Source organism: Enterobacter cloacae complex sp. 394I7 (genome assembly GCF_057320345.1).
This window is the reverse complement of the sequence record NZ_JBXWCR010000002.1, coordinates 454,550-499,936: the sequence shown is the minus strand read 5'-3', so window position 1 is coordinate 499,936 and position 45,387 is coordinate 454,550. Positions and strand designations below refer to the sequence as shown.

At 52.8% G+C, this 45,387-nt stretch carries 39 protein-coding genes and 1 pseudogene (1 of these 40 running past the window's edge); 17 read left to right on the top strand and 23 right to left on the bottom strand.

What is annotated here, in order from left to right:
* The 4 genes and pseudogenes from AC2FAP_RS13460 to AC2FAP_RS13445 all read left to right on the top strand — a co-directional run.
* Positions 1 to 386 (top strand): annotated as a pseudogene (locus AC2FAP_RS13460) (relaxase/mobilization nuclease domain-containing protein); the annotation flags it as partial.
* A gap of 224 nt (positions 387 to 610) precedes the next feature.
* Positions 611 to 883 carry a hypothetical protein gene (locus tag AC2FAP_RS13455; protein WP_071840992.1) on the top strand — a complete coding sequence of 91 codons (273 nt, stop codon included), beginning with the start codon at positions 611 to 613 and terminating at the stop codon, positions 881 to 883.
* 41 nt (positions 884 to 924) lie between these two features.
* Positions 925 to 1,311, top strand: a complete 387-nt coding sequence (locus tag AC2FAP_RS13450) for a hypothetical protein (protein WP_063158976.1) — start codon at positions 925 to 927, stop codon at positions 1,309 to 1,311.
* An 18-nt stretch (positions 1,312 to 1,329) separates the two neighbouring features.
* Positions 1,330 to 1,644 carry a hypothetical protein gene (locus tag AC2FAP_RS13445; protein ID WP_008322889.1) on the top strand — a complete coding sequence of 105 codons (315 nt, stop codon included), beginning with the start codon at positions 1,330 to 1,332 and terminating at the stop codon, positions 1,642 to 1,644.
* A gap of 53 nt (positions 1,645 to 1,697) precedes the next feature.
* Here the strand turns inward: AC2FAP_RS13445 and AC2FAP_RS13440 are convergent, their stop codons facing one another.
* The 8 genes from AC2FAP_RS13440 to AC2FAP_RS13405 all read right to left on the bottom strand — a co-directional run bounded on the left by AC2FAP_RS13440 (position 1,698) and on the right by AC2FAP_RS13405 (position 8,939).
* Entirely contained in the window at positions 1,698 to 2,123 is a 426-nt protein-coding gene (locus tag AC2FAP_RS13440; RefSeq protein ID WP_000360018.1) for a hypothetical protein, read from the bottom strand.
* A gap of 96 nt (positions 2,124 to 2,219) precedes the next feature.
* The gene (locus AC2FAP_RS13435; protein ID WP_485452952.1) at positions 2,220 to 2,606 is read right to left on the bottom strand and encodes a hypothetical protein; all 387 of its coding nucleotides are present in this window, start codon (positions 2,604 to 2,606) and stop codon (positions 2,220 to 2,222) included.
* A gap of 14 nt (positions 2,607 to 2,620) precedes the next feature.
* On the bottom strand, positions 2,621 to 4,495 hold the full coding sequence (locus tag AC2FAP_RS13430) for a DNA-binding protein (RefSeq protein WP_001059592.1): 1,875 nt from the start codon (positions 4,493 to 4,495) through the stop codon (positions 2,621 to 2,623).
* A complete protein-coding gene (locus AC2FAP_RS13425) occupies positions 4,492 to 5,796 on the bottom strand; it encodes a tyrosine-type recombinase/integrase (RefSeq protein WP_485452951.1) in 1,305 nt (434 codons plus the stop codon). The genes AC2FAP_RS13430 and AC2FAP_RS13425 overlap by 4 nt, the downstream gene beginning before the upstream one ends.
* Positions 5,789 to 6,991 carry a tyrosine-type recombinase/integrase gene (locus AC2FAP_RS13420; RefSeq protein WP_008322898.1) on the bottom strand — a complete coding sequence of 401 codons (1,203 nt, stop codon included), beginning with the start codon at positions 6,989 to 6,991 and terminating at the stop codon, positions 5,789 to 5,791. Before AC2FAP_RS13420 ends, AC2FAP_RS13425 begins: the two co-directional genes overlap by 8 nt.
* Positions 6,992 to 7,286: 295 nt before the next feature.
* On the bottom strand, positions 7,287 to 7,586 hold the full coding sequence (locus tag AC2FAP_RS13415) for a hypothetical protein (protein ID WP_001019190.1): 300 nt from the start codon (positions 7,584 to 7,586) through the stop codon (positions 7,287 to 7,289).
* Between the two features lie 20 nt (positions 7,587 to 7,606).
* Positions 7,607 to 7,813 carry a helix-turn-helix transcriptional regulator gene (locus AC2FAP_RS13410; protein ID WP_000795663.1) on the bottom strand — a complete coding sequence of 69 codons (207 nt, stop codon included), beginning with the start codon at positions 7,811 to 7,813 and terminating at the stop codon, positions 7,607 to 7,609.
* Between the two features lie 280 nt (positions 7,814 to 8,093).
* Positions 8,094 to 8,939 (bottom strand): DUF6387 family protein, encoded by an 846-nt coding sequence (locus AC2FAP_RS13405; RefSeq protein WP_001067212.1) that lies wholly within the window; start codon positions 8,937 to 8,939, stop codon positions 8,094 to 8,096.
* 644 nt (positions 8,940 to 9,583) lie between these two features.
* On the opposite strand from AC2FAP_RS13405, the gene AC2FAP_RS13400 reads away from it, so the two are divergent.
* The 5 genes from AC2FAP_RS13400 (at position 9,584) to AC2FAP_RS13380 (ending at position 12,375) form a co-directional block, all read left to right on the top strand.
* On the top strand, positions 9,584 to 9,751 hold the full coding sequence (locus tag AC2FAP_RS13400; protein ID WP_416436038.1) for a hypothetical protein: 168 nt from the start codon (positions 9,584 to 9,586) through the stop codon (positions 9,749 to 9,751).
* Between the two features lie 548 nt (positions 9,752 to 10,299).
* Positions 10,300 to 10,740 (top strand): carboxypeptidase-like regulatory domain-containing protein, encoded by a 441-nt coding sequence (locus AC2FAP_RS13395; protein WP_449541529.1) that lies wholly within the window; start codon positions 10,300 to 10,302, stop codon positions 10,738 to 10,740.
* A gap of 220 nt (positions 10,741 to 10,960) precedes the next feature.
* Complete coding sequence (locus AC2FAP_RS13390; RefSeq protein WP_014171277.1) at positions 10,961 to 11,317, top strand: hypothetical protein; 357 nt, start codon at positions 10,961 to 10,963, stop codon at positions 11,315 to 11,317.
* A gap of 87 nt (positions 11,318 to 11,404) precedes the next feature.
* Complete coding sequence (locus AC2FAP_RS13385; RefSeq protein WP_032680443.1) at positions 11,405 to 11,749, top strand: cupin domain-containing protein; 345 nt, start codon at positions 11,405 to 11,407, stop codon at positions 11,747 to 11,749.
* A gap of 68 nt (positions 11,750 to 11,817) precedes the next feature.
* Entirely contained in the window at positions 11,818 to 12,375 is a 558-nt protein-coding gene (locus AC2FAP_RS13380) for a YceI family protein (RefSeq protein ID WP_014171279.1), read from the top strand.
* On the opposite strand, the gene AC2FAP_RS13375 is transcribed toward AC2FAP_RS13380, so the two are convergent.
* The 3 genes from AC2FAP_RS13375 to AC2FAP_RS13365 are packed head-to-tail and all read right to left on the bottom strand — an operon-like array spanning position 12,367 to position 14,217.
* Entirely contained in the window at positions 12,367 to 13,155 is a 789-nt protein-coding gene (locus AC2FAP_RS13375; protein ID WP_014171280.1) for an anti-sigma factor family protein, read from the bottom strand. The genes AC2FAP_RS13380 and AC2FAP_RS13375 overlap by 9 nt on opposite strands.
* Positions 13,152 to 13,682: a sigma-70 family RNA polymerase sigma factor gene (locus AC2FAP_RS13370; protein ID WP_080346980.1), complete on the bottom strand. Its 531-nt coding sequence runs from the start codon at positions 13,680 to 13,682 to the stop codon at positions 13,152 to 13,154. Before AC2FAP_RS13370 ends, AC2FAP_RS13375 begins: the two co-directional genes overlap by 4 nt.
* Positions 13,683 to 13,689: 7 nt before the next feature.
* Entirely contained in the window at positions 13,690 to 14,217 is a 528-nt protein-coding gene (locus tag AC2FAP_RS13365) for a tetratricopeptide repeat protein (RefSeq protein WP_032678808.1), read from the bottom strand.
* Between the two features lie 767 nt (positions 14,218 to 14,984).
* On the opposite strand from AC2FAP_RS13365, the gene AC2FAP_RS13360 reads away from it, so the two are divergent.
* From AC2FAP_RS13360 to nudI, 5 genes are all read left to right on the top strand, one after another.
* Positions 14,985 to 26,159: a BapA/Bap/LapF family large adhesin gene (locus AC2FAP_RS13360; RefSeq protein WP_449541528.1), complete on the top strand. Its 11,175-nt coding sequence runs from the start codon at positions 14,985 to 14,987 to the stop codon at positions 26,157 to 26,159.
* Between the two features lie 79 nt (positions 26,160 to 26,238).
* Positions 26,239 to 27,642 carry a TolC family outer membrane protein gene (locus AC2FAP_RS13355; protein ID WP_449541527.1) on the top strand — a complete coding sequence of 468 codons (1,404 nt, stop codon included), beginning with the start codon at positions 26,239 to 26,241 and terminating at the stop codon, positions 27,640 to 27,642.
* Positions 27,639 to 29,837, top strand: coding sequence for a type I secretion system permease/ATPase (locus tag AC2FAP_RS13350; RefSeq protein WP_068794939.1), 2,199 nt, complete (start codon positions 27,639 to 27,641; stop codon positions 29,835 to 29,837). Before AC2FAP_RS13355 ends, AC2FAP_RS13350 begins: the two co-directional genes overlap by 4 nt.
* Before the next feature lie 10 nt (positions 29,838 to 29,847).
* Positions 29,848 to 31,017 (top strand): beta-barrel domain-containing protein, encoded by a 1,170-nt coding sequence (locus tag AC2FAP_RS13345; protein WP_086462978.1) that lies wholly within the window; start codon positions 29,848 to 29,850, stop codon positions 31,015 to 31,017.
* Positions 31,018 to 31,188: 171 nt separating this feature from the next.
* Positions 31,189 to 31,614 (top strand): nucleoside triphosphatase NudI, encoded by a 426-nt coding sequence (gene nudI / locus AC2FAP_RS13340; RefSeq protein ID WP_032680438.1) that lies wholly within the window; start codon positions 31,189 to 31,191, stop codon positions 31,612 to 31,614.
* Here nudI and AC2FAP_RS13335 read toward each other — a convergent pair.
* Positions 31,586 to 32,344 (bottom strand): AraC family transcriptional regulator, encoded by a 759-nt coding sequence (locus AC2FAP_RS13335; RefSeq protein WP_485452950.1) that lies wholly within the window; start codon positions 32,342 to 32,344, stop codon positions 31,586 to 31,588. The genes nudI and AC2FAP_RS13335 overlap by 29 nt on opposite strands.
* A 69-nt stretch (positions 32,345 to 32,413) precedes the next feature.
* On the opposite strand from AC2FAP_RS13335, the gene AC2FAP_RS13330 reads away from it, so the two are divergent.
* The gene (locus tag AC2FAP_RS13330; RefSeq protein ID WP_185791273.1) at positions 32,414 to 32,833 is read left to right on the top strand and encodes a nuclear transport factor 2 family protein; all 420 of its coding nucleotides are present in this window, start codon (positions 32,414 to 32,416) and stop codon (positions 32,831 to 32,833) included.
* A 2-nt stretch (positions 32,834 to 32,835) separates the two neighbouring features.
* On the opposite strand, the gene AC2FAP_RS13325 is transcribed toward AC2FAP_RS13330, so the two are convergent.
* The 3 genes from AC2FAP_RS13325 to AC2FAP_RS13315 form a co-directional block, all read right to left on the bottom strand.
* Positions 32,836 to 33,354: a DUF6622 family protein gene (locus AC2FAP_RS13325; RefSeq protein ID WP_449541525.1), complete on the bottom strand. Its 519-nt coding sequence runs from the start codon at positions 33,352 to 33,354 to the stop codon at positions 32,836 to 32,838.
* 85 nt (positions 33,355 to 33,439) lie between these two features.
* Positions 33,440 to 34,621 carry an aminotransferase-like domain-containing protein gene (locus AC2FAP_RS13320; RefSeq protein WP_449541524.1) on the bottom strand — a complete coding sequence of 394 codons (1,182 nt, stop codon included), beginning with the start codon at positions 34,619 to 34,621 and terminating at the stop codon, positions 33,440 to 33,442.
* 65 nt (positions 34,622 to 34,686) lie between these two features.
* Positions 34,687 to 35,595 carry a LysR family transcriptional regulator gene (locus tag AC2FAP_RS13315; RefSeq protein WP_149376081.1) on the bottom strand — a complete coding sequence of 303 codons (909 nt, stop codon included), beginning with the start codon at positions 35,593 to 35,595 and terminating at the stop codon, positions 34,687 to 34,689.
* 97 nt (positions 35,596 to 35,692) lie between these two features.
* Between AC2FAP_RS13315 and AC2FAP_RS13310 the strand changes: the two genes are divergently transcribed.
* Positions 35,693 to 36,295 carry a short chain dehydrogenase gene (locus AC2FAP_RS13310; RefSeq protein ID WP_449541523.1) on the top strand — a complete coding sequence of 201 codons (603 nt, stop codon included), beginning with the start codon at positions 35,693 to 35,695 and terminating at the stop codon, positions 36,293 to 36,295.
* Here the strand turns inward: AC2FAP_RS13310 and AC2FAP_RS13305 are convergent.
* The 5 genes from AC2FAP_RS13305 to AC2FAP_RS13285 all read right to left on the bottom strand — a co-directional run bounded on the left by AC2FAP_RS13305 (position 36,289) and on the right by AC2FAP_RS13285 (position 41,070).
* Positions 36,289 to 37,023 carry a class I SAM-dependent methyltransferase gene (locus AC2FAP_RS13305; protein WP_449541522.1) on the bottom strand — a complete coding sequence of 245 codons (735 nt, stop codon included), beginning with the start codon at positions 37,021 to 37,023 and terminating at the stop codon, positions 36,289 to 36,291. The genes AC2FAP_RS13310 and AC2FAP_RS13305 overlap by 7 nt on opposite strands.
* Positions 37,024 to 37,096: 73 nt before the next feature.
* On the bottom strand, positions 37,097 to 38,095 hold the full coding sequence (locus AC2FAP_RS13300) for a transketolase family protein (RefSeq protein WP_426494284.1): 999 nt from the start codon (positions 38,093 to 38,095) through the stop codon (positions 37,097 to 37,099).
* On the bottom strand, positions 38,095 to 38,940 hold the full coding sequence (locus AC2FAP_RS13295; protein WP_047742226.1) for a transketolase: 846 nt from the start codon (positions 38,938 to 38,940) through the stop codon (positions 38,095 to 38,097). Before AC2FAP_RS13295 ends, AC2FAP_RS13300 begins: the two co-directional genes overlap by 1 nt.
* Positions 38,941 to 38,952: 12 nt before the next feature.
* Positions 38,953 to 39,702 (bottom strand): SDR family NAD(P)-dependent oxidoreductase, encoded by a 750-nt coding sequence (locus tag AC2FAP_RS13290; RefSeq protein WP_073396522.1) that lies wholly within the window; start codon positions 39,700 to 39,702, stop codon positions 38,953 to 38,955.
* A gap of 36 nt (positions 39,703 to 39,738) precedes the next feature.
* A complete protein-coding gene (locus AC2FAP_RS13285; protein WP_032678819.1) occupies positions 39,739 to 41,070 on the bottom strand; it encodes an MFS transporter in 1,332 nt (443 codons plus the stop codon).
* Positions 41,071 to 41,351: 281 nt separating this feature from the next.
* Between AC2FAP_RS13285 and AC2FAP_RS13280 the strand changes: the two genes are divergently transcribed.
* On the top strand, positions 41,352 to 42,272 hold the full coding sequence (locus AC2FAP_RS13280) for a LysR substrate-binding domain-containing protein (protein WP_020883878.1): 921 nt from the start codon (positions 41,352 to 41,354) through the stop codon (positions 42,270 to 42,272).
* Between the two features lie 18 nt (positions 42,273 to 42,290).
* Here AC2FAP_RS13280 and AC2FAP_RS13275 read toward each other — a convergent pair whose 3' ends face one another.
* The 3 genes in view from AC2FAP_RS13275 to AC2FAP_RS13265 are tightly spaced (at most 44 nt apart) and all read right to left on the bottom strand, a layout consistent with a single transcriptional unit that may run on beyond the window.
* The gene (locus AC2FAP_RS13275) at positions 42,291 to 43,670 is read right to left on the bottom strand and encodes an amidohydrolase family protein (protein WP_449541521.1); all 1,380 of its coding nucleotides are present in this window, start codon (positions 43,668 to 43,670) and stop codon (positions 42,291 to 42,293) included.
* A 16-nt stretch (positions 43,671 to 43,686) separates the two neighbouring features.
* Complete coding sequence (locus AC2FAP_RS13270; RefSeq protein WP_149376079.1) at positions 43,687 to 44,637, bottom strand: carbamate kinase family protein; 951 nt, start codon at positions 44,635 to 44,637, stop codon at positions 43,687 to 43,689.
* 44 nt (positions 44,638 to 44,681) lie between these two features.
* Positions 44,682 to 45,387, bottom strand: partial view of a xanthine permease gene (locus AC2FAP_RS13265; RefSeq protein ID WP_138014110.1) — the 3' portion only. 839 nt of this gene lie beyond the right edge of the window; only the last 706 of its 1,545 coding nucleotides appear in the window; its start codon lies beyond the right edge, outside the window — the gene reads right to left on this strand; it ends in the stop codon at positions 44,682 to 44,684.

Below are 45,387 nucleotides of genomic sequence, written 5' to 3'. Positions count from 1 at the left end.
CTCCTGCTCCTGCTCCTGCTCCTGCTCCTGCTCCTGCTCCTGCTCCTGCTCCTGCTCCTGCTCCTGCTCCTGCTCCTGCTCCTGCTCCTGCTCCTGCAACAGTTTTGAAAACCGCTGAGAGAAAGGAAAGTATCGGTAAAAAAATTGCAGAACTCGAACTACGACTCAAAGAAGACAGAAGAAACGAAATCGTAGAAAAGATTCTTCAAAAAAACTCAGTACAACAGCAAAAACATCTCAGGCTTATCGGCTGGATTCCATTTCTCAGAAGGCTCGCAGAGCTTCTCAGAAGCTATGGGAAGTCCATTCTTCACAAAACCCACACACACTTCTCAAAAATTCATGTAATCCAACCTTTAAACAAGGCGAGAAAAATTCGTTTATAGACAGCTAGTTGTAAACACCTTTCGTAACCACACTCTATTCTCTAGTAATAGATTTGTGTTTAGTCAAGAAAATATTGATCGTTATTACAGATCGATAAACTAGTTATGATAGATAACACCTATCAAGTAACAACCATCGATCGGTACAAGCAATTTTACTAAAGCGAGTCGGTCATCGAGAATCTCTGTAAACGCACCATTTAATCTTCCAGATTGGGATAGCTATGGAAAACGAAACAATAAAGTGCCCGTTCTGCTTTACACAAAGTCCTCATGGTGTGCGGATTTGTAAAGGCTGCCATGCAAAGATCGCTTACGGTGAAAGCCCGCTCAGTGTGGCATTCCTGTTTCAATTCGTTGCATTTGGGCTCGCGTGGTTAGCATTTTCGTGGACTGGCAGCACTCTTGTATCAGTCATTACGTTTTTCGTAAGCATCATTATTCTTATCTATAAAATTAAAAAAACGTATGCAGACAGAGTTGTTTTTATACGGTGAAATTAATTTCACACAACCGCAAACCTAAAATGAGAAAGTAAATGAACCGATTTATAAAGTCCTCTTTTTTTATTATTGTCTTCCTGCTTTCTGGCTGTTCAACATCAGGGAACCAGAACCTTAAAAACGAAACACCTCAAAGCCTCCAGTCAAAGATCATTAAAAACAAAACAACTAAGACTGAATTACTCACTAAGTTAGGTGAGCCTGATACAAGAACCACACTCGATGACGGAAATGAGCAATGGAAATATTTCATGTCTAACAATCAGTTCAATGCAACGACTTTCATTCCTGTTGTGGGGCTGTTTACTGGCGGTTCTCAGACTCAGTCTAAAACTCTTGAGATCGACTTCAAGGGAGAGACCGTAAGTAAATGGACTTTCTCCTCTGATAACAACAACACCAAAACTGGTATTCTTAATTAATTATTTTTGGATAAGAAAATGAAAATATACTCAATCCTCACAGTTATTCTTACCTCATTTCTTCTAACCGCATGTAACAGTGAACCATCGCAAGACGATATATACAATGCTTTCAAAAGTGTTGTAGATAAATCAAATGCCAGTATGAAAGCTTTTGATTCAAGAGTTTCAGAAAAGGATCTTTTAAGAATCGATTATGTGAAGAAAGTTAGCTGCACAGAAGAAGCAAACAATGTTTATAACTGCATTGTCGATGCCTCTATTAGTAATATGAAACAGACAAAGCCTGTTAAGCTTGTGAAAGCAGATGGTATCTGGAAAGAAGTTCAGTAGTAGCCTGTATCACTAAGTCTTTTTTTAGCCCCTGCTTAGGGGCTTTTTATTGCCTATAACCTGACGGTTCTTACGCGAACTTCATGGGTTAACTCTTTCTCAATTACTTTCATTTCATATTGTGCTCTGACAGTAGCATAGATTTCCTCTGCTTTTTCTTGATTGTTATCTATGTAATTAACAAGCGAGTTTAGTTCCCTAATAACTCCTTCTTTGTTATTTAATCGTTGTAGAAGATTGCTTGTCAGACTTTTGTATACTGAGCTAAACATAGTCATTATGTTATCAATATTACGATTGGATTTGGAATAAATCCTTTTAGGGTAAAAATATTTTAAATGGTATCCCACAAAAATTAAGTAAAGTTGATATGAGAAACTTTTATCTCCGGGCTGGTACCGTTTTGAGATATATTTATCAATTATAATGATAAGTTGCTCTTCCAGAGTAAACTCTGAATTGATGATGTTTTTGTCCATAAAATGCATCCTTGCATAATTGAAATAGTCATCCTGACCATATATTTATATTTATCGTATTTATTTAACTTGTCAATAGGTGTAACCTATCAACTATTATTTTTTATTAAATGGTCTATTCAATTGTTCCATAGTGAGACCATGTCTATAAGCATTATACTGCCAATAGCTAAACTGCTCTTTGTATCTATTGTTCTGTTTTTTTAACATTTCATTTTCGGCTTTAAGATTTATTATTTGTTGTGCCGCAATCGTTAAGTTAGCTGGCTTTTTAAGGCCAGATTTTTTCAAATTAGACAAATTTTTCTGTGTTCTATATGCTTCAACAACTTCATCATGAGCACTTAGAGATTGCCTTGTGATAGTTCTGTTTAGATTCTTATAAACTGATTCACATAAATCGCTCCATGTGATTTTACCGTCCCAAGTCAGTATAATGTGTTTAATTGCCTTTATTTCACTCCTGTTTAAATGTTTTGCCATATGCATCTCCTGTTTCAATTATTCAATAGTTTATTAATTCTTTCCAAATTTTTTTTGTGGTGTTGCAACCATTTGTCTGCACCATAATCACCATTTTCATAAGCGATCTGAGTTATTCTCTTTAATTGCATTACTTTCTCTCGGACAGATTGCAGTCTAATTCTATCTACTGAGTTAATGTCCGGTGTTTCATTATCACATTCAATAAGATGATTAATTTTTGCACAAGGCTTGATTAAATAGTTATGTACACAGTAACCAAATTCAGTTAGGTGTATTGCACCTTGATTAAGGTTATCAAAATCAATTGTCAATTCATTTGTGGGTATTGACTCCCTTTGACAGTAATTACTCCTATTCAATTTAATAGCTTTGATTTTATCTAACATATCTTCTTCCGACACATGGTTATAAACTCTGTTCTGATTCGCATTGATACGACCAGACCATTTAGCTATATCCAGTTCAGACATTTCACCATAATGGGCTATTGTGTTTAAAAGGTGCCGTGGCTGGTGTGAGCGAATAAGTAGTGGTTTACCTTCATCATCATAATATCCATATCGGGAAAATATATTTTTATAATTCATCTCATAGCTTTTTTTTCTTTGTATGTCACTGAAAAAGAAACTTTTAGTAGGTTTGTAAAATGTGAAAATTGAAGTCATTCTTGATAAAGAAAATTGATCAGTATTGAGCAAGCATAAAGCATTACTAAATTTTATGGATTTTTCTTTATCATACCATGGAAAATCTCTGCTAAAATTAGAACTAATAATTTCCCACAAATTACTCAATGAATAGTTGTAATCATTGTGGTTTAAGAAACTTTTCCCACCATCCAAACTCGTTCTTTTAATTTTTAAAACACATGATTTATGATCAAATAAATTATACCCCAGTGCATGGCAAACTTGTACAACGGTCAATTTAGCTTTTTCATCAACTGTTGGGCAAAGCTCATGTCGGTAAAATTTATCCGGGTACTTTTCGCACCAGTGAGCAAGTGCTCTTGCATTTTGTGATAAGGAAAGTAATCTTCTAATCGCTTTCTTTGCAACTGGTATCATAACCCGTGGAATCCATTTGATATTAGGGCCATACCCTTTTACCGAATAAAATCTCAAACCATATCTTTCGATACCCTTGCCATCTATTTGTGTAATCTCACAATCAGCAGGTAAGGCTAAAATTTCAGAAATTCTGCTCGGACAACAAAGTAGAAGTGCAAATACTGAACTGGTGAACTTATCCCTTGGACTCAGTAACTCATCATTTTGAGAAAAAATATCAGCAATAGCGAGCAATGCTTCTTCATCTGGTAACTTATCGCTTCGGTGATAATCCTCAATCTCAGGAAGATAATTGTTTTTGACTTTCTGTTTTACATGGTTTTTCCATGAGATATATCCTGACTTCACAAGATTATGTTCACACAGAAACTTTGATATTTTTTCAAGCTGTATTCCACATTTAGCCAAAACGTTACCTTCAAAATATTTACTCCCGATCTGCATTGCCTCATCGAAAACAACGGCTGTAACATTATAAATGAGACCAGTGTTCTGAACCTGCAAAAGGGCCTGTTCGAGACATCGCAAGGCCATCATAATAACCCCATAATTTTTTAATGGTTTCAATGTGTGTTGATATCTGATATATGCTTTCGCAAAATTGATATAATCTTCGTGCATTGCATCAATGGAATCAAAGATTTTATTTCCAATCCCTATTTTTCTAAATGTGACATATCCTTTCCAGGCATACTGCTCCCAATCCTGAGTTTGGGTTAGTCCGGACAGTTGATAGCGACAAAATTTTATGAACTCATTATAATTTTCTTCTACAAGAATATGTTTTTTTGATTTGAACAAAATAATATTATTCATAGTTGATTCACCTCACTGCGATCAATCGGAATAAAAAACATACATTGATTGCAAGGAAATCCTGAATTCTGACTCTGGCATCTACTTGAAGAAAAAAATTTGAAATGACTACTCTTTTTCGATTTGATTCCGTTCATAAAAATATCAGCGACAAATGACAATTGTTCTGAAACAGCGGAATCAATCCTTTCAACACTGTCAGCATGATTTTTAATATAAATCCCCGCACTTGAAGTAGATGAATGATCCAATAATTCAGCTATAGTATTAACATTATGCCCATTCTTAGCCAGCATAGTTGCTATTGTATAACGAAGCCTACGAGGAGTGATATTTAGTATCGAACCGGTACGGTTGGATATTACATTTCCATTATTAACAATACTTTTCAATGCTACATTAGCAATTGTAGGCTTCGCATATAATTTATTATATTCCAGAAGAATTGAACCTGTTATGGATAAATCTGAGAGTTTTTCCTCATTTAAGAAAATAGGAACTTCTCGTTTAGAATAATCATCAAGAGTTTTTCCAAGAGCTTGCTCAACAAGTTTCACTGATTGATTAGCTTGCAATTGAACAATTGATGCAACCTCTGATATTATTGCAAGTTCTCGATATCGTAGTTCTTTACCCCGTTGTTTTACTCGTGGCACTGAAATTACATATTCTACTTTGCCATTATCTAAGTTCTTTTGAAGAAGGTCTTTATATTTCAACATAACTAACTGCTGAGGTCTTCTACCTGTAAGACTGATCAATAGTGATATTGCATAATGTGGCAGTGACAGTTCACCTTTTCTATATGCATGATTCATAGCCTTAATCAAAGAAGTATGTTCTTCTTTATTTAATGGTCCCTCTGTTGGATCATCTTGAAGCACAGACTGACCAGATTTTTTTATTTTTAGGTCCAAATGCTTTAACAGTTCTACCGCACTTTCATCTATTCCCGGATATCCTAACTCAAACCATTTAATCAAAAATGGTCGTAAAACGCGAAATGATGCTGAGGCTTTTGATAATTTCTTATTTTGATATTCAATTAGAACCTTATCATCAATATGAGTAGGAGATAGTTTACGGATAAGACTCTCCATATTTCTAACAATATTTTTCACATACAAATAGCTGTTGCTATTAAAATAATATTGTACTGTATATACAAACCCACAAACCAAATTTTCGTTCATAGCATATATTAAGTTTGTAAGATTGATTCCGTTATTTTCAATTGAACTGATGATTTTATGTTCATGCAAAGACATTTTATCAGATTTATTTTTAATTAAATTATTCATCAAATTCTCCTTTGAATAGTTGCTCTTGTTGTTCAAGTGCAGTTTTTTTCGATAGCTCATAAATATGCCTGCGATTATAAATCATTGAAGTTTCTGAACCCGGTCGCCATCCCATGAGATAAGAACGGATTTGTTGCTCTTTTTCATCGGATATGTCCTGATTCTTGTCTATTGCTTTCGAAAACTCATAATTCCATGTATGTCTGAGTTTGTGACCTGTCAATCCCCCTAGAAGTGAGGAGGATTGACGAACAACACTCACCACTTTGTGATATGAAGAAAATGAAATAGGTTGCCCTTGAGTTTTTCCTTCCTTATAAGTAATAAACAGGAAATCATGTTTGTTAGAATTTTTTATGTTTCTTCGATCATTCAGAATATAATCTGAAATTTCAAACATGAGCTTTTTATCAGCAATTAATTTCCTCTCACAAGTTTTAACTAAAGGCTGATACACTCGCGGATCTGTTTTATCATTTGCTCTTCTTCTTATTGCAATTGTCGATTCTGCAAAATCTATATCACCAATTCGCAGATTCAAAAGTTCACCTGCTCTCAGGCCAAAGCAGTGTAATAGCAGAAATATTAGATTGTTTCTTTTTTGCACTTTTTCTGAAAAAGGATTTAATTTGCTACCCGGTGCAAGAATGCTAAACAAAGAATCCAATTGTTCATTATTTAAACTTTTTTCTATATCCATATTATATTTATCATTATTTCTCGGTTTCTTTCGTTTTATGTTGTTAATGAAATCTAAAATATATTTGAGAGTATCCTTCTGTCCTGTATGAGAAAGATGTATTTTGCACAGCCATTCCAGATAGTTAGCTATGGTTGTTATCCGAAAGTACTTAGTTGGTTTTTTGACATTTGAACTTCTAAAATTATCATTCTCGCCATCTCGAAAATTGAATGAAGTGAATTCGATCAAATCTTCAATTTCATGAGGAGCCAGAAATATCCTTTTCTGAATTCTTTCATCAATATTGATATTTTTTCTCATAAAGAATCGATATAACAATGAAATGCTCCCAGCGATAACCTTCATTGTTGATATAGACTCTGACCGATTCCTGACTTGTGTTGTTATATACAAGTTTGGATAATACAATGGCTCACCAGTATCTTTATTTACAACATGACAATATCTCTCACCATTTTCGAACATAAAAGAATCCACACAAATACTGCACATATTTTCCTCCTAAACTTTACAAAAAGTATAATTCCAATATATTAATAATAAGCATTTCGTAGATTTACAAATTTATTTGGATCGATTAAGATATTTATTTAAATTAAAACAGTGAGATAGACGATTATTCTTGTCAAATTATCATCTGGTAGATCTAGTTATTATTATGTACACCTAATACTTCGAAAACTATCTCACTGCCTTGCTAATAAACGGTAACCAAAATAATGTAAGTTACTCTGTAAAGTTTTAAGATAAATTATGCAGCCAAACTTTACATTTTCATAAAAAGATCTTAATCCATTAGATATAAAATTATCCGCTTCGCTAGGAGTTTCAATTCATCAGGACATTTAATTAGAGATAACCAGGTCTCGTAAACATATATCTGTTTGCAAGCATTAAGCTCAGAGATCGAGTCTAAAGGTTCTCTCAGATTTCCTACAAGGTACTGACTGAGCCAGTAAATGATTTCTTTATTAAACTCGTTATTAGGTAAGTCATAAATCACTTCTTGGTCAAAGATCTTGTAAAAAAGATCTCCGCATAAATTGCACATATGGTTTTCTTCGCTTACAAATTCTTCGATATTCATAAAATCGCTCCCATGTTCAATTAAGCAACATTATTTCGACTTGTTTCGATAACAGACTGAATCCAGGTATCAATCTCACTTTCAACGAAAGCTACTGCACGACTTCCAATTTTGACAGGAGCAGGAAACTTACCATCGTTGATCAGACGATATATCCAGGCTTTTCCGTAGCCAGTTCGTTCGAGAACTTCTGGTAATCGTATTAGGCGGGTTGCTTGATTTTTCATTTCGTTATCCCTTGTCGTTGCGGTGAAGTCACTATACGAACAGTTGGGAAAAGAAAAGAGCGAAGCTCCTGAAGCGGAGGTTCTTCGTAGCTATGCAGGATGGTTTTCTCGAAGTTGGTGCCGTACAGAAAAGGGGAACTTGAGAGTAGCTGAAATTCCCCCCTTTTATAGCAAGTGTCAAAATGCCCGGTTTAAAGTAAAAATCGCAAAAAAAAGCACCATTCACAATGATGCCTTTAGTTAATTTTAACAATTAAAACAAATAGTTATAAATGTAATTCTAATCAGATAGTTTCATTACATCAGAGACTTTCATTTGCTTCAAATGGCTATTTTTGTTCATGAAGTAATGGAATTGTCGGATAAAGTCAGTTGTGCAGGATTTAAGAGCCAAAGGCCTGTCGGTATCTTTGATTTGGCTAGACTGCCTCATTTCGCTTTCTTCGTCATCGTCTGTATATAGCAGTCTGGATAACCTGTCGTCAGAGACACGGATTTTTTTAACGGCTGCCCACACCAGGATATCCAGCATAGGTATCACACGATAACTGATGAGTTTCTTGATAGTTCCATACCCAAAGCGAACTGATTCTAAAGGATCTGGTTCGATACCTTTGATTTTACGCCACTGCGGTAATGCAGCTTTAAGCGACTCTGCAATCTCTTCGTCTGTGCCACTTGCCAAATCAATCTCGAACATGACTGTTCGTGAAAACTGATCTGGCATAATATCTGAAAGTGATTCTTCCCGAAGATCTCTGTTTATTGAATAATTGTCATCACCATCCCAAACAAAACCTCCGCGTTGCATAGCAATGATGCTCGTTTCAGCAAGGCGATCAAGAGTTGTTAGAAAAAAATGGGGAGGCTGAAAAAGTTTATTGGCAGGAGTCATGTATCCCAGTTGCCCTTCTTCAATTAAAAAAGGATTGCCACTGAAAATTTTTGAGAAGTAACCCATAAGAGTTCTGCTCTCAAACTCTTCCCGATACTCCTTAAAGAACAAGTTACGAGCCCATATCTCATGGTAAAACTGGAGCAATGAGAGGTCTTCAAATTTGCGATATGTATCAATCTTAAACCAACTCTTGATGTCTTTTGTGTGCTCTGGTGACCAGTTGTTCAAAATCCATTCTCCACCTATGCTGGTACTGCCCTACGGATAGAATTCAGTTTCGCTGAAAAACTACCGCATTCACTAATCGGTGAAAAGCAGATCCTGCTTGCGCAGTTCAGCTACTAGCAGGGAGTTGAACTGAAGAATTTGTTTCCTTTTGATACAATTCTCCAATCCGCTAATCGTGATAACCCATACCATTACGATTTATGGTTCCTTTTTAGAACCAAACATAAAATTCAAAGTTTAAATAACATTAAAAATCAATGGAATGAATGGCTAATTACAGGGACGCCAGCTCGGTGATTACCAGAGTCATCCGATGAAGTCCTAAGAGCCCGCACGGCGCAAGCCCTGCGGGCTTTTTTGTGTCTGTCGTTGTCCGAGGGCAACCAGCTTAATCCAGAGAAATTGATGCAGCTCTCGCGTTTAGGAAAAGGGCTCGTCGTGCCCTCGATTGCAATTTCTGTTTACGAAATTTATACCACTGAGAATAAGATCTCAGAATCGGGGCGGCAAATAGCGCTAAACGCCGCAGGCTGCGTAATGGCGGGATTGATGTGTGGGCCAGATGCACCTGTTTGTGTACTTATTGGTGGTTTTGTCAGCGGTGCTCTTGCAGTATGGGAGATGGGGAGTGTGTGGAATTGATTATGCAACAGGTTAATTCAATATCTCTGGTAAAGGTTCAGGAAGCGACAGATGTATCCCAGGCGCAGTCTAACGTCGTGATCAATGGCAATAGCACAGACATTATTGTAACAGGGCAAATACTGGAAGCAGCTGTTCAGGTTAATGATCATCGCTATATCTTTTTTTAACGGATGACATTATTTTCGAGGAGTCACTGACAATTGCTCTTATCGATGTTAAGGATGGCGTTAAAGAAATCGTCCGTTTGGGTAACGAGTATTCGATGGGGAGTTTTGAAGTATTATCCGTTACAGTAGATAGTATCAATTTCAGATTCATTGGTAATTTTCTCTGGACAGTCAACACCGTCGACTCCCCGCGCTTAAGGCTTCCTTTTGGTTCAGACCCCAAGGTGTAAAACGAGAGGCTGGCCTGAAAAAATACATGACGATTTCAGCCACTCCTGCGCCAGAGAAAGTTCGTTGATGCGACTTTCTGCCAAGCGCAACGTCAGTACGTTAACATTGTAAAGGCAACGACAAGACCTCTTATTATGTAGCTCGTAAAGCTACATTCTGCACGCGTCCATTCACACACTTTATTTATCCAGGCATAAGTCTGGAAAAACTCAGTAAATCAACATCCTTAACAGAATCTATAGTTCCGGAATTACGCCACCCGCGTATACTGCATTCACGCCACCGAAAAACACCTGAACGCAAAAGGATTTGCACCCATGACAGCATCCTCAAACCGCATCGCAAGCCAGGCTATCGTGGCTCTCACGTTTTTGCTCAGCGGCTGCGTTTACCATGATTATCCCTCCCCTCGTATTGAGGGCACATTGAATAACGCAGGAAAACCGCTGCCCCGGGTAACCGTTTCGTTAGTGGAGTTCGACCGACACATTGCCACGACACAAACGGATAATAATGGGTATTTTTCTTTCGTACCGCAGGGAGACTGGCATGTTTTTATACCCGTCGGACCGCAAGATCGCCTGAGTAGCTGGACACTGACAACAATCGACCATCTGGGACAAAAACGCGATATTTACACCTCCCAACGGTTTGGCGGGCCTTTTTCAGGCTATTCCAGGAGCGACAGCGTGAAACTGTTCTGCGAACTCTCCCCAACAAGCGGCGAGAGTCAAAATATATTTTGCGAAGCTCAGTGAGTTAATTAACTTTACTCATGGCCAAAAGCCACCAGTAATAGGGATATGCACGCCCCTGGTACACGGCATTCAACCTGAAAGTAATTAATTCCTCTGCGTAACTAAATACGCTTCACGGTATAACGCCAAAATAACATTACAGTTTTTTCCTAAAGCCACGCCGCTTCGTCTGTGCCATGCTGAATCACGCTCATAACCGATAACGTTAAATGAGGATATTATGAAAAAAACAATTATCGCATTATCTGCCGTTCTGCTGGCTTCCCCAGTATTTGCTGCGACCACACATGCAACTGACGATACCGTCGCTGCGGCGAAGGCAAACGCCAACGACGCGAAGCAAAAACTGCACGAAGAGCAGAATAAAGGCGAAGAGCTGAAGCTGAAACAGAAGCATGCTGCAGAGGGTAAAACCGAAAACTTAGGCAGCAAGGTCAGCGAAGATTCCCAGAAAGCCTGGCATAAAACCAAAGAAGGTACCGAAAAAGGGTGGGATGCCACCAAAGAAGGTGCTGAGAAAGGCTGGAATAAAACCAAAGAAGGTGCCAGCGAGCTGGAAAAGAAAGTCACTGAGTAATCCCTTCGAAAGGCCGCAGACGCGGCCTTTTTTATTCCCTCCTGCCCTGCTTCCTGCAGACTAAACTTGTCTCAGGGGGACTCCATCATGAACAGCGAACACACCGCACCTGAAACCCAGGGCGTTACCGTTGAATTACTCTCCGTCGTCGATCTGGGTCCGGAAATAGCGGGCATGGCCGGGCGCCAGCTTCGCATGCGCAGGGTCACTCTCGCTCCTGGCGCGGTCTTTGGTCCGGTGCATAATCATATCGACAGACCCGGCACCGTATTTATCCTTGAAGGTACCATCACCGATCATCGTCACGGTATTGCGACTGATTACGGTCCCGGTGTCGGCTGGCCGGAAGATCACAACACGGTCCACTGGCTGGAAAACCGGGGTCCGGTAACCGCCGTCGAGATCTCGGTGGATATTATTAAGACGTCCTGACGCCTAAAAGCCGAATAGATCCCCGGGGTTGCGCGTTAACGCCTTGCCACCCCTAAAGAGATCCTGAGATGCTGCGACGCCTGGTTATTCTGTTCGTGTTGCTCTGTCCGCTGGCGCAGGCCGCCCCGCAGAGCTATACCATTGATACTGAAAACACCGCCATTCGGTTATCCTGGCACGCCTTCGGGGGGATCCTCTCCTGGGCCAGATTCAGTGGCGTCACGGGTTCCGTAACGCTTAACCCGGATAAGGATATCGATGACCATATTCATGTCACCCTTCCCGTGGCTACCCTGGTTGCCTCAAACAGCCTGCTCACCTGGCAACTGAAAAGCGACATGTTTTTTGAATCTGAACGTTATCCTGTTATCGAATTTATCAGCTCACGCGTGGTCGCTCAGGGTTCAGGAACGTTCAGGGTGTTCGGAACATTGATCGTACGCGACATTGCCCGCCCGGTCATTCTGGACGCCGTCGTGAAAGATCCGCACGCGCCGGTCCTCACGCTGGATGCGACGACGACCATTTCGCGCGCGGCCTACGGCATGGATAAATTTGCGCTGGTCGTTGATGACAGGATTGCCATCACCATTGCGATTCAGGCTAACGGCATCCCGTCATCCTGAAATCAGGCTTTGCAGCTGCTCTGCACTGCCCCGCAACTGTGGGAGCGGGTTGCGGCCGATCAACACAAACTGATATCCCGCTTTCTGCCACCACACCAGGTTCATGTCGTGCCGCTGTTCCTGTTGAGCGGCTGTCGTTGTCTGCTCTGTCGGGGAGATACACAGCGCCATTGGGCCGTAGTCGGCATTTATCCAGGCTATTTGCGCGATAGAGGTGGTTTCATAGCGCAGCATGCGGACCATTTTAAGCTCTGCTCCATGGAGGATAAGCTGTGACGCCTGAAGTTGCAGGCCGATATCCTGCGCTGCCCGTTCCAGCCCACGCTGCAGAACATGCGGCGCGCTGTCCATATCCAGCAATGTCTCGACGCTGTAAAGCGACATGTATTGCGCTTCGAGGTCACGAATATGGGCGTTTTCATCAGAAGGTGCGAAAGCGGGTCGCAACCCATATCCCACGCCGGAACCGACCACCAGGAAACTGACCGACGCGGCAATGAGTGCGCGCCGGCTTACGCCAGCCGGGGTAGCGGGCTTCGGATCGGGCAGTTCCGCCAGCCGGGCCTGCATCTTCTCCAGAGGAGCATCATCCAGCATAGCGGCAAACGCGCCGGGGTAATCCGCATTGCTTTTCATTAACTCGGCGGTCCGCCCGGAGAGGCGCTCGTCACGTCTCAACTCTTCTTCAAATTTTTGCGCGTCGGCATGACACATCTCGCCATCTATCCATGCCACGATAGCCTCATCGTTATAGGGCGCTGTAAAACGGTGCGCGTTCAAGAGCGTTTCTCCTTAACCGGGGGCAAGGCATCGGCAGACGCTGCCAGCGTTGCCCGTGCCGTCGCCAGTCGGCTCATTACGGTACCGATCGGCACCGCCAGGGTGTTCGCGGCTTCCTGATAGGTAAAGCCTTCGACATACACCAAAAAAACCGTGTTGCGCTGGGCTTCCGGGAGCGCGTTGACGCGCTGCATCACCTTCAGGTAATGCAGGTGCGTCTCATCCTGTTCACGGGTATCCGGCGCCAGAAGCTCGTCGCTGGCGACAAACCCCTGCCCCTGACGAACATGGCGTGCCCGAAGCTCAGAGATCCAGATGGAGTGCAATATCGCAAACAGCCACCTGTCGATACGCGTACCGGGCATGTACTGACTGCTTTTTTCAAGCGCGCGGACGCAGGTGGACTGAACCAGCTCTTCGGCGACATCCCTGTTTCGCGACAACACCAGCCCATAACGCCAGAGACGTGAGAGGTGTGCGGCTAACTGTTGGCGAACCTCACGGGTAGCGATGTGTTTTCCCTCCACGAGAAAATCAGGATTCCGGATGTCCGTTAATGGCAGCCTGCAGGTCACGGTACTCTTCACAGGACTGGCCGCAAATACCGGCAATCACTTTCAGTTGCTCTTTGGCCAGATCCGGCCGTCCCTTGACCATCCACGCCTCGCCCAGGTATTCACGGGCTTTGGCATAATCCGGGGCGATAGCCAGCGCACGCTGGTAGTAACCGATACCTTCATCCGTACGACCCAGTTTGCGGGTGGCATACCCGCGATAGTTCCATGCTTCAGCCGTGTTGTTATTTTTTAGCGAATCAAGAAGGTTCAGCGCCGCCTGGTACTCGCCTTTTTTAGCAAGGTGATAGGCATAGTTGGTTTTGTCCTGATCGCTAAGGCTGCTGCTCTTATCGGGCACACATTTCTGAGTTGCACTGTCATACACCTGTCCGGACGGACAGTCGGGTGTTTTACTCTCGGTACTATTATCGCCCATCGCCAGCGCGAGAGGAGACAACAGGGAAAAAATCAGCACCGGGATCAAACGCACAGAGGTCGTGTTCATAAAAGGCTCCAGGGTGAAATGGGAATGACGTCAGTAAACGCGTGAGCGATGCATTTTATTCATTCCCGGGCCCCTCTTTTTTTCTCAGAATCATGTTGACGTCGTATCCCCATTAAATGTTGACCGGGATATTTTATCTTTACTCCCTGTTAGTTATTATTTTTCTCTCAGTAGCAGAATCCCGGCACCGCACAAGAATATATTTTTAATTAATTACTAACATAATATATGTTATATCAAAAACGTTACCCTAACTTAAACGCACATTAAGCCGGCATAAACAATAGCGTTTAACGCCATCCTAAAAAAAGTCCCCTGCTAAATATTTATTCATGGCAAATGATAAAACACCGCATTTTACAAACAAATAAAAAAACAATAAATACAACATGTTATATTTTTAAAATTATAATAGCCAGCTATGAATTAATGCCCCCTTCAACGCTTCATACAGTGTTTACAGATGCTTAATTTGCACATTCAGACTTTTCTGGCTATATCATTTTTATATCGTCAAAACCAATACCTCTATTAATTACAGGGTTTTATACAACACAAAAATACAAATAAACGACATTCTCTCTCATGAGTAATTAGATTCGCTCTGATGTTGCCACTCTGGATTATGGCGGGCATCGTTCGCTCTAAAAAAATAACGGTGAGTGCTGCGTAAATAACAGCAACTCCGCCGGGGGCGTGCTTTACCTTCCGCAGAGATGGCGCATCTTGCACGCCGTTCACGACAACTCTGCTGGAGTAATACCTAAATGAGCCAAATCTCTGTTATATCGAAACTTACTGGCGTGGAAACTACCACGGAAGGCACACAGGTTACGCTGAGCCATTCCTCTATCGTTGAGCTTCATGTAGAGCGAGCCGATGTCTCCCACTTCGCCCGCAGTGGTAACGATCTGGTGGTCACGCTGCACTCTGGCGAGGTCATTACCCTGAAGAATTTCTACGTCACCGACGCGGAGGGGGTGAGTCAGCTGGTCCTGGAAGAGAGTGACGGTGCGCTGTGGTGGATTGAAGATCCTACCGGGGCTGCTACCTACGAATCTATCGCCTCCACGGACGTATTACTGGCGGCCTCAGGCGGTGATACCGGTGGCGCAGCCATCTGGCCATGGGTACTCGGTGGTCTTGCTGTCGCAGGCGGGATCGCTGTCGCGGCAAGCAGCGGCGGCGGAGGGGGTGGCGACGATGATGATGACAATACGAACCCCGGCACGCCGGGCAATCCTTCCGATCCGGATACCACACCGCCAAATGCGCCTTCCAACCTTCACTTCTCCTCAGATGGTAAAACTGTCACAGGTACTGCTGAACCCGGCAGTACGATTACGCTGAAAGACGCGGACGGCAATCTGGTCGGCACGGGTAAAACCGGTAGCGACGGCAAATTCACCATTGTTCTGGGCACGCCGCTGACGAATGGCGAGCAACTTACCGCCACAGCAACCGACTCATCAGGCAATACCAGCCAGGCCGGGCATGTTACAGCACCGGATACCACCGCACCCGATGCGCCCGATATCGTAATAGTGAATGACGACGTTGGCGGAGAAACCGGACCGCTGACTAACGGTCAGCGTACCGATGATGCCCGCCCCACCTTCAGCGGCATCGGCGAAGCAGGCAGTACCGTCACCCTGTACGATAATGGTCAGCCGATTGGCACGACCAAGGTTGATGCCAGCGGAAACTGGACCTTTACCCCGGGTACAAATCTCGCTAACGGAAGCCATTCCATTACCACCACCGCGACCGACGCGGCAGGTAACACCAGCCCAGCCTCCGGCGCCGTGACCTTTGTGGTGGATACCGTCGCCCCCACAGCGCCGGCCATCACGCTCGTGTCAGACGATACCAATCCTGTCACCGGCTCGGTCAGTAACGGTGGTAGCACCAACGATCAGCGACCACAGCTTACCGGCACCGCGGAAGCCGGATCTACGGTCACCATTTATGATGGCGGGATCGCGATTGGCACCGCTGTCGTTGCCAGCAACGGCACCTGGACGTTTACCCCTTCGATCAATCTCAGCGAAAGCACGCATCAGCTCACCGTCCGGGCAACCGACGCCGCCGGTAACACCGGACCGGCTTCCCCGGTGTTCACCGTTACCGTCGATCTCACCGCACCAACTGCGCCAACCGCCATCGTGCTGAACGATGAAACGGGTGCCATCAAAGGCGCAATTACCTCTGGCCTGTTCACTGATGCCGCTAAACCTGTTCTTGCAGGGAGAGGAGAGCCCGGTGGGGCAATTACGATTTTTGATAACGGCGTGCCCATTGCGACCGTTAAAGTTCAGCCCAACGGCACCTGGAGCATCACACCGGACAAACCGCTTTCGGAGGGGGCTCACTCTATAACGGTGCAGGTCACCGACGCTGCCGGGAACCAGAGTGGGTTGTCGCAGCCAATCAACTTCATTGTCGATACCACGCCGCCGGAAACGCCCGACATCACGCTTAATCCGGCAGGCACGCAGATTACCGGCACTGCCGAGCCAAACAGCAGCATTGTCATCACCAGCAGCGACGGCACCATAATTGGCCGGACGACAACGGACGGTAACGGCAACTTCGTTGCCACGTTAACGCCGGCGCAAACTAACGGCCAGCAGATCTCCGTGGTGGCGTCTGATGCTGCAGGTAACCAGAGCACACCTGCGACCGTCACGGCTACGGACACAACCCCTCCTGTCGCCCCCGGCAACCTTCAGGTGGCAGAAAACGGCCAGAGCGTCAGCGGCACGGCGGAGCCAGGCAGCACCGTCACCATTAAAGATCCTAACGGCGCGGTCATCGGTGAAACCACCGCCAACAGCGATGGCAACTTTACGGCGGTTATTAGTCCTGCACAGACCAACGGTGAAGTGCTGACGGTCGTGGCAACCGACGGCAGCGGTAACGCCAGCCTGCCCGCTACAGCCGATGCACCAGATACCACGGCGCCACTGGCTCCGGATAACGTTGTTGTCTCAGATGACGGTACCAAAGTGACAGGTACCGCAGAGCCGGGCAGCACCGTGACCATCCGTGAAAATGGCGTCACGGTTGGCGAGGCGAAAGCCAATGACGACGGCAGCTTCACCGTCACGCTGACCCCACCAAAAGCCAACGGTGAAACCCTGACCGCAGATGCCACCGATCCCGCCGGCAATACCGGGCCAACAACCCCTGCCATTGCGCCGGATATTACCGCCGCGCAAACGCCGGTTATCGTTTCAGTGGACGACGATGCCTCTGCCACTACGGGCCCTGTCGCCCAGAACGGGCTCACTAATGACCGGACACCAACCATAAACGGAACGGGCGAGCCTGGCACAACCATCACGCTCTCCAGCGGCGGCACGGTCATCGGCACGGTACTCGTTCCGGCATCTGGCGTATGGAGCATCACGCCATCCTCACCGCTTGCTGATGGCGGCCACGTGCTGACGGCAACGGCAGTTGACGCCGCCGGTAACCCAAGCGGGCCATCAAATGCCTGGAGTATCACTGTCGACGGTACCGCACCCGAAGTACCGGTAATTTCGCAAGTGGTGGACGATGTTCAGGGAAGCACAGGTGCGCTCACCGCAGGTGCCATTACGAACGATCCAACCCCGACACTCAACGGCACTGCAGAACCGGGCTCAACGGTCACCATTCGTCTGGACGGTGTTGATATCGGCACCGCGCTGGTCGGTAGCGGCGGCGCGTGGACATTTACGCCAGGCACACCGATTGGTAACGGTGAGCATACCCTGACCGCCGTCACCACCGACGCGGCAGGTAACATCAGCCTGCCGTCAGGCGGCTTCACCTTTACGGTCGATATCACCCCGCCACCGGCGGCGACCATCACAACCGTAACCGATGACGTCGGTGACGTTCAGGGCCCGCTCACCAGCGGCGACACCACGGATGACACGCAACCGTTGCTGCAGGGTAGCGCGCCGGCAGGTACGGTTATTACGCTTTATGATGGCAATACCCTGCTCGGTACCGCCACACTCGACGGTACCGGCGGCTGGAGCTTCACCCCTACCACCCCGCTCACCAACGGCTCGCACTCTCTGACAGTTCATGCGACCGATACCGCCGGGAATACGACCGTCTCCAGCCCGTTTGTGCTGGTGGTCGATACCGTGGCACCCGCCACGCCGGAGACGCCAGAGATCACCGTGAACCCTGACGGCGGCACAACAGAAACCCCGCTGAACCCGGGAGAGACCACCCGCGATACCACGCCGACGCTGAGCGGCACCGGCAATCCGGGCGATACCGTGACTATCTACAACGGCACCGACAAAATTGGTGACGCCGAGGTGGACAGCAACGGTAACTGGACATGGACACCGGATACCCCACTGGCCAACGGTACCTACGACATCACCCTGACCGTCACCAACAAGGACGGCGCGGGCAACGAAAGCGCCCCGTCCCAGCCGGTGACCATCACCATTGACACCGACCCGCCAGCTACGCCAGCAGCACCGGTGATTACGGACAGCGTCAGCCAGATAACCGGACCGGTTGCCGACGGGGAAACCACGAACGATCCGCGTCCGGTCCTGAGCGGCACCGGCACAGCGAACGATGTGGTTATTATTTATGACAGCATTAATGGTCAGCCTGCTACCGAAGTGGGTCGCGTCACCGTAGACAGCAACGGCAACTGGAGCTGGCGCCCTGACGCCAGCATTGATGAGGGAAGCCACGAATTTACCGCCACCGCCACCGACGAAGCCGGTAACGTTTCGGCGGCGTCACCGGGGATCACTATTACCGTTGATACCGTGGCACCTGATACGCCTGTCATTAGCGCCGTTGGCGGTAAGCCAGACGGTGGTGTTACCACGGATACTACCCCCGGTGTGGGCGGTACCGGCCCTGCGGGCGAAACGGTCATCGTTTATAACAATGGCGTTGAACTAGGACGCGTCGAAATCGGCAGCAATGGCGAGTGGTCTCTCGATCTTCCGACCCAGACTGATGGCCCACTCAACATCACCGTTGCGGCAGTCGATGCTGCGGGTAACGTCAGCGGCCTCAGCCCGGTCTTCACCGTCACCGTTGATACCACTGCGCCAGAAATCCCGCTGATTAACGCGGTGTCTGACAGCCAGCCCACAAGCAATGTGCTTTATACCCGTGACGGCACGCCGACCCTCACGGGCACCGGCGAACCGGGTACCACCGTTATCGTCTCCGTAGACGGTACAGCATCCACAGTGCCGGTAACGGTACAATCGGACGGCAACTGGAGCTGGACCGCCGACAGCACGCTGACGGAAGGCCCGCATACCTTCACCGTCTCCGCGGTCGATCCGGCTGGCAATACGTCCGGTAGCTCTGCACCGCTTAGCGTTAACGTCGATACTCTGGATCCGGCTGCTCCCGCGGTTACTGGCATAGCCGCTCAAGGTACTCCATTGACCGGCACCGCCGAAGCGGGGGCTACCATCACTGTAACCGATAACAATGGTAATGTTCTCGGTACAGGCGTAGCCACCGGTGGCACCTTCTCCATCGCGCTCAGCCCAGCCCAAACGGATGGCGCTGTGCTGACGGTGACCGCGACCGATGCCGCGGGCAACCTCAGTCCTGAGGCATCCTACACCGTCACCGGTACGCTGCCGAATCTTCCGGATGTGCCCATCATTACGGCGATTAACGATGATGAAACGCCTGTCACCGGCGACGTGAAAGACAAAACCACCAACGACATTACCCCGACACTCGTGGGTACGGCCGAAGCGGGCAGCATTATCACCATCTACCAGGACGGCATCGCGGTTCCGCTGATCAACGTGATTGCTGATGCGGACGGTAACTGGAGCTATACCCCACTGATTGCGCTGGGTGAAGGGCTGCACACCTTTGAAGTGACCGCGACGGTCGGGCTCTCGACCAGCGGCCGCTCGCCGGTTGCAACCGTCACCGTTGACCTCACCGCACCGGACACGCCAACCATTGGCTCAGTGATTGATGATGTCGGCCCTGGCACTGGTCAACTCACCAACGGGCAGACCACCAACGACAACCAGCCTACCCTTACCGGCTCCGGCACGGTGGGCGATATCATCTCCGTTTACAGCAACGGAACCCTGCTGGGTACCGCAGAGGTCGGCAATACGGGGACCTGGGTCTTCACACCGCCTGCGCTGGCGGAGGGCAATAACGTTCTGACCATCCGCGAGACCGATCCCGCGGGCAATGAAAGTGGTCTGTCGACAGGCTTCACCATCGTCGTTGATACGGTTTCCACCACGCCGGTGATCACTAACGTAACGGATAATGTCGGTAACGCCGCCACCACGGTAGTCAGCGGTGACCCTACCAACGACGCCACGCCAACCCTTTCGGGGACGGCGGAAGCGAACAGCGTGGTGAAAATTTTCGACGGCGGTACCCAGATTGCCGTGGTCACAGCTGACGGCACCGGTGCCTGGACGTTCACCCCTGACACCGCGCTCGGTGAAGGGCCCCACGCCTTCACCGTTACCGCCACCGACCCACAGGGCAACGTCAGCCAGGTATCTAACGGCTGGAACGTCGTGGTTGACCTGACGGCGCCAACGGTTCCAACGCTGGATACGGTTAACGACAATGCCCCTGGCGGCGTGACCGGCAACCTCACCAGCGGGCAAGTCACCAACGACACCACCCCGACGATCGGCGGCACCGGACAACCGGGCAGTACAATCCATATCATGAATAACGGTACGCAAATTGGCCTTGCGACCGTCGACGGAAGTGGTAACTGGACCTTTACCCCGAGCACGCCGCTGGGCGACGGCAACTATCTCCTTCGCGCCTACGCCACCGATGCGACAGGCAATGCGTCAGCAAACTCGTCGGTCTTTGCCTTTACCGTGGATGCAACAGGTCCTGCTGCGCCACTGGTCAGCAGTGTGATTGACGACGTCGGCCCGGTCACCGGTACGCTCACTACCGGCAACAGCACCAACGACGCGCGTCCGACCTTCAACGGTACGGGCGAAGTGGGTGCCACAGTGCATATCATTGTGGATGGCAACGAGATTGGCACCGCGGTGGTTAATGCCCAGGGGAACTGGACCTACACGCCTGACACCGCCCTGAGTGACGGGCCTCATGCCATCACCTTCAATGCCACCGATGCGGCTGGCAACACCGGCAGCACGACGGCACCGTTTAACCTGACAGTGGATACGGCACCACCGGCGGCACCGGCCATCACGACCGCGGGAGACAACGCAGGCAGCGTACAGACGCCGCTGACTTCCGGGCAAAGTACCGACGACACCACGCCAACGTTGACGGGCACCGCGGCAGCCAACGCCACGGTGACCATCTATGAGAACGGACAGCCGGTCGGCACCGCGCTGGCGGATGGCACCGGAGCATGGAGCTTTACGCCGTCATCAGCGCTGAGCAATGGCAGCCATACCTGGACCGCGACCGCGACCGACGCGGCGGGGAACGTCAGCCCGGCGTCGCCTGGCTTTACGCTGGTTGTTGATACCAGTGCCCCTAATGCGCCGGTTATCAGCCAGGCCGTTGACGATGTGGGCAGCATCACCGGCCCGCTCAGTTCAGGACAGACGACCGACGACACCGTGCCACGGCTTGTCGGGACCAGTGAGCCGTTTGCGACTGTGAATATCTACGAAGGCACAACGCTTGTCGGAACGGGCACCGCGGATGCCAGTGGCAACTGGAGTATCTTGCTCACGACCACCTTAGCCACGGGCGCGCATAGCTTCACCGCGCAGGCCACGGATGCAGCGGGTAATATCAGCGTTTCGTCAGCGGCCTTTAGCCTGACTATCGACACGACGCCACCAGCCCTGCCGGTGCTGAGCAGCATTGTGGATGATGTGGGCAATGCGGCTACGCCGATTGCCAATGGCGGATTGACTAACGACGCGCAGCCTACCCTCACGGGTACGGCGGAAGCGGGCGCCACGGTGAAAATTTTCGATAACGGCGTCCAGATTGGTAGCGCGGTCGCGACCGGCGGGGCATGGAGCTTTACCCCTTCTCCGGCGCTGAGCAACGGGTCACACAGCCTGACCTTTACCGCCACCGATGCCGCGGGCAATACCAGCGCCCCGACCACCGCCTATGTGATCAACGTGGATGCCGCCGCGCCAGCTGCGCCGGTCATCAGTGCGGTTGTCGATGATGTCGGCAGCATCACCGGACCGGTAACCGGCAATAACCCGACCAATGACGCGCGTCCAGCGCTGAACGGGACCGCCGAAGCCAACGCGACGGTGCGCATCTATGACGGCACGACGCTTGTCGGCACGGTCACCGCCGATGCGAACGGCAACTGGACGCTACCGCAAACCACCACCACACTGACGGAAGGCACGCATAACTTCACCGCCACCGCCACCGATGCCGCGGGCAACACCAGTACGCCATCGGCCACCACCACCATTACCGTGGATCTGACTGCACCGAACGTGCCGGCAAGCCTTGCCGTGATCACCAACGGTACACACGTCACCGGAACCGCCGAAGCGGGTAGCACCGTTACCATCACCACCAGTACCGGAACAGTGCTCGGTACCGCGACGGCTGACGGCAGCGGAAACTTTAACGCGACAATCACGCCGGCCCAAACCAACGGTGAATCACTGCTGGTCTATGCCACCGATAAGGCGGGTAACGCCGGTGTCAGCACGTCGGTGATTGCCCCTGCAACGCCGGTGCCGAACGCACCGCTTATCACCACCATTAACGATAACGTCGGCACCGTCACCGGTAACCTGACCAACGGTAAAACCACTGACGACACCACGCCAACCCTGAGTGGTACGGCCCTGCCAGGCACCACCGTCACGCTGTATAACAACGGCGTGTCAATGGGAACGGCAGTGGCAGATAGTTCAGGCAACTGGACCTTCACCACCCCGGCGTTAAGCGAAGGCTCTCACGCCTTTACCGCCACGGCGACGAACAGTTCGGGCACCAGCCCGGTCTCTTCCGCCACCAGCGTGATTGTCGATCTGACGGCACCAACGGCCCCAACCGGAACCTTTAACGCTGACGGTAGCGTATTGACCGGTAACGCGGAGGCAGGCAGCACCGTCTCTATCCGTCTTGGCGATGGCAGCACGGTGACCACAATCGCGGGCAGCAACGGCACCTACAGCTATACCTTCCTCAATAAACAGACGGAAGGTCAGACGCTGCAGATCACCGCCACCGATGCCGCAGGTAATACGTCGCAGCCAGGCTCAGCCCTCGCACCGGTCGTCCCGCTCTCCGCCAGCAATAACGTCGAAGAGCTGGATATCAGCACCACGGCCACCGTCACCAACAGCCAGTACAGTGATTATGGCTTCCTGCTGGTGGGTGCCGTAGGCAACGTTCTCACGTTGCTGGGTAATGATACTGCCCAGGTGGACTTCACGGTGGGCAGCGGCGGCAATGCGGATATTGTGGTGAACGCCAATGCCACGGGTGCGGTGCTCTCCCTGCTCAATACCCTTGAGCTGGTGGTACAGCGCTGGGACAGCGTCAACGGTACCTGGACTACCGTGGTGGATACCGGACAACCCCAGTTTGCCGATCTGCTGACCCTCGGGGCTACCGGCGTATCGCTGAACCTGACCGGGCTGGCGAACGGCGACTACCGGGTGCTGAGCTATAACACTAACCTGCTGGCGACCGGCTCCTACACCAGCCTCGATGTGGCGGTGAAAGAAACCAGCGCCGGTACCGTGACGGGCGACACCAGCCTGAACGGTAACGTAATTCTCGACGCCGACCCGACCGCGGGCAGCGACAACGCCCCGGCAGGCACTACTGTCTCTGCTGTCACCAACGCACTGGGTGTCACCACCAGCGTGAATGCCGACGGCACGGTTGTTCAGGGCCAGTACGGTACGCTGACCATTAACCGCGATGGCAGCTACACCTACAACCTGACCGACACCAGCGCCTCGGTCGTAGGCCGGACAGAGAGCTTCACCTACACCATCACCCATAACGGCGTCAGCGCGTCGGCGAACCTGGTACTGTCGCTGGGTGCCGGTACTACCGCTAACGGTATTGTGGCGGTGGATGACACGGCCTCGCTGACCTTTGACACCTCGGTCCATGAAATCAATAACGGCACCTCGTCGCAGGGCGGCTTTACCGTGGTGGGGATCAATCTCGGCAACACGCTGGGGCTGAACCTGCTGGACGATCTGAGCAATCCGATCATCTATAACGTGGAGGAAGGTACCACCCGCACCATGACCATTCAGGCTTCCGTGGGCGGTGTGGCGCTGGCGTCGGTATTCGACCTGTATGTCTACAAGTTCAATAACGCGACGCAGACCTTCGAGCAGATGCGCGTCGAACCGGGCTGGCTGCGTGCGCCGTTGCTGGGCGGTACCTCGTCTCAGCTGACGCTGAACCTGCCTGCCGGGGAGTACCTCTTCCTGCTGAATACGGCTGCAGGGATCACCGCCCTGACCGCCTACACGCTGAACGTGCTGGAAGATCATGTCTACAGCGTGTCGAGCGTGGGCGAGACCACCACCGGAGATGTGCTGGATAACGATGTCGCAACCGGCGCGGTGGTATCAGAAGTGAACGGCGTGGCGGTGAACAGCAGCGGCCTGACCGACATCCAGGGGGAATACGGCACGCTGAGCATCAATGCGTCCGGACAGTACACCTACACCCTGAAAGCCGGTGTGGGTGCTGACGCGATCAGTACGCCGGATACGTTTGTCTATACCATCACCGGACCAAACGGGGCGAAGGATACGGCATCGCTCAACATCACCCCAACCGCGCGGGCGATGGATGCGGTCAACGATGTCAGTACCGCGATGGACGTCACCTCGGTACATCACACGACGACCTACTCGGATACCACCGTCGGGACGGCCAGCTGGACAACCGCGCTGCTGTCATCAACCCAGGGCAGCGGGAGTGGAACCTTCGTGGTGGATCCGAACACCGCGCTGCATAACGTGTCGCTGCACTTTAACGTGGCATCGCTGCTGGCATTGGGCGGCCTGACGGTGAACTGGTCAATCAGTGACGGTTCGAATGTTGTTCGCAGCGGCTCCTTCAGCGGCGGTTCGCTGTTGGGTGGCAATATCGACATCGCGCTCTCCGGGCTGGACCTGAATGCCGGAACCTATACGCTGAGCTATACCGGTAGTGTACCGGGGCTCAGCGTGGGGAACATTACCATTACCCCAAGCGTGAACGGCACCACCTACTCGCTGACCCAGTTCGACTCTACCAGCGGCCACACCGTTGACGGCAACATCTTCGATGGCACCGACTCTGCCGGGGCGATGGATCAGTTGCACTCAGTGGATACCCGCCTCAGCGTGACCGGCTACAACGGCGTGACCACCACGCTGGATCCGTACACCGGCAGCGCAACGGTCAACGTCGTCGGCCATTACGGCACGCTGGCAATTGCTGCGGACGGCCACTACACCTACACCCTCAACACCGGGGTGTCGCTCTCAACCATCACCTCGAAGGAGACCTTCAACTACACCCTGACAGATGCCGACGGGAAAACAGACAGTGCCACGCTGACCATCAATATGGCGCCGCAGTTCATCAGCTCGGAACATAACGACGTCATTACCGGCACCGCCTACGGCGACACCCTGATTTACCAGGTGCTGAACGCCACCGCAGGCAACGCCACCGCGGGCAACGTCAGCAGCACTGCCGGCGATCACTGGACCAACTTCTCGCTCACGCAGGGGGACAAAATCGATATCGGCGATCTGCTGGTGGGCTGGAACGGGAGCAGCTCAACGCTCGGTAATTATCTGCATGTTACTAATAGTAATGGCAATACCGTGATCTCCATCGACCGTGATGGTTCAGGGAGCACCTACACTAATACGACGCTCGTGACGCTGGATAACGTCCAGACCACCTACGACGAGTTAGTGAACCAGCAACACATCGTTACCTGATAGCACCTGCACAAATGACCCGGGCGCACAGCGCCCGGGCATAAACAATAAAGCAGTACATTTTTATTAGGGATAAGACATGGGAATGAAGATGCCTTACTGGTGGCTCTCGTGCTGCCTGATATCTGTGCCCGCCATCTCCGCGACGCCGGCGGCGATGATCAATACCGGACAACTCCGTGAAACGCAGGAACTCCCCTCTCTGAATGGCCGCGTGGCGCCTGTCGTCAGCAAGGCTGCCCCCGGCACGCTGCAGCTTGGCGAAGCCGTCAACCGCGCCGTCACCTGGCACCCGGCCATCAGTGAAGCCGTGGGGAAACTCTACCAACAAAGCGAAGAGGTGGATGTCGCCAAATCGAAATACTATCCGCAAATTAATGCCGGCATGGATAACGGTTATACCCACGACGGCGACGATAATGGCTTCACCCCGTCGCTGGTACTCTCCCTCTCACAAATGCTGTACGACTTTGGCAAGGTGGCAAGCCAGGTGCGTGCAGAAAGTGCCGGCGTCGCCCAGCAGCAGGCCAACGTGCTGGTCAGCATCGACACCATCGCTCACGATACCGCCATCGCGATGGTGCAGGTGCAAACCTGGCAGCAAATGGTCGACACCGCCAAAGAGCAGCTTGAGGCGCTCTCTTCGATTGGTACCCTCACCCGCCAGCGTAATGACGAAGGCGCCACCTCACTCTCTGACGTGGTGCAGACCGATGCACGTATCGAAGGCGCACGCGCCCAGCTGATGCAGTACCAGGCCAGCCTCGACAGCGCCCGTGCCACGTTGATGAGCTTCCTTGGCTGGAACACTCTCAACACGATCAGCAACGATTTTCCACAAAAGCTGGCCCGCAGCTGCGACATTGCCGAGCCGGACGATCGCCTGGTCCCGGCAGTATTAGCCGCCTGGGCGCAGGCTAACGTTGCCCAGGCCAATCTCGACTACGCCGACGCCCAGATGACACCGACCGTCTCGCTGGAGCCGGAGGTGCGCCACTACCTGAACGAACGCTATGCGGGTAACGAAACGCGGGATCGCACCCAATACTCTGCATGGGTGAAAGTGCAGATGCCGCTCTATCAGGGCGGCGGCCTCACCGCCCGGCGTAACGCCGCAGGCCACGCGGTAGAAGCCGCACAGTCCACCATTCAGCGTACCCGCCTCGAGGTACGCCAGAAGCTGCTGGAGTCGCGCAGCCAGGTATTAAGCCTGCTGAGCACGCTGCAGATTCAGGGCCGTCAGGAGGCGCTCAGCGCCCGCACCCGTGAACTCTATCAGCAGCAATATCTCGATCTGGGTTCGCGCCCGCTGCTCGATGTGCTTAATGCCGAGCAGGAGGTCTATCAGGCGCGTTTTACCCAGCAGCAGACCCTCGGACAGTTGCACCAGCTGCAGCTCAACTGCCTCTATAACACCGGGCAATTGCGTCACGCGTTCGATCTTGATAACCGCACCATCCAGACCGTGGAGATCCAGCCATGAAGCAACGCGATATCCCGCAAGGTGAGACCATGACGGATGAGGCCCTGGCGCAGTGGGCGCAGGCCTTTGGTTTTGTCGCCACGCGCTACCGCGTTGCCTGCTCCCCTGGTGCGCTGCTCGCGGGCGCGCCGTGGCTAAAAGGCAAACCGATGGTGCCTGCACTGACTCAGCTGGCCCGTGAAGCAGGGCTGTCGTTTCAGCTGCTGACGGCGGATCAGCAGGCGATCAACAGCTGGCGTCTGCCGGTCGTGGCGGCAATGAACGACGGCAGGATCGGCGTGATCGAACATTTCGATGGCGACGATACGCTGGAGGTCAGCTTTTTCGACGATCGGACCTACACCAACCGGCTTTCGATGACCGCCATGCTGCCCGCCATCCGCCACGTCATTGCCCTGCGTCCACTGGCCGCGCTGAAAGACAGCCGCGTGGATGCCTATATTTCGAAATACCGTCCGGACTGGCTTTACCGGCTGGTAATGCGCGACTTGCGCCCCTACAGCTGGGTAATGCTCGCCGCGCTGTTCATTAACGTCCTGTCCCTGTCGGGGATTGTCTTTTCCATGCAGGTGTATGACCGGGTGATCCCCGCGCAGTCCTACCCGACGCTGTATGTCCTGACCATCGGCGTGCTGATCGCCACCCTGTTTGGCTTTGTGCTGCGCGTGGCACGCGGGCACATTATGGATCTGCTGGGCAAACGCTCCGATCTGCGCGTATCGGATCGGGTCTTCGGTCACGCCCTGCGGCTGCGCAACAGCGCTATCCCTCGCTCGACCGGCAGCTTTATCTCCCAGCTACGCGAGCTGGAGCAGATCCGCGAGATGGTCACCTCCTCCACCATCTCCACAATTGTCGATCTGCCCTTCTTTTTCCTGTTTGTGGTGGTGCTGGCAATCATCGCTCCCCAACTGGCGTGGATCGCACCGGTCGCCGCAGTGATCATGGTCCTGCCCGGTCTGCTGCTGCAGAAAAAGCTGGCAGAGCTCGCGAAGCAGTCGGCGCATGAATCCACCCTGCGCAACGCCGTGCTGGTGGAGAGCGTGCAGGGGCTGGAGGACATAAAGCTGATGCAGGCGGAAAACCGCTTTTTGCAGCAGTGGAACAGCTACATCCAGATCACCGCTGAATCTGGCCTGCGCACCCGTGAACTGACCCAGAACCTGATCAGCTGGGGAATGACGATTCAGAGCCTGGTCTATGCCGGGGTGATCGTGGTCGGTGCGCCGATGGTGATCGACGGCACGCTGACGACCGGTTCGGTGGTCGCCGCCTCAATGCTGGCCTCACGCATGATCGCTCCGATGGCCACCCTGTGCGGCGTGCTGGCGCGCTGGCAGCAGGTCAAAGCGGCGAAAGAGGGACTGGACAGCATCATGCAGCTCCCCACAGAAAACCAGCGTGAGGAGACGCCGATCCGCCAGGACGTACTGCGCGGTCACTATCTTTTCGAGCAGGCGCAGTTCCGCTATCACCCGGAAGATCCGCGCATGGCCCTGCGCATTAACCGTCTGGAGATTAAGCCAGGCGAAAAAGTGGCGATCCTCGGGCGTAACGGCGCCGGAAAATCGACCCTGCTGCAGGCGATGGCGGGTGGAATGGATCTCGCCGGCGGTGAATTGCGACTCGATAACTTCAGCCTCCCGCACCTCGATGTCGCCGATGTCCGGCGTAACGTCGGCTTTATGACCCAGAACGCCCGGCTCTTTTATGGCACCCTGCGCGAAAACATCACCCTCGGCATGCCGCGCGCCACCGATGAGGAGATTTTCGAGGTGCTGGAGTTAACCGGCGCTGCGGGCTTTGTGCAGAAACTGCCGAAGGGTCTGGACTACCCGATTATGGAGAACGGCGTGGGGTTATCCGGCGGCCAGCGGCAATCCATTCTGCTGGCGCGCATGCTGCTTCGCGACCCCAATATTGTGCTGATGGATGAACCGACTGCGTCGCTCGATGAGCACACCGAGCGGGAATTTATCCAGCGTCTGAGCGCCTGGCTTGGCAACCGCACCCTGATTGTCGCCACGCATCGCGTGCCGGTGCTGGAACTGGTGGAGCGGGTCGTGGTGCTCAAAGAGGGAATGCTGGTGATGGACGCGCCGAAAGCGCAGGCGCTGAACAACAGCCGCATGCAACAACAGCAGCAGCAGGCAGCAACCGGACGGGAGTGGAAAAATGAAAATCAGTCAGCGTGACGTCGCCGCAATGGACGACCTGGACAATGCGCTCGACTCCGAAAGCGGCTACACCGGTGCGCGGCGGATTGTTATCTTCTCTTTACTGATGTTCGTGGTACTCGGCGTCTGGGCGTGGTTTGGCGTGCTGGATGAAGTCTCAACCGGCACGGGCAAAGTGATCCCCAGTTCGCGCGAGCAGGTTTTACAGTCGCTCGACGGGGGGATCCTTACCGAGCTGAACGTCCATGAGGGTGACCAGGTGCAGGCCGGACAAGTGCTGGCGCGACTCGATCCCACGCGTTCAGAATCTAACGTTGGTGAAAGCGCGGCGCGCTACCGTGCCTCGCTGGCCTCCAGCGTGCGACTGTACGCCGAGGTAAACGATCTGCCGCTGAAATTTCCCCCTTCGCTGGCGAAGTGGACCGATCTGACCGCCGCCGAAACCCGGCTCTATAACTCACGCCGTGCGCAGCTGGAAGATACCCAGCGGGAGCTGCGTGCGGCATTGGATCTTGCGAATAAGGAGCTGGCGATCACTCAGCGTCTGGTGAAAACCGGCGCCGCCAGCCACGTGGAGGTACTGCGCCTGCAGCGGCAGAAAAGCGATCTGGAGCTGAAACTCACCGACGTGCGATCTCAGTACTATGTTCAGGCCCGCGAGGCGTTATCCAAGGCCAACGCTGAAGTGGATATGGTCTCGGCGATCCTCAAAGGCCGCGAGGATTCAGTGACCCGCTTAACGGTGAAATCTCCGGTGCGCGGGATCGTGAAAAACATCAAAGTCACCACCATCGGTGGCGTCATCCCGCCTAACGGCGAGCTGATGGAGATTGTGCCGGTGGACGATCACCTGCTGATCGAAACCCGCCTCTCCCCGCGCGATATCGCCTTTATCCACCCGAATCAGGAAGCGCTGGTAAAAATCACCGCCTACGATTACGCCATTTATGGCGGACTGCACGGCGTGGTTGAAACCATTTCGCCGGACACTATTCAGGACGAAGCCAAGCCGGAAGTGTTCTATTACCGGGTATTTATCCGCACCAGCCAGGATTACCTGGTGAATAAAGCAGGCAGGCACTTCTCAATCGTGCCGGGGATGATTGCGACGGTGGACATTAAAACCGGTGAGAAAACGGTACTGGATTACATGATCAAGCCGTTCAACCGGGCGAAAGAGGCGCTGCGAGAGCGCTAATCACTGGCGGTTTGTTTGTCCGGCCCTCTGCCCGTGGAAGAGGGCCGGAGTCATGGCATCCGTAACCCGCAACAATACCGCTTAACCCAGCGGCGAAAGTCTGACCTCGTTTACCTTTTCCCTTTCCGCCTTCTGTTAAAATAGCCCAAACTCATTTTTCAGGAAGAAACCATGCGTCAACGAACTATTGTCTGCCCCATCATTCAGAACGACGGGGCGTATCTGCTGTGCAAAATGGCCGATGACCGCGGCGTATTTCCCGGCCAGTGGGCGTTATCGGGCGGCGGGATGGAGCCGGGAGAAACCATGGAGCAGGCGCTGCGCCGTGAAATTCGCGAAGAGCTGGGCGACGCGCTGGAGATCACGGAGGTCAAACCCTGGGCGTTTCGCGACGACATTCGGGTGAAAACCTATGCCGATGGCACCACGGAAGAGATTTATATGATTTACCTGATTTTCGACTGCATCAGCGCAAATCGGCAGGTGACGTTTAACGACGAGTTTCAGGAGGTTGCCTGGGTTCGCCCGGAAGCGATCAAAGCACTGGATCTGAACGAAGCCACGCGCATTACCTTTGCACAGAAGGGGCTTCTTTAAGCGCCCACTGCCCGGGCGTTTTGCCGGTAAAGGCCCTGAAAACCTCAATAAACGCGCTGATACTGTTGTAGCCGCACGACAGCGCGATCCAGCCAACCGGTTTACCTGCTGCCAGCCACTCCATTGCCCGCATGACGCGGGCAAGTTGCCGCCAGTTAACAACGTTCATTCCCGTTTCCGCGCTAAACCGACGGTGGAATGTCCGCACGCTCATTCCCGCAAGGGAGGCATAGTGCTCAACCGTCTGGTTGTCGTCCACACGTAGCATCAGATGGCTGGCTACCTTCTTTAATCGGGGATCGGCTGGCATGGGCAGCAGATAGCGCACCTGACGGCCCCGCGCCAGTTCATCCAGCAGCAGGGTGAGCTTTCGCGGATCGTACCCGCTTCCTTCAGCGTTTAAGCGTGAAAACAGCGCGCTGGTGAGCTCGTCGGGTTCGAAAAGCGTCGTTTCACCGGGCAGCGCTTCACACCATGCGGGATCCAGATAGATCGCACGACCCTCAATCGCACTCCCGGAAAAGGCAGCATGCTCCTGACCGGGCGGGATCCAGCCGATATGTTGCGCCGGTACAACCGAACGCCCAGACGCTGTTTCGACAACCAGCAGACCCGTCGTAATCCGCCAGAGCTGACCGGCCCGATGGCTGTGCCACGGCGTATGGTATCCACCTGGATGCAAAAGTGTCTCGAAGCTGACCACGTTATTTGGCCGAAAATCGGTATTCATTGGCTTATTACAGAAACTACGTCTCTGTCTGTCAAGGATAATGGCGACTCAACGCAACGAGGAGTCACCATGAACATCATCACCCGCCTGATTACCCAGTCTGACAATGCTATTTTGCGTGAGGAAATGTCCCGTTTACTGACCGGCCTGTTTAAAGGCGAGATTGATCCGAAAGACGTTTTTTCGCCAGCGTATCAGCAGATCACGGACGGTCACTCTCTTGATTATTCTGGATTTATTCAGCACCTGGAGCACGTGCGTTCGCAGATCCGCGATATCGCCTTCCGCGTGGAACAGATAGGGTGTCATGACACACTGCTGGCTGACCGGCATATCGTGACCGTCACGTATCCCGAAGGCCATCAGGCTGAAATAGAGGTTTATATGTTTGCCACGCTATGTGCAGGAAAAATCTGCCGGATCCACGAAGTCACGCGAGTAGCCAACGGTGAAGCTTCTGCTCGCACGCTGGCCCATGCAACGCGCTAACGTTAGTCAGCCGGTTGCGGTGCGCCGCTGAGATATACCCCTACATAGCGCGTAAACTTCCCGATAAACACTCCGGCAAATACCCCGCCGGAGACTATCGCCAGCGCGCTCATGGCGGGCTGTTGCAACGTCTGGGGAGAGAGGGCGTTCATCACCCCCAGCACGTATTTCACCCCAAATGCCAGCATCATAAACGGCAGTGCCGTGTTGTCAGGCTGGCGATAAAGGGTACGCGGCGCGTCGGTGCGGGTGATGACCGTCTGCTTAATCAGCACATACCCCAGCGCCGCGCCCGCCACAATCCCCGCAACCCAAAGGGCCACCGTCGCGAGAGTAAGATCGCGATAGACCACCAGATCGTAGATATCCCAGATAAGAAAGATGGCAGGAATGATGGCCAGCCTTTCCAGCGTAACGGTGGCAGGCTTACGGGCGTTGAGGCCGCGGGAGATGAGAAAGATAAACAGAACCCACACCCAGACGGGGGTGTGCGTGAGGATACCGATCAGAAATTCAAACATGGGATTCACCATGAACGCTTGCGGCGCTGGCCGCACTGCACAAGTAATGCGCATAACAGCACAGGGGCCATTATGCGCAGGTCTGTTACAGCGATTTTTTCAGGCGACGAACCGCCTCTTTCAGCTCTTCATCGGTTGGCGTGACAAACGACATGCGGAGCGTCGTATGGTCTGGCTCATTGCAATAGAAGAACTCACCCGGCACAAAAACCACACCGTTGCTTAACGTTTTTTCCAGCCAGCGCGTGGTGTTAATGCCATTGTTCATTTTGGCCCACAGGAACATTCCGCCCTTCGGCTTATGGAACGTCATGACCTCACCCAGTTCCGCCTCCAGTTCATTTGCAAAGGTCTGGTATTTCTGGCGGTAGGCTTCACGGATCATTTTAATCTGATCGGCCAGACGACCGGTTTTCAGGTACTCGTAGGTCATCAGCTGTGACAGCGTGCTGGTGTGCAGATCGGTGGTTTGCTTGAGATTAACCACCGCGCGTTTCAGCCACTCCGGTACCAGCACCCAGCCCACACGAGTGCCCGGCGCGAGGATTTTGGAGAAGGTCGAGGTATAGACGACGTTCTCTTCATTGCCGATATCTTTGGCATGGGCAATTAACGGGCGGAACACTTCATCGGTATAATTAATTTCGCTGTACGGATCGTCTTCGATAATAACGAAGTCATAGCGCTTCGATAATTCCACCAGCTGTTTACGACGCACTTCAGAAAGCGTTACCCCACCCGGGTTACCAAATGTCGGAACAATATAAACCGCCTTGATGGTTTTATTCGCCACCAGTGCTTCAAGTTCATCCACTTTCATTCCGTCGCCATCGGTGCCCACGGATTCAAAGTTGGCCTGTGCCAGACCAAATACCTGCAGTGCCGCGAGATACGTTGGACGTTCGACGACGACGGTATCGCCCGGGTTAATTAACGCCCGCGCCAGCACGTCGAGAGATTGTTGCGAACCGGACGTAATGACCACGTCATCGGCCTTGCAGGAGATCCCGCGGCCTTCACAGATGAGCTTAATTTCTTCACGCAGCCCCGGGATGCCTTCGGTCAGACCGTACTGAAAAGCTTCACCAAAATGCTGTGATAATACGGCATCAGCGGCAATTTTCAGGCCTTCATGATCGAACAGTGCAGGGTTAGGAATACCGCCACCCAGCGAAATCACCCCGGCCATTTTGCTATGTTTTAATAATTCACGGATGGCAGATGATTGCAGGCCCTGTGCGCTGCTGGCGAGTTTATTCACAGACATTCTTTGCTTACCTTCTTTTTTATAATGTGCCTAATCTTAGTAGCATAAGTCTGCGGCTTTGATAATTACTTTTCTTCAACTGCATGGCCGAAATATTCCGCGCCCTGCAGAATATGCGCGACAAATTGCGTGAGCTTGGGTAGCGGACGTAAATCCTGGCGCCACAGCAAATGTACCGGTCGTGGCGCAGGCGTGTAGTTCTCCAGCACCTGCACCAGCCTGCCGCTCGCCAGCTCTTCTGCCACCAGCACTTCGGGTTGCAGTAATAATCCCGCCCCCGCTCTCGCCGCCATCCGTAGCCCATAGCCATCGTTGCAGCGCAGAATGGCATCGCGCTTCCAGCGCATCTCGCCTTCACCCCCCGGCAGCCGCCATTCGTTACGTGCGGTCCACACCGTGTGTGACAGGCAGAGATGATCCGCCAGATCGGCAGGCGTTCGCGGCGTGCCGTAACGCGCCAGATACGCCGGGGCCGCGCAGATCACCATTCGGTACGGGCAGAGGTATTTCGCCACCAGATCGTCGTTATGAATGTCACCGATGCGAATGGCCAGATCGACCCCTTCATCTACCAGATCCACCATCCGGTTGGTCAGATCCAGCTCCACGCGCACGTCCGGGTAGCGCTGTAAAAAGGTCGCGGTGAGGGGGGCTATCACACAACCCCCAAACGAGGTGGGCGCAGTGACCCGCAAGGTCCCGGCTGGGGCCGCACGCAGTCGCTCAACCGCGCTTTCGGCGATAGAAACCTGCTCCAGCACCCGCTTCGCCTCGTCGAAATAGACCCGCCCGGCGTCCGTCAGGCTTTGACGCCGCGTGTTTCGCTCCAGCAGCCGGGTGCCGAGCTGAGACTCCAGCAACGCAATGTACTTCCCCACCATCACCGCCGACATCTCCAGCCGGCCTGCCGCGCCGGTAAAACTGCCGCTCTCAACGACAGCAATGAAGGTCTCCATGCTGCGAAGCTTATCCATATTCCAAACCCCTGGTTAGCAATCCTCTAACTTTAGCCCAGTTTATCTGAGTTTTGATTTATTAAAGAATGAAGGCTCACAACCTAAGGAGTCAGCTATGAAAATCGTGATTATTGGTGCCAGCGGTACGGTCGGTCGTGCGGTAACAGAAGAGCTGAGCCGTCGCCACGACGTGATCCGCGTGGGTCGTACGCAGGGCGACTACCAGGTGGATATCACCTCTCAGGCCAGCGTGCAGGCATTGTTTGAAAACATCGGTGCGGTGGATGCGATTGTCTCTGCCAGTGGCGGCCTACACTTCGGCCCGCTCACGACCATGAAAGACAGCGATTTCAACCAGGGCTTGCAGGATAAGCTGCTGGGACAGGTTCGTCTGGCATTGACCGGCCAGCATTATCTCAACGAAGGCGGCTCCATCACCCTGATAAGCGGGATCGTGGCGCATGAGCCTATCGCTCAGGGGGTGAATGCCACCACGGTGAACGCCGCCCTGGAAGGGTTTGTCCGCGCCGCGGCCTGTGAACTCCCGCGCGGGATCCGCATCAACCTGATTAGCCCGACGGTGCTTACCGAATCAGCGGAAGCGTACGAAGGCTTCTTCCCGGGCTTTGAAAGTGTTCCCGCCGCAACGGTGGCGCAGGCCTATCGTCGCAGCGTGGAAGGGGTGCAGAATGGACGGGTGTATAAAGTGGGTTACTGAGCCTTAGCGGCAGAAATCAGGACCAGCATCGGACGTTCCGCCTCTTCGGCCAGCGCGGGCCAGGCATCAATTTGTGCCTGCGTTGGTCCCCATTCGTTCACTTCCGTTATTGTCAGCTCCGCCTTAATAAGCGCATTGAGCGTGGTACCGAGCGTACGGTGGTATTTGATCACCCCGTCCGCCAGCCAGTTGCTGACGCGCTCGCCCTCATCCTGATAGCGATTAACGCCCCAGAAACGCTCGCCGTTGTCGTCGGTCAGCCAGCCCTGACGTGTGGCGCAGGTGTAAATCGGATGTTCCATTGAAAAGACGAGGCTGCCGCCGGGTTTAAGCGCCCGCCGGATTTTCTCAAACAGGGTCTCCAGCGCCGGCAGGTAGTGCAGCGCCAGTGAACTGTAGATCAAATCAACGCTGTTCTCAGGTAACACCAGAGATGCCAGATCGCTGCGCTGATAGTGTATTTGCGCGTCGTCCGTCAGTTCAGCCGCCCGGGCGAGCATCTTTTCGGAGAGATCAACGCCGGTCACTTCTGCCGCCCCCAGCGTGCGTGCAGCGCGACAGAACCAACCGTAACCGCAGCCAAGATCGATAACTGACTTGCCGGATAACGGTGGCAGCATGCTTTTCAGCGCAGGCCATTCCGGTGCGCCGTCCAGACCCTGCACCGAACGCGGTAGCCGGGCATAGCCTTCAAAAAACGCCGGGTTGTCGTAGATGTTTTGTGCCATGACGGACTCCTTTATCGCAACAGAGGCGAGGGTAAAACACCCCTCGCCCGTTGACAACATACCCGTCTGAAAATCAGAGCCTGCGCCGGATCTTCTGCACCATGGCGGCAGTCGAAATCCCGTAACGCGCGTGAAGGGTCGGTAGCGCACCCGCATCAAGGAAAGCATCCGGCAACGCAACGGTGTCAAAGTCGACGTTAACGCGATGGCGCATCAACAGCGACGCCACGGCTTCACAAAGCCCGCCAACGCTACTGTGGTTTTCAGCCACAATAACCAGACGTCCGGGTTTCGCGGCTTGCGCCAGAATGGTCGCTTCATCCAGGGGCTTAATCGTGGGTGAGTGAAGTACCGCCACGCTGACATTATCCTTGCGCAACTGCTTTGCCGCCTCCAGTGCGCGCATGGTCATCAGCCCTGAGGCGATAATCAGCACATCACTGCCCTCTTCCAGCAGCGCGGCTTTGCCTATTTCAAAACGGTAATTGTACTGATCCAGCACCACCGGAACCTTACCGCGTAACAAACGCATATAAACCGGCCCTTCGTGGCTGGCAATGGCAGGCACCGCCTGTTCGGTGTCAATCGCATCGCAAGGATCGATAATGGTCATGCCCGGAATGCCGCGCATGATCGCAATATCTTCCGTTGCCTGATGGCTTGGCCCGTAGCCGGTGGTCAACCCCGGTAGCGCGGCGCAAATCTTGACGTTGAGGTGTTCCTCAGCAATGACCTGATGAATAAAATCGTAGGCACGGCGGGTGGCGAACACGGCATAGGTGGTGGCAAAGGGAATAAAGCCCTCTTTGGCCATCCCCCCTGCCGCCCCCATTAACAGCTGTTCCGCCATTCCCATCTGAAAGAAACGGTCAGGGTATGCCTGGGCAAAGATATGCAGGTCGGTATATTTCGACAAATCTGCCGTCATGCCGACAATGTTCTGACGCTGAGCCGCCAGTTTCACCAGCGCGTGGCCAAACGGCGCGGCCCGGGTTTCCTGCCCTTCCTCTGCAATCGAGGCAATCATGGCGGAGGTGGTTAAACGCGGTTTATTTTCGACGGGCTGGCTCATTACAGGACTCCTTCTGGTTTATTCGCATCGAGCACGGCGAGCGCCTTTTGCCACTCATCGGCATCCACACGAATAAAATGGTTCTTGTCACGCTGCTCGAGGAAAGGTACGCCCTTGCCCATCAGCGTGTCGCATAAGATGACGCGCGGCTGTTGTTCGGGATAGCGTCTGGCATTATCAAACGCCGACACCAGCGCGGGGATATCGTTACCGTTAACGCGTTGTACATACCAGCCAAAGGAGGTCCACTTATCTTCCAGCGGCTCAAAACCGAGGATGTTATGTGAATTACCGTCCGCCTGTTGCCGGTTAATGTCCACCAGCACAATCAGGTTCGAGAGCCCATGATGCGCGGCTGACATGGCGGCTTCCCAGGTTGAACCTTCGTCTAGCTCACCGTCAGACATGGAGTTAATTACCCACGCCGTGCTCTGTTTGTGCTTCAGCCCCAGCGCCATTCCCACACCAATGCTGAGTCCCTGCCCCAGAGAACCGCCGGAGATCTCCATGCCGGGCGTATATGTTGCCATGCCGGACATCGGCAGGCGGCTGTCATCCGAGCCGTAGGTTTCAAGTTCCTCTTCAGGAACGATCCCCGCTTCAATCAGCGCCGCATAATACGCAATGGCGTAATGTCCGTGGGAGAGCAGGAAGCGGTCGCGGCCTTCCCACTCCGGCTCCTGAGCCCTGAAGGTCATACCGTGCGCAAACGCAGTTGCCAGCACGTCGGCATAGCCCAGCGCCTGACCGATATAGCCCTGACCTTGTACTTCGCCCATTCGCAGCGCGTAGCGGCGAATGCGCCACGCGGCCGCGGCAACCTGTTGAACTGTCGTATTCGTCATTCTCGTCTCCCCTTAATGGATCAGCATGCCGCCGTTGACGTCGAGCGTGATACCGGTGGAATAAGAAGAGAGATCGCTCCCCAGGAACAGCGCGGCACGGGCAACATCCTGTGCATCACCAAGACGGTTGAGCGGAATACCCGCCAGAATGGCGGTTTTCATCTCATCGCTCAGCTTGCCAGCGGTGATGTCCGTCTGGATAAGCCCCGGGGTGATGCAGTTCACGCGCACGTTATCCGGCCCAAGCTCACGGGCCATGGCTTTGGCCAGCCCCAGCACGCCGGCTTTTGCAGCGCTGTAGTGCGGGCCGCCAAAAATACCGCCGCCGCGCTGTGCCGACACTGAAGAGATACAGACAATGCTGCCGGACTTCTGCGCGCGCAGAGTGGGAATCACCGCCTGGGACATCAGCAGCGTACCGCGCAGGCTGACATCCAGTACGGCATCGTAATTGTCGCGCTTAATATCCATCAGTTTGAGCGGCTGGGTTATCCCGGCGTTATTCACCAGAATGTCGATGCGCCCATATTTACCCAGAACCTGCTCAATGGCTGCGTTCACCTGCAACTCGTTGCTGACGTTTGCCGCAAGCCCCAGATGCCCTTCACCCAGAGATGCAGCCGCACGCTGGCTGGCCTCGGCATCTAAATCAATAATGACCACTTTCGCGCCCTGCTCGGCATATAATTTTGCCGTGGCGAAACCCAAACCGCGCACAGAAGCCGCGCCGGTAATCACGGCGACTTTATCTTTCAGAAGCATATATTTACTCCAGTATTGTAAGAGAGGTTTTATTTATTATTTCGGTTCTTCCAGCAAGATAATCATGACTAATCCAATTGCTGCGCAAATACCGAAATAAATAAAGACAGAATTAAAGCTTCCAGTTTTATCCAGCAGATAACCTGCCAGCATCGGCGAAACAAATCCGCCGAGATTACCGCCGCTATTAATAATTGATGCGGCGATGGGATACGTTTTGCTGTCCGCAACGGCCATTCCATAAGCGGTGAAGGCGGGCCAGCCTATATTCAGACAGAGACCAACAAAAAAGAGGCCGACACAAACCGCAACGGTGCTTTGCGGGATATTCAGCATGATGACCATCATCAGTACGGTGCTGATGGCTGTAAACATCATGGTCGGTTTACGCCTGCGCCCGAGCCATTTATCGGAGACATAGCCGCCAAAAATCGCGCCGATAAAACCGCCGATACACGGCATACTCGCGACGAGGCCCATACTCATGAACGTAAAGCCTTTTTCTTTCACCAGATAAAGCGGTATCCAGGTCAGCAGGCCATACAGCACGCTGACCATCATGAAGTAGGCCACACAGTCACCGAGAATATTTTTCGATGTGAACAGACCTTTTACCGTGCTGATGGGCGACAGATCCCGTACGCGGATCAGACGGTCAAGGCGGGAGAAGCCGGGGGAAATCACGATATTTTCCCGTCTGGCATCCGGTGTCGCCTGACCTGCGGTGATGGTCTCCAGTTCGGCCTTTGACACGAAAGGGCTCTCGGAAGGCCGGGTACGTACCAGTAAATACCACAGGACAGCAATGACCAGCCCCGGAATAGCAAAAGAGAAAAAGACCCAGCGCCAGCCCCATGTCATGGCAATCCACACTGCCAGCGGCGGCACCAGAATGGGGGCAAACATGGTGGCAGCAATATAGACGCCGGTCGCCGTGGCCTTCTCTTTTGGTGGAAACCAGTTATTGATCGTTGATGCCAACCCCACCGGGCATGGCCCCTCGGTTAACCCCAGCCCGAGGCGGATAAACTTCAGGCCCAGCACTGAGGTCGCAGTCCCCATCAACCAGGTAAACGCCGAGAAGCCAAATATCGACAGCGCCACCATCCCGCGAATGCCCTTTTTGGCGATAAAAAAGCCCGCCGGTATTTGGCTCAGGGCGTATCCCAAAAAGAACATACTGGCGATCGCACCGGCTTCGAAATTATTGATATGAAACTCGTCGATGATAAAAGGAAGTACAGCACCAATATTTGTTCGGTCGGCATAGTTAATGGCATACACAATAAAAATTAATGCCAGCACAACGAAACGGTAATTGGTTTTCTTTGTCGCTATGTAGGGGGCAACTTGTTCTATACGAGACATGTTTTACCTCATTATTCGAACAACGTGAGTCGTTTTATTTATGCGTTCAACGTCAATATATTGGCTATCGAACGAAACACCATTCAATAAAACTCATTTATTGCTGAGATAAATTTGATACGCGATGCAGGTCATAAAAATAAAATGTAACCCTCATCAATATTCATCGATAAAACACTGTGAACAGGATCATGTTTAATCCATTCAGCCGGGTAAAAATTGCTGACACGATGCCGCAATGTTATGTTTTTTAAAATTGTCTCGTTTAAAAGGAGTGGGCCATGCCCGCGCAGGATCGCCAGACCCTCCCCATACCCTCGCTGCGAAATATTCAGTCCTTTATCGCCGTGGCCAACTCTCTCAGTATCCATCTGGCAGCCGAACAGCTTAACGTCACCGCGTCAGCCGTCAGTCATCAGATCGCCTCGCTGGAATCCTGGATGGGGAAGAAGTTATTTATCCGCAGCGGCAAAGGCGTGACCCTGACACCGACGGGGGAAAAATATCTGCGCGACGTCTCCGCAGCGATGAGCGCCATCGGCCGTGCAACCGAACAGGTGATGAAAGAGGCTGATAATCCGGTATTGCGCGTTCACTCTTCACCAACGTTTGGCCTGACGTGGTTGTTGCGCCGGCTCGGCAAATTTCGCAGTGAATACCCGGATATTACGGTCAATCTTTCCTGCTCCTATGAGAACCTGCAGTTTGCACGCGATAACATCGATATTGATATTCGCCACGGCATCCCGGACTGGGACGCTTACAGGGTCATGACCATTAAAAACGATGCGCTGGTGGTGCTGGCCTCACCGGCATATCTGCGTGCACATCCCGTCAACACGCCGCAGGACCTGCTTTCACAGGCGCTTATCTCGTCGACCAGCACTCTCGTCAACTGGGAAAAATGGTTTGCCTGGCACAATATCGATCGACCCTGGCTCAACTTCAGCCTGAGTTTTGATCGTTCCTACATGAGCTTTGAAGCCGCGCGCATGGGGTTGGGATTTATTCTGGAAAGCAAGATGATGGCCACCGATCACCTGAACGATGGCTCCCTGGTGCAGGTGCTACCAGATGAAACGGGGATCGCCATTAATGCGCATCATCTGGTGATGCCGCACATGAACGAGCGCACCTGGAAGATCCAGCAGTTTGTTGAGTGGATTGATCGCGAGCTGCGTCTGTCGGGGTATCACCTGTAGCAATACCCCGACGTGGCGTCAGGAGACGGTGCCCCACACAAGATGGCCCTTATGGAAGGTCGCGGTACGCGGTGAAATCCGCGCCACGGCCTCGGCGGAACAGGAAGCGTCCACCAGCACAAAGCTGGCATCGTCCTGCGCTTTTGGCCACACGCGCTCGCCTTTGTCGTTCAACGGCAGAACATCACCGGTGGCGATACCCAGCGCACGGGAGAGCGTCTGTTCATTCGGGCGAATATAGAGCTGGGCGTAAAGATTGGCTTTTTCCAGCATATCGCCCAGCCCATACGGCGACCAGTGGTCAATGACGCTGTCGGTGCCGGTCATGACGAACACCCCCTTGTCACGGAGTTGCTTCAGCGGCATATGCAGGGTGCCAATCGGCACCGTAGAGGCAATGGTCACCTGCTGCGCCGCCATGCGGGTGGCGATTTCATCGACCTGCTGCTCGTTGAGCGTGGCCAGAGCGAAGGCGTGGCTGATGGTCAGTTTGCCCTTCAGCGCGGGCGTTTTCTCCACGGTCTCTACCATGTAGTTCACCGCCGCGACGCCTGCCGGGCTGGTTTCATGCAGGTGGATGTCCACCCCTTTGTCATAATCCAGCGCAATCTGGAACATCGTGTCGAGGGATTTTTCCATCGCACCGTCCACGTTAGTCGGATCCAGACCGCCCACGTAGTGTGCGCCAGCCTGCATGGCCTCGCGCATCAGCGTTTCGGAGTGCGATAACAGCAAGCCGTGCTGCGGGAAGGCGACAATTTCACAGTCAAACCCCGGCTTGCGGCGCGCTAAGACGGCCTGGAGATTTTCCAGATTCTTCAGGCCGGATGTCGGCTCAATATTGCAGTGGCTGCGGGCGAGGGTGGAGCCTTTCGACTGGATTAGATCGATAAGCTTTTCCGCACGCTCCTGCGTGTAGGGCTGTAACTCTGGCAGCAATTTTTGTTCAAGACGGATCATGTCCTGAATGGTCGTGCCCGCCGGGCGGTTAAGGGAATGCCAGGGACCGCCGTAAAAGGTTTTATCCAGGTGGATATGCATGTCGCGCATCGCGGGCAGCATCAGCTTACTGCCTGCATCATAGTGTAGCAGCGTGGCATCGGCATGGCTTTTGTTATCACGCAGGGCGACAATTTTGCCGTCATTAATTTCGAGTGTTTTCAGTTCGGTGCGGGTGCTTATCGCCACGCCGCCGTCAACGTTGAACCCGGCCTCCAGCAGCACGTTATCCAGGTAGTAGTGTCTGGCGGTAATGTTCATCGGTTTGCCTGTCTCACAACGTGGTTTCGCGGTCTCTGCAGCATACGCGACGGATCCGGTGGTGCCAAACAGGGCGCAGGCGGTAACCATTTTGCCGCTCTGGCTAATAAACTCGCGTCGGCTTTTATTCTCACTCATCTTCTCTTCCTTTTACTTACGCATTCACAATGTGGGTACCGGTCTCACCGCGCAGCGCCGCAGGCAGGCAGTCCGGCGAGGTGATGACCACGCGCTTGCCGCCGTCGTTCAGAAACGCCAGCGAGGCGACGATTTTCGGCAGCATGCTGCCCGCCGGGAAGTGCCCCTCCGCCACGTAGCGTTTCATCTGCGCCACATTCACCGTATCCAGCGCCTGCTGGTCCGGCTTACCAAAGTTGATGCACACTTTCTCCACCCCGGTGGTGATCACCAGCACGTCGGCATGGATCTCGCGGGCCAGCAGCGCGGTCGAGAGATCCTTATCAATCACCGCATCGACGCTCTGGTAATCCCCCTGTGCTGTGCGCACCACCGGAATACCACCACCGCCCGCCCCGATCACCACAAAGCCTTTTTGCGTCAGGGTCTTGATAGCCTCCGCTTCAACGATACGCAGCGGCTGCGGCGAAGCCACCACCCGACGATAACCGCGCCCGGCGTCTTCAACAAAATGCCAGTCAGGATGGGCGTGCTGGAGCGCATCACGCTGCGTCTCACTGAAAAACGCGCCGATAGGTTTGGTGGGATGAGCGAAACCCGGATCGTGTTTATCCACTTCCACCTGCGTGACGACCGTGACCGCTTTTTGCTCGCCGTGGGCGGCCATGCGGTTATTGAGCGCCTGCTGGATCAGGTAGCCGATACCGCCCTGGGTATCCGCCACGCAGTTTGCCAGCGGCGTGAGGGGTAGCCCTTCCCGCTCGTGAGCAATTTCAGCGCGGCGCAGATCCAGCCCCACCTGGGGGCCATTACCGTGAGTGAGCACGATGTCATAGTCAGACGCCAGCATCTCCAGCACTGACTCTGCAACCAGTTTCACGGCCTGAGACTGGTGTTCAATGGACTGACTGGCGTTATCTTTGATAATGCTGTTGCCGCCAATGGCGACGACCATGAGCTCTTTCATAGTGTTTCCTTTGAAATGGTGCGGGGTGAGGACATCAGCCATTATCAGGACTCCGAAACCGGCGCTGGCGCGCTCACCGCGTCGCGGCTATCAAGAAAATGTTTCACCACAAACATGCCCCCCATCATCAGGTAGGCCGTGACAAACATCAGCGAACTGCCTTCGGCAAAGCCAACCACTGGCGCGTGGATCACGCCGAACAGCGCCAGCAACGCTCCAACGGCGGCGGCCACGGCTCCGCGCAGCGGTTTGTTGATGATGGCGAAGATAGCGATGCAGCCCCACAGCATGCTGGCGAGCGGTGCGCCGTTACCCAGATGCACCAGTCCCTGGTAGTAGATCCCTTTGCTGTGCAGCACGTCGGTGCCAATTTTCGCCGCACTGGTCCCCGCCGCGCCCATCACGCTGTTCATCATGGTCAGCGCCCAGTTAGCGATCCACGGGAACAGGCAGATGAAGATCACCGGGACCTCCACTTTGGGCGTTTCCCTTACTACCTGGTTGGCGGTCACCACCCCGATAAAAACCAGAATCGGCACGATGGCGGTCATCGGTATGATGGCGAGCATAAACGCCCCCAGCCCGAACAGCGGCACGATAAACATGGTCACACCGGAGGCCAGCGTGTAACCAATGCTGGCTCCCATCGCTTTCCAGCCCGCGTGGCCGACGTAAACCGTCACCGGGAACGGGTTACCCATCAGACACCCGAGCATGGAGGCCAGCCCGTTTGCCAGCATCACCTTGCGG

Excerpts from the sequence above, each read along its gene's own strand:
- AC2FAP_RS13455 (WP_071840992.1), top strand. The coding sequence starts at position 611 with ATGGAAAACGAAACAATAAAGTGCCCGTTCTGCTTTACACAAAGTCCT.
- AC2FAP_RS13450 (WP_063158976.1), top strand. The coding sequence starts at position 925 with ATGAACCGATTTATAAAGTCCTCTTTTTTTATTATTGTCTTCCTGCTT.
- AC2FAP_RS13445 (WP_008322889.1), top strand. The coding sequence starts at position 1,330 with ATGAAAATATACTCAATCCTCACAGTTATTCTTACCTCATTTCTTCTA.
- AC2FAP_RS13440 (WP_000360018.1), bottom strand. The coding sequence starts at position 2,123 with ATGGACAAAAACATCATCAATTCAGAGTTTACTCTGGAAGAGCAACTT.
- AC2FAP_RS13435 (WP_485452952.1), bottom strand. The coding sequence starts at position 2,606 with ATGGCAAAACATTTAAACAGGAGTGAAATAAAGGCAATTAAACACATT.
- AC2FAP_RS13430 (WP_001059592.1), bottom strand. The coding sequence starts at position 4,495 with ATGAATAATATTATTTTGTTCAAATCAAAAAAACATATTCTTGTAGAA.
- AC2FAP_RS13425 (WP_485452951.1), bottom strand. The coding sequence starts at position 5,796 with ATGAATAATTTAATTAAAAATAAATCTGATAAAATGTCTTTGCATGAA.
- AC2FAP_RS13420 (WP_008322898.1), bottom strand. The coding sequence starts at position 6,991 with ATGTGCAGTATTTGTGTGGATTCTTTTATGTTCGAAAATGGTGAGAGA.
- AC2FAP_RS13415 (WP_001019190.1), bottom strand. The coding sequence starts at position 7,586 with ATGAATATCGAAGAATTTGTAAGCGAAGAAAACCATATGTGCAATTTA.
- AC2FAP_RS13410 (WP_000795663.1), bottom strand. The coding sequence starts at position 7,813 with ATGAAAAATCAAGCAACCCGCCTAATACGATTACCAGAAGTTCTCGAA.
- AC2FAP_RS13400 (WP_416436038.1), top strand. The coding sequence starts at position 9,584 with ATGCAACAGGTTAATTCAATATCTCTGGTAAAGGTTCAGGAAGCGACA.
- AC2FAP_RS13395 (WP_449541529.1), top strand. The coding sequence starts at position 10,300 with ATGACAGCATCCTCAAACCGCATCGCAAGCCAGGCTATCGTGGCTCTC.
- AC2FAP_RS13390 (WP_014171277.1), top strand. The coding sequence starts at position 10,961 with ATGAAAAAAACAATTATCGCATTATCTGCCGTTCTGCTGGCTTCCCCA.
- AC2FAP_RS13385 (WP_032680443.1), top strand. The coding sequence starts at position 11,405 with ATGAACAGCGAACACACCGCACCTGAAACCCAGGGCGTTACCGTTGAA.
- AC2FAP_RS13380 (WP_014171279.1), top strand. The coding sequence starts at position 11,818 with ATGCTGCGACGCCTGGTTATTCTGTTCGTGTTGCTCTGTCCGCTGGCG.
- AC2FAP_RS13365 (WP_032678808.1), bottom strand. The coding sequence starts at position 14,217 with ATGAACACGACCTCTGTGCGTTTGATCCCGGTGCTGATTTTTTCCCTG.
- AC2FAP_RS13360 (WP_449541528.1), top strand. The coding sequence starts at position 14,985 with ATGAGCCAAATCTCTGTTATATCGAAACTTACTGGCGTGGAAACTACC.
- AC2FAP_RS13355 (WP_449541527.1), top strand. The coding sequence starts at position 26,239 with ATGGGAATGAAGATGCCTTACTGGTGGCTCTCGTGCTGCCTGATATCT.
- AC2FAP_RS13350 (WP_068794939.1), top strand. The coding sequence starts at position 27,639 with ATGAAGCAACGCGATATCCCGCAAGGTGAGACCATGACGGATGAGGCC.
- AC2FAP_RS13345 (WP_086462978.1), top strand. The coding sequence starts at position 29,848 with ATGGACGACCTGGACAATGCGCTCGACTCCGAAAGCGGCTACACCGGT.
- nudI (WP_032680438.1), top strand. The coding sequence starts at position 31,189 with ATGCGTCAACGAACTATTGTCTGCCCCATCATTCAGAACGACGGGGCG.
- AC2FAP_RS13335 (WP_485452950.1), bottom strand. The coding sequence starts at position 32,344 with ATGAATACCGATTTTCGGCCAAATAACGTGGTCAGCTTCGAGACACTT.
- AC2FAP_RS13330 (WP_185791273.1), top strand. The coding sequence starts at position 32,414 with ATGAACATCATCACCCGCCTGATTACCCAGTCTGACAATGCTATTTTG.
- AC2FAP_RS13325 (WP_449541525.1), bottom strand. The coding sequence starts at position 33,354 with ATGTTTGAATTTCTGATCGGTATCCTCACGCACACCCCCGTCTGGGTG.
- AC2FAP_RS13320 (WP_449541524.1), bottom strand. The coding sequence starts at position 34,621 with ATGTCTGTGAATAAACTCGCCAGCAGCGCACAGGGCCTGCAATCATCT.
- AC2FAP_RS13315 (WP_149376081.1), bottom strand. The coding sequence starts at position 35,595 with ATGGATAAGCTTCGCAGCATGGAGACCTTCATTGCTGTCGTTGAGAGC.
- AC2FAP_RS13310 (WP_449541523.1), top strand. The coding sequence starts at position 35,693 with ATGAAAATCGTGATTATTGGTGCCAGCGGTACGGTCGGTCGTGCGGTA.
- AC2FAP_RS13305 (WP_449541522.1), bottom strand. The coding sequence starts at position 37,023 with ATGGCACAAAACATCTACGACAACCCGGCGTTTTTTGAAGGCTATGCC.
- AC2FAP_RS13300 (WP_426494284.1), bottom strand. The coding sequence starts at position 38,095 with ATGAGCCAGCCCGTCGAAAATAAACCGCGTTTAACCACCTCCGCCATG.
- AC2FAP_RS13295 (WP_047742226.1), bottom strand. The coding sequence starts at position 38,940 with ATGACGAATACGACAGTTCAACAGGTTGCCGCGGCCGCGTGGCGCATT.
- AC2FAP_RS13290 (WP_073396522.1), bottom strand. The coding sequence starts at position 39,702 with ATGCTTCTGAAAGATAAAGTCGCCGTGATTACCGGCGCGGCTTCTGTG.
- AC2FAP_RS13285 (WP_032678819.1), bottom strand. The coding sequence starts at position 41,070 with ATGTCTCGTATAGAACAAGTTGCCCCCTACATAGCGACAAAGAAAACC.
- AC2FAP_RS13280 (WP_020883878.1), top strand. The coding sequence starts at position 41,352 with ATGCCCGCGCAGGATCGCCAGACCCTCCCCATACCCTCGCTGCGAAAT.
- AC2FAP_RS13275 (WP_449541521.1), bottom strand. The coding sequence starts at position 43,670 with ATGAGTGAGAATAAAAGCCGACGCGAGTTTATTAGCCAGAGCGGCAAA.
- AC2FAP_RS13270 (WP_149376079.1), bottom strand. The coding sequence starts at position 44,637 with ATGAAAGAGCTCATGGTCGTCGCCATTGGCGGCAACAGCATTATCAAA.